This is a genomic window from Kocuria sediminis (genome assembly GCF_009735315.1).
Classification (GTDB): Bacteria; Actinomycetota; Actinomycetes; order Actinomycetales; family Micrococcaceae; genus Kocuria; species Kocuria turfanensis.
The window spans coordinates 170,448-227,438 of the sequence record NZ_WOGU01000001.1; the positions used below are offsets into that span (position 1 = coordinate 170,448).

Sequence of the window (56,991 nt, forward strand, 5' to 3'; positions counted from 1 at the left end):
GGGCGGCGTACTCGCCGGCCGAGGCGCGGGCGCTGATCCAGGAGCAGGCCGGGGAGCTCGCCGGGACGGACCCGCAGAACCTCAACGACAAGGGCATCCAGCTCATCGGTCGGCCCCTCTACGAGGCGTTCATCAAGCACTACACGGGCAAGCAGTGGCAGACCGACCCCAAGGACCTGCCCGCCTCGATCATCAACCGGCTGCCGGTGCGCTACACCTACGACAACCGGTACTTCAACGACAAGTACGAAGGCCTCCCGGTGGACGGCTACACCGCCTGGCTCGAGCGCATGGCCGACCACCCGAAGATCGACGTCCGCCTGGACACCGACTTCTTCGACGACGGCCACGACTACTCCCGCTCCGCCGTCTCCGGGCAGGTGCCGGTGGTCTACACCGGCCCCGTGGACCGGTACTTCGACTACGCCGAGGGCGACCTCTCGTGGCGGACCATCGACCTGGAGCAGGAGGTCCTGCCGGTCGAGGACTTCCAGGGCGCGCCGGTGATGAACTACCCGGACGCCGACGTCCCCTTCACCCGGATCCTGGAGTTCCGCCACTTCTACCCGCAGCGCAACTACACCAAGGACGCCACGGTGATCATGCGGGAGTTCTCGCGCTTCGCCGAGAAGGGCGACGAGCCGTACTACCCGGTCAACGCGCCCGTGGACCGCGAGAAGCTGCTGAAGTACCGGGACCTGGCCCGCGGCGAGGACAAGGTCCTGTTCGGGGGCCGGCTCGGCACCTACAAGTACCTCGACATGCACATGGCCATCGGCGCCGCCCTGTCCATGGTCGACAACAAGCTCAAGCCCCACTTCACCGGCGGGGCCTCCATCGAGAGCGGGGGAGTGGACGCATGACCGCGACGACCCAGGACATCGACCGGGCCGGCACCGAGGGCACCGCGCACCGGGTGCTGCAGGAACTCGTCTTCCCGGCCAAGGACCGCGCCTCCACCCAGCCGCTCTACCTGGACACCCGGGCGGACACCGGCAGCTCCGTCCAGCAGGAGGACACGGGCGAGCAGCGCCCCCAGATCGTGGTGAACGTGGCCTCCGAGCCCGCCACCTCGGGCGGGCTGACGATCCTCGGGCGCACCTCCGCGCGCGTGCGCGCCCGCAGCACCGTCTCCTTCGCCACGTACTTCAACGCGTTCCCGGCCAGCTACTGGCGGCACAACACGCACCTGCGCGAGGTGGTGCTGCGCGTGCGCACCACCGGCCGCGGCACGGTGAGCGTGCACAGCTCCAACGCCCGGGGCGAGTCCGTGCCGGTCTCCGTGCACGAGGTCGCCGGCGCCGAGCACGTGGTGGAGGCCGTGCTGCCGCTGAAGGCGTTCGCCGACGGCGGGTGGTACTGGTTCGACCTGGCCGCCGCCGACGAGGACCTCCAACTGCTCGGCGCCCAGTGGCTGGGCGACGGCACGGGCATCCCCGAGGGCACCGTGACCCTGCAGATCACCACCATGAACAAGCCGTCCTACTGCCTGACGAACGCCCGGCTGCTGGTCGAGCAGCAGGAGAACCTGCCGCAGGTCGAGCAGGTCGTGATCGTGGACCAGGGCAACCAGAAGGTCGTGGACGAGCCCGGGTTCGACGAGGTGCAGGAGCGCTTCGGCGACCGGCTGCGCGTGATCGACCAGGCCAACCTCGGCGGGGCCGGAGGCTTCGCGCGCGGGATGTACGAGGCCGTCCGCGCGGACAGCACCTACGTGCTGCTCATGGACGACGACGTGGAGATCGAGCCCGAGGCGGTGCGGCGGGTCAGCGTGTTCGCCGACTTCTGCAAGCGTCCCACCCTGGTCGGCGGGCACATGATCGACCTGCTCAACCCCACGAAGATCCACAACTTCGGCGAGGCGATGGACCCGTACAGCTTCCAGTACGGGCCCGCGGGGGAGGGCGTCGAGCTCGGCCACGACTTCCGGCACAGCAGCCTGCGCAGCACGGCCTGGATGCACCGCCGCGTCGAGGTCGACTACAACGCGTGGTGGATGTGCCTGATCCCCACGCAGGTCATCCGTGAGATCGGCCTGGCCCTGCCCGTGTTCATCAAGTGGGACGACGTCGAGTACGGCATCCGCGCCAAGGCGGCCGGCTACCGGACCGTGTCCCTGCCGGGCGTGGCCGTGTGGCACCTGGCCTGGGCGGACAAGGACGACACGATCAGCTGGCAGGCGTACTTCCACAAGCGCAACCAGCTCGTGGCCGCGCTCCTGCACTCGCCGTTCGACCGGGGCGGGGAGGTCCTGGGCCGCAACGGGGCCAAGGACCTCCGGCACCTGCTGTCCATGCAGTACTTCGCCGAGGAGGCCCGGGTGCTCGCCCTCCGGGACGTGCTGGCCGGGCCCGAGACGCTGCACGAGCTGCTGCCCCAGCGGATCCGCGACGTGCGCCGGCTGATGACCCGGCACACCGACGCCGTCTACCAGGCCGACATCGACGCCTACCCGGCCGTGGCCTCGGCCAAGCCCGTCCGCACCCGGCGGCTCTCCGCACCGCACGGGGTGAGGATCCTCACCTCCACCGCCTCCGCCCTGGTGCGCCACCTCGCGGTGCGCCCCGCGGACGAGGCGGACCAGCACCCGCAGGTGCACCTGCCCTACCAGGACGCCCGCTGGTGGCGGCTCACCCGCTACGACAGCGCCCTGGTCTCGGCCTCGGACGGCACCGGCTACACCTGGTACAAGCGCTCGCCCCGGGAGGCCCGCGCCCTGCTGGCCGAGTCCCTGCGGCTGCACGCGCAGCTGGCCCTGCGCTGGCCGGAGCTCTCCCGGCGCTACCGGGAGGCCCTGCCGGAGGTGACCTCCATGGAGGCGTGGGAGGCGACCTTCCGCGAGCACTCGGAGATCGGCGTCTGATGGCTGCACCCACGGTCGTCCGGAGGCCGTCCCCCGGGACGGGACTGCCGGCGGTCTTCCGGCAGCGCTACCTGCTGAAGCTGCTGGTCGACAAGGAGCTGCAGATCCGCTACCGCGGCACCATCCTGGGGCTGCTGTGGTCCTACGTGAAGCCCGGCATCCAGTTCGTGGTCTTCTACGTGGCGCTGGGCATCTTCCTGGGCCTGGAGCGGGGGATGGAGAACTACGCCGTCTACCTGTTCTCCGGCATCATCCTGATGAACTTCTTCTCGGAGTCCTTCGGCAACGCCGCCCGCTCCATCGTGGCCAACGCCAGCCTGATCAAGAAGATCTACCTGCCGCGGCAGATGTTCCCGGTGGCCTCCGTGTGGGTGGCCGGGGTGCACCTGCTCCCGCAGCTGGTGGTGATGCTCGTGGCGTGCCTGATCGTGGGCTGGTCGCCCACCTGGATCTCCCTGCTGGCGGTCCCCGCGGCGCTGCTGATCGTGGGACTGCTGGGGGCGGGCCTGGGCATGCTCTTCGGCGCGGCGAACGTCTTCTTCCGCGACGCCGAGAACTTCGTGGACCTGATCGTGATGGTCAGCACCTGGTCCGCGCCGGTGCTCTACCCGTGGATGATGGTGCGGGACGTGCTGGGCCCGGTGTGGTTCGCCGGGTTCATGCTCAACCCCCTGACCGTGGCCGTGGAGCTCTCCCACGCGGCGTTCTGGCTGCCGACCACCAGCCCCGGCGCCCACACGGTGCCGCCCGACCTGTTCTCCCTGTGGACGCCGGTGGCCCTGCTCGTGGTCGCGGTGATCATGTTCCTGGGCGACCTGACCTTCCGCCGGCTCGAGGGCCGATTCGCGCAGGAGCTGTGACGATGAGCACTGACCGCACCATCCCGCCGGCCGAGCCCGCCGTGGTCGCCCGGCACCTGGCCAAGGAGTTCTCGCTGCGCCACGCCCGCTCCCTCAAGGAGACGGTGATGTGGCTCGCGCGGGGGCGGCGCCAGGACATCTCCAACCGCTTCCGCGCCCTGGAGGACCTCAGCCTCAGCATCCGCCCGGGCGAGAGCGTGGCCCTCGTGGGGCTCAACGGCTCCGGGAAGTCCACGTTCCTCAAGCTGGTCTCCGGCGTGATGAGCCCCGACGGCGGCTCGCTGGAGGTCAACGGGCGCGTGGCCGGGCTGATCGAGGTGGGGGCCGGCTTCCACCCGGACCTCACGGGCCGGGACAACGTGTACCTCAACGGGGCGATCCTCGGGATGACGAAGGACGAGATCGACCGGAAGTTCGACCAGATCGTCGCCTTCTCCGAGATCGAGCAGTTCATCGACACCGAGGTGAAGTTCTACTCCTCGGGCATGTACCTGCGCCTGGCCTTCGCCGTGGCGGTGTTCACCGACCCGGACATCTTCATCATCGACGAGATCCTCTCGGTCGGCGACGAGCCCTTCCAGCGCAAGAGCCTGGGGCGGGTCCGGGAGCTCTCGGAGGAGGGCAAGACCCTCCTGGTGGTCAGCCACGACTTCGACGTGGTCCGCAAGGTCTGCGACCGCGGGGTGTGGATCGAGCACGGCCGGGTGCGCAGCGACGGCCCGATCGACGAGGTGATCGAGCAGTTCCGCGCCGCGGAGAACGCCGGCTGACGGGTTCCTCCGGCACGCACGACGGGCCGCCCAGCTCCTCCGGGAGCCGGGCGGCCCGTTCTCGTCCGCCCCGGGCTCAGGGGGCGTCGCAGCCGACGACCTCGTAGAGCGCCGCCGGGCCCTCGCGCTCGACGAGGGCGAGACCGGGGGCAGCCGCGGGGTCGACGGCGTTGAGGCCCGCGTAGTCCCGGGCCTGCTGGGCGTGCGGGATGATGAACTGGGTGCCGAAGTCCAGCACCCAGCGGACGTCGAGCTCCTCGGCGGCAGCGCAGGCCGGGCTGCCCGGGACGGCGTCGTCGAGGCCCGTCGCGAGGGCGTGCAGCTCCGGGTCCAGGGCGCTCAGCTCGGTGTCGGGCGACTCGACGTGGTACTGGGTCACGGGCCGGTCCGCGACCGCGTAGGCCAGGGACCCGCCGTTCCAGGGATTGACCGCGATGACGTCCCCCGGCTCGGTGAGCTCGTCGAGGTCCTGCAGCAGCTCGTACTCCGCCCGGTTGAGGATGCTCTCCGGGCCCTCCCACGCGTAGTACTGCTTGCCCCACCGGGTCGCCTGCGTCAGCGACTCGACCTGGGAGTACGGCACCGCCAGACCCAGCAGCACGAGCGCCGCGACGGGATAGGCCGCACGGGCGGCCCGGGGCCGGCCGGCGAAGGAGGCGAGCGCCGTCCCGGCCGCCGCGAGACCGGCCACCACGTGCGCGGCCCCGAAGGCGATGAGCGGCACCGCGGTCAGGGGCAGGGTGGCCGCGAGCCGGTACGAGTCGGTGTACCACCCGCCGACGAGCCACTGCCGGGCGGGGCCCTCCTCGCCCGCGGCCGCCACGGCGTAGAGGTACACGAGCACCAGGTGCGCGACCACCAGCCAGCGCAGCCTCCGCCGGGCGACGGCCGCGTAGATCCCCGCTGCGGTGAGCAGCACGAGCACCCAGGGGACGTCCTCCCGGCCGTTGGCGCCGTAGAGCAGGGCCTCGCCGGCCGCCCGCGCCACGGTGGTGGACGGCTCCCACACGAACGAGGTGGTCAGGACGTTCCACAGCAGCAGCCACGCGGTGACCGCGACGACCGCGACCGCCGCGAGCCCGAGCGAGGGCCCGAGCCGCCGGGCGCGGGCCGCGGCCCGCAGCCCCAGCCACCAGGCCGTGGCCGCCGGCGGCACGGCGACCACGAGCAGGGCCAGGAACGCGTTGGGCTGGGAGACGAACAGCGCGCCCAGGGTGACCACGAGGCTGGCGGCCAGGCGGACCCGGCCCGCGGCGTCCGGGGTGCGCGCGGTCCGGTCCGCGGTCACCCCCGGGCCCAGCAGCCGCACGAGCAGCCCGAGGGAGATCGGCGCGATCGCCAGGGCGAGGAGGTTGGGGAAGAGCGGCCCCCAGGCCATCAGGCCCAGCGGGAAGACGCTGAACCCGGCGGCGGCCGTGCCGGCGGCCACGGCGGCGACCGCGGACGGGCCCACGAGGCAGCGCACGAGGAAGATGCACGAGACCGGCCAGACCACCCCGGCCACCGCGAGCAGGGTCAGGTTGTGGGCGACGAGCACGCTGTCACCGCTCAGCGGCACCACCAGGGACGCCAGCTGGTGCCAGGCCGCCGGGTACAGGGCGATGGCGCTGTCCGGGTTCACCAGCCGGTTCAGGGTCAGCGTCGAGCCGCTGCCCGTCTCCACGACGTAGCGGATCGCGTTGAGGTGGAAGATGTTGTCCCAGCGCTGGGCCATGGCCTCCGGGGCGCCGATCACGGACGCCAGCCGGCGCAGCAGGAGCACCGCGCCGATCACGAGCCCGGCCGCGGCCCCCGCCGGGAACAGCCAGCGGCGGTCCACGCCGAAGCGGGCCTCCGGGTCTGCCGGATCCGGCGCCGCCGCGGAGGAGCCGGCCGCGTGCCCGCTCCGCGGGATCAGCCGCCCCACCAGCCAGGCCAGCCCGGCCAGCACCACCGCGGCCAGCGCCTGGGAGAGCACCCCGTAGGGGACGCCGACGAGGTCCAGCACCACCCCCGTGAGGCCGACGACGGCGACGCTGAAGGCCGGCGCGGTCAGCAGGATCCGGCCGCCGCGCTGCCCGAAGGCCCACAGCAGGGCCAGTCCGGGCAGCCACAGGAACGCCAGCAGGACCAGGAACGCCGGGAGGTACGGCCACCAGCCCGTCAGCACGTCGGTCCTGCGGAGCTCGGCCTGGCAGCGGGCACAGTCTTGTCCTCACAGTGGGGGGAAGGGTCGGGTCGATCATAGCGGCCGCCCGGGCGGGGACCGGTCCTGACGGGCGGGTCCGGCGCGCTGTGCGAGAATGTCCGGGTGAGTCGTTCGTGGATCGTCATGCCCGTGTACAACGAGGCGGCCGTCGTGGGAGAGGTGCTGAGGGAGCTCCGCAGGACCTTCCCGCACGTCGTCTGCGTCGACGACGGCTCCTCCGACGACTCCGCCCGCATCTGCGCCGAGGCCGGCGCCGTGGTCGTCCAGCACCCCATCAACCTAGGGCAGGGCGCGGCCCTGCAGACCGGCTTCGAGTACGCCCTGCAGGACCCGGACATGGACTGCGTGGTGACCTTCGACTCCGACGGCCAGCACCGTGTGGTCGACGCGTGGGACATGGTCCAGCGCATCCGCTCGGGGGAGGCGGAGGTCGTGCTCGGCTCCCGGTTCCTGGACCGGCGCACCCAGGTCTCCGCGCTCAAGCGCGTGGTGCTGCGCACCGCGGCGTTCTTCTCCAGGCTCTCCACGGGCATGGACCTCTCCGACGCGCACAACGGGCTGCGCGCCATCGACCGGGGCACGCTGTCGAGGATCCGGCTGACCCAGAACCGGATGGCCCACGCCTCCGAGATCGTCAACCAGCTCGCGGACATCCAGCCGCGCTGGGTGGAGCACCCGGTGCAGATCATCTACACGGACTACTCGAAGTCCAAGGGGCAGTCGCTGCTCAACGGCGTGAACATCCTCGCCGAGCTGTTCGTGAAGTAGCCCCCGCACCGACCCGCCCGCACACCGCACCACCGAAGGGAAGACACGCCCCCCATGATCTACGCCGTGCAGATCCTGCTGGTCCTCGCCGTGGGCTACGGCGCGCTCGCGCTGATCCGCGGCGGGGCCAACGCCAAGCACCAGGCGATCCGCCGGGTCGTCGGCCTGGCCTTCTTCGTCTTCGCGGCCCTGTCCATCTTCTTCCCCGACCTGCTCACGGGCGTGGCCCAGTTCTTCGGCATCGGCCGCGGCACCGACCTGGTGCTCTACGGCTTCGTGGTGGTCTTCATGATCACCCAGGCCACCTCCGCCCTGCGCAACCGCCAGCAGGAGGTCAACGTGACCCGGCTGGCCCGGCACATCGCGGTGACCGAGGCGGAGCAGCCGTGGGCGCCGGCCCCGGCCCACACCGGGCGGGCCTCGGTGCGGTCCTTCGCGCCGTCCTCCCCCGGGGAGCGCCCCGCCGGCTGACCCGCGCGGTTCAGGCCTCCCGCACCACCCGGGAGAGCAGGTCCGGCTGGTCGGTCATGACGCCGTCCACGCCCCACGCCAGCAGCCGGCGCATGTCCTCCTCCCGGTCGATCGTCCACACGTCCACGCGGAGTCCGGCCTGCTGGGCGGCCCGCAGCAGCCGGGGCGTGAGGACCCGCAGCCCCAGCAGCGTGTCCGGCGGCTGCAGGCCCTGGAAGGGAAGGGCGTGGCGGTCCTGCCGGCCCAGCAGGCACAGCAGCCGGAACGCCGCGAACTCCGTGACGGCGGCCGCCGTGGGGACCGCCCCGCCCGAGGCCCGGCGGAAGCGCCGGATCGAGGCGGTGCGGTTGGCCGCGACCAGCGTGCGGTCCTGGGCGCCCGCCGCCCGGACGGTCCGCCAGACGACCTCCTCGGCGCCGGGGCGGTTGCCCTTGAGCTCGATCGCCACGCGGTGGTCCGGGAAGGACGCGTAGACCTCCGCCAGCGTGGGGACCCGCACCCCGCGCCCCCGCCACGGGAAGGTCTCCCCGTCCGGGGTGAACGCGTGCCCGGCGTCCAGGCGCTGCAGCTGCGCGGTGGACAGCACGGCGACCGCCCCGGTCCCGTCCGTGGTGCGGTCCACCGTCAGGTCGTGCATCAGCACGGCCGTGCCGTCGGCACTGACCTGGACGTCGAGCTCCAGCACGACGTCGCCGAGGGCTGCGGCCGCCCGGAACGCCTCGAGGGTGTTCTCGGGCGCGACCTCGGCGCCGCCCCGGTGGGCGAAGGTCGTCGGCCAGTCCCGGGGCACGGGCGTCCTCGTGCCCGGTGCGGGGGAGCCGACGTGCCGGACCAGGGCCGCGCCGGCCGCGCCGGTGAGCAGATTGCCGGCGAAGGGAACGGCCGCGAGCAGCAGCGCCCGGGCCCGGGCGGCCACGCCGGGGCGCGTCCCGTGCTGCTCGGTGGTCACGTGGGTCACGGCGGTCCTTCCGGTGGGCGGCCACGGTCCGGGCGGCACCGTGCGGGGGGCGCTCGGTGCTGCGGGGGCTCGGGACAGACGGCAGGTGCGGACGTCCGAGGCGGACGTCCGGTGCGGCGCACGTCCGCCCGTCCACCCTACGGCTCCTGCGGCACGGGACGCACCCCGGCGCTGGCCGCGCACCGCCACCGCCGGACGGTGCGGAACGGCGGCACCCGCCCCACATTTCATGCGCCCGCATCCTGTGACGCACCGGGCGTTCGCACTCGGGAACAACGCCGCAGGTCAGCGCCGGCTGTCCACAGGGGGCGACCACGGGGTTGTGGCGGGTGGCGCCGTCTCGCCTATGTTCCTGTGCATGCGCTCCGGGGGGAGCGTCGCCGGTGCGCATCGCGCGCCGGGCACCGCGCAGGGGGTCACATGGCGGCACTGCTCTCCGAGGACGCGCTCGGGCTCGTGGAGGCCGAGGTGCGCGAGCTGATCCGGCGCCGGGGGCTGGACCCGGTGCTGGAGCTGGAGCGGACACGCGAGCTGGTGGACGCCGCCGTGCGCGACTACGACCAGCGCTCGGCTCGCGGGGTGCTGCCGGCCCTGACCGACCTGCAGGCCGCCCGCCGGGTGCTGCTGGACCTGGTGGCGGGGTTCGGCCCGCTGCAGCCGCTGCTGGACGACCCCCGGATCGAGGAGATCTGGATCAACGGCCCCGCGGAGGTCTACGCGGCCCGCGACGGCGAGTCGGAGCTGACCAGCCTGGTGCTGACCGAGGCGCAGATCCGCAACCTGGTGGAGCGGATGCTGAAGTCCTCGGGCCGCCGGCTGGACCTCTCCTCACCGTTCGTGGACGCCGCGCTGCCGGACGGGTCCCGGCTGCACGTGGTGATCCCGGACGTGACCCGCAGGCACTGGGCGGTGAACATCCGCAAGTTCGTGGCCCGGGCCCGCCGGCTCGACGACCTGGTGGAGCTGGGCTCGCTGCCGGCACGCGCGGCGCGCTTCCTCGACGCGGCGGTGGCCGGCGGCCTGAACATCCTCGTCTCGGGCGCCACGCAGGCCGGGAAGACGACCCTCCTCAACTGCTTGTGCGCCTCGATCGGGCCGCGGGAGCGGGTCGTGACCGTCGAGGAGATCTTCGAGCTGCAAGTGCCCCTGCGCGACGTCGTGGGCATGCAGTGCCGCCAGCCCAACCTCGAGGGCACCGGCGAGATCCCCCTGCGGCGGCTGGTCAAGGAGGCGCTGCGGATGCGCCCGGACCGCCTCGTGGTGGGCGAGGTGCGGGAGGCCGAGAGCCTGGACATGCTCATCGCGCTCAACAGCGGGCTGCCCGGCATGTGCAGCCTGCACGCGAACTCCGCCCGCGACGCCGTGACGAAGATCTGCACGCTGCCGCTGCTGGCGGGGGAGAACATCAGCACGGGCTTCGTGGTGCCGACCGTGGCCTCGTGCTTCGACCTCGTGGTGCACTGCCACCGGGACGCCGACGGTCGCCGCCGCGTCACCGAGATCCTCGGCATCGGCAACCGGGTCGAGAACGGCGTGATCGAGACGTACCCGGTCTTCGCCGAGGGCGCCGACGGACTGCGGGCGGTGGCCGCGGAGGCCCCGGCGGCGTGGAAGTTCGAGCGGGCCGGGCACCGGGTGCGGGACCTGCTCGCCGAGGACGGGACTCCCGGGGGCGCCCGGTGAGCGCCGCGCTCGGCGTGCTGATGGGCGCGGGCGTATTCCTGCTCTGGTGGTCGTGCTGGGCGGAGGAGACGCCACGGGCGCAGCGGCGCCGCCGTCCCGGGCGGCTGCGCGAGCTGCTCGTGCGCGCAGACCTGGCCCGGGTCAGTCCCGCCGGGCTGCTGGCGGCCTGCGCCGGGGCCGGGGCGCTGAGCGGGCTGCTCGTCGCCGCCCTCACCGGCGCGGCCGTGCTCGGGCTGTGCGCGGGCCTGCTCGGCGCCTGGCTCCCGGCGGCGCTCGTCCGGCACCGGGCCCGCGGCCGCGCCGCGGTGCTGCGGGAGGTGTGGCCCGACGTCGTCGACCACCTGCGCTCGGCGATCCGGGCGGGCATGTCCCTGCCGGAGGCGCTGATCCAGCTCCAGTACCGGGGCCCCGAGCCCGTGCGCCCGGCCTTCGCCCGCTTCGCCGCCGACTACCGGGCGTCGGGGCAGCTGCAGGGCTCGCTCACGCTGCTGAAGGACCGGCTGGCCGACCCGGTCGCGGACAACATCGTCGAGGCGCTGCGCGTGACACGGGAGGTGGGCGGCACCGACCTCGGCAGGCTGCTCGGCACCCTCTCGGAGTTCCTGCGCGAGAACGCCCGCACCCGCGGCGAGCTGGAGGCCCGCCAGTCCTGGACCGTCAACGCCGCGCGCCTGGCCGTGGCCGCCCCGTGGATCGTGCTGCTGCTGATGGCCACCCAGCCCGCGGCCGTCCGCGCCTACGACACCCCGGCCGGTGCGCTCGTGCTGCTCGGCGGCCTGGTCGTGTCCGTGCTCGCCTACCGCCTGATGCTGCGGATCGGCGCGCTGCCCGAACCCGAGCGGGTGCTGCGATGAGCGCCTCTCCTGCTCTGCTGGTCCTCCTCGGCCTGCTGCTCGCCGCAGGGCTGTGGCTCGTGCTCACCGGGAGCCGGGCGACCGGCGGGCCGTCCTTCGCCGCGCGGATCTCCCCGCAGCTGCGCTCGGTCGAGGTCGAGTCCGCGCTGCTGGCCGGACCGGGGCTGCGCCGCGCCGGCACCCGCGACCCGGCGAGCACGGTGCTGGGCTCCGCCGCCCGGGACCTGGCCCGCCGGCTGGTGCCGCACGCGGGCTCCTCGTCGCGGCTGGAGCGGCGGATCGCCCGCGCCGGATCCGTCAGCACGGCGGCCGACTTCCGCGCCGAGCAGCTGCTGTTCGCGACGGGGGGCCTGCTGCTCGGGGTCCTGCTGGGCCTGGCCGCCGCCGCCCGCTGGGGCACGGGCGCCGCGGGCGTGGTGCTGGCCGCGGCGGCGACGGCGGCGGCCGGCCACCTGCTGCGCGACCACCTGCTGAGCCGGCGGATCCGCGCCCGGGAGGCGAGGATGCTCGCCGAGTTCCCCGCCGTGGCCGAGCTCATGGCGCTGTCCGTGGGGGCGGGCGAGAGCGCCGTGGGGTCGCTGGAGCGGGTGTGCCGGGTCGCGGAGGGCGAGCTCACGGCGGAGTTCCGCCAGGTGCTGGCCCAGGCCCGGTCGGGGGCGGGCCTCGTGCACGCCCTGCAGGACTTCGCCGCACGCACCCCGGTCGCCCCGATCGGGCGGTTCGTCGACGGCATCGTCGTCGCCATCGAGCGCGGCACACCCCTGGCCGACGTCCTGCGCGCCCAGGCCCAGGACGTGCGTGACCACGACAAGCGCGAGCTGATGGAGGCCGCCGGCCGCAAGGAGATCGCCATGATGGTCCCGCTGGTGTTCTTCGTGCTGCCGCTGACGGTCGTGTTCGCGGTGTACCCCGGGCTGGCCGTGCTGGAGCTCGGCTTCTGAGATCCCCACAGCGCCCGGCTCCGGGCCGCACCACCACGAGAGGACACCCCATGAAACACCTGCTCCGGCCGGCCGCGCTGCTCGGCGTGCTCGCCCTGATCCGCACCGGACTCGTCGACCGGCTCGCCGCGGAGGACCCCGACCGTGGCGACGTCCCCGGCTGGGTCATGCTGACGCTGATGTCGGCGGTGCTCGTAGCCGGGCTGCTCCTCGTGGCGCAGCCGGCCCTGGAAGGGCTCTTCCAGGACGCCATGGCCCGGGTCAGCCAGAACTGAGCATGCGGCTCGCGCACCTGCTCCGGTCGCTGCGGGCCCGGTTCCGGGGAGCCGGGGGGCCCGCGGCAGCGGACCGGGGCCACGCCGTGGTGGAGTACGTCATGGTGGCCGGCCTCGCGGCGATGATCTTCGCCGGCACCCTGCAGCTGGCGCTGGCCCTGCACGTGCGCAACACCCTGATCGACGCCGCGGCGGCCGGGGCCCGGTACGGGACCCTGGCGGACCGCTCGCCCGAGGACGGGGTGCAGCGCACCCGCCGGATCGTCGCCGACGCCCTCGGACCCCGCTACGCCCAGGACGTCGCCGCCTCCTCCGTGACGGTGGGGGAGGTGCGGACGCTGGAGGTCCGCGTCCTCTCCCCGCTGCCGGTGGTGGCGCTGTTCGGCCCACCCGCGTCCCTGGAGGTGCGCGGCCATGCCGTGCTCGGCGGCTGAGCCGCGCCCCGCCGGCGGGCCGGCGCCGGCGGAGGACGAGGGCAGCGCGGTGGTGGAGTTCGTGGCCCTGGGGACGCTGCTGCTGGTCCCGGTCGTCTACTTCGTCCTCACGGTGGCCCAGGTCCAGGCCGGGGCGTTCGCAGTCGTGGCCGCCGCGCACCAGGGCTCCCAGGCCCTGGCCGGGGCCGAGCCCGGGGAGCTCGCCGCGGCCGACCTGACCGCGGCGGCGCAGCTGGCGGCCGCGGACCAGGGCTTCGGACCCGAGCAGCTGGCCGTGCGGCTCGAGTGCTCCGACGGGGCCTGCACGAGCCCCGGCGCGGTCGCCACGGTGCACACCACCCTGGAGGTCCCGCTGCCCCTGGTGCCGGGCTTCACCGACCTGGAGGTCGCCGTGCTCACCTCCTCGGCCACGGTCGTGCCGGGGAGGTACGGGTGAGCGGGCCGGACGCGTTTTCGGGCCGGGACGCGGAGGACGACCCGGAGGACGGCCCGGACGACGGCCCGGACGACGGGCAGGTCACGATCCTGGTCCTCGGCTTCGCGGTGGTCTCCCTGCTGCTGACGGTGGTGGTGATGGGCGTCACCTCCGTCTACCTGGGGGAGCGGAAGCTGCAGGTGCTGGCCGACAACGCCGCGCTCGCCGCGGCGGACACGTTCGTGGCGCTGCGTCCCGGCGGGCCCGGCGCACCGCCCAGCACCGTCCTGGACGACGACGCGGTGGCCGGGGCCGCCGCGAGCTACCTCGACACCGTCGGCGCCGGGACCGCCACCCCGGGCCTGGCCCTGGCCGCCCCGACGGGCAGCCCGGACGGGCGCACCGCCGAGGTGACGCTGACCGCCGTCGTGCACCCGCCGGTGGTCAACCTGCTGGTGCCCGAGGGCATCGCGATCACCGCCACCAGCGAGGCCCGTGCCCAGCTCGGGCGGTGAGCGCCGTCCCCCGCGCAACGTTGCGGGTGCGGCGCGACACGGTTCTCAGCGGGCGAGAACCCCTCTGGCGCCGGGAGCCGCGCAGTTCCTACGCTGGCGGGCACCGGGGAGGACACCCCGGGCGGCACGCGCACCGACCTGCCGGCACCGTCGTCGAAGGAGAACGCCATGGACGCTCCCGTCCGCTCCGTCATCAGCCCCGGGCGCTACGTCCAGGGACCGGGCGCCATCGCACGCCTGGGAGAGTACCTCTCCGCCATCGGGCGGACCCCTCTCGTCGTGGCCGACGACGTCGTCTGGGGGTTCGTGGGCCACGACGTGGAGGCGTCCCTCACGCGGGCCGGCATGACGGCCACGCGTGAGAAGTTCCACGGCATCCCCTCGGCCGGGGAGATCGACCGGCTCACCGCCGTCATCCGCGACACGGGGGCCGACGTGGCCGTGGCCGTGGGCGGCGGCAGCACCATCGACGCGGTCAAGGCGTCCGGGTACCTCGCCGGCATCCGGTGGGTCAGCGTGCCCACCGTCGCCTCCACCGACGCCCCGACCTCGGCGCTGGCGGTCGTCTACACGGACGAGGGCGTGTTCGAGGAGTACCGCTTCTTCCCCCGCAACCCCGACCTCGTCCTCGTGGACTCCCAGCTGGTGGCCAACGCGCCCGCGACGTTCCTGGCCGCGGGGGTCGGCGACGCCCTGGCCACCTGGCTGGAGGCCCGGGCCACCGCGGCCTCGGGGTCGCTGACCATGGCCGGGGGAACAGCCACCCTCACGGGCACCGCCCTGGCCCGGCTGAGCTGGGACGTGCTGTGGGAGAACGCCCTCGTGGCGATGGACGCCGCCCGGGACCACGTGGTGACCCCGGCGCTGGAGAAGGTCATCGAGGCCAACACCCTGCTGTCCGGGCTCGGCTTCGAGTCGGGGGGCCTGGCCGCGGCCCACGCCGTCCACAACGGGCTCACCGCGGCACCGCAGACCCACGGCCTGGCCCACGGGCAGAAGGTCAACATCGGCTCAATCACCCAACTGGTGCTGGAGGGGGCGCCGAGCGCGGAGATCGTGGACTTCATCGAGTTCACCACCCGGGTGGGGCTGCCGACCACGCTCACGGAGATCGGGCTGCGCCCGGAGGACACCGAGGAGATCCAGGCCGTGGCCCGGGCGGCGACCGTGGAGAGCGAGACCATCCACAGCATGCCCTTCACCGTGCGGGCGGAGGACGTCGCCGCGGCGCTGACCTCGATCGAGCGCCTGGGCCGGCGGGTGCGCGAGCGCGCCGGCCTGCCCGAGCCGCAGCCCTACCGCCACGCCCACTAGCGACCCGCCCCGGAGCCCGCCCCCGGGCCGGTGCCGCCCGGCACCGCCCCGGGGGCGGGCTCAGAAGCCGGCGGGCAGGACCGCCCGGCGGTCGAACTCCTCCGTGACGGACACGGCGCCGGAACCGTCGAGCAGGGTGACGGCTCCGGGCCCGCCGTGCACGCCCGCGGGGATCCCTGCGCCCACGTCGGCCACGACGTTCTCCAGGCGCGCCCCGGCGGCCACCCGCACGCCGTCCAGCAGCACCGAGTGGCGCACCGTGGCGCCCTCCTCGACCACCACGCCGGGGCCCAGCACGGAGTGCTCCACGGCGCCGCGCACGGTCGAGCCCGCCGCGACCATGGACCGGCGCACGTCGGCGCTGCCCTCGATCCGGGCGGGCACCAGCTGCGGCTGGGCCGAGAGGATCGGCCAGTGCGGGTCGTCGAGGGTGACCCCCTCGCCGTCGAGCACCTGCAGGTGCGCGGTCCAGTAGGACTGCAGGGTGCCCAGGTCCATCCAGTACCCCTCCAGGCGGTGCTCCACCACGGTGCGGTGGGCCACGAACCAGGGCACGAGGTCGTGGCCGTAGTCCTCGAGCTGCCCCTCCTGCTCGTGCAGCTCCTCCAGGGCCGCCAGCAGCTGCTGCGCGTCGTAGAGGAACATCTCACCGGCCACCAGCTGCCCCTCCGGCCGTTCGGGCTTGTAGTCGAAGCCGGTCACGCGCCCGTCGTCGTCGGCCTGCACCACGCCGTAGCGGGAGGGGTCCTCGGCCACGACCGTGGTGACCATGGTCAGGTCCGCGCCCTTGTCCTGGTGGGTCTCGATCACGTCGAGGAAGTTGAGGGTGTAGAGGTGGTCGGCGCTGAGCACCAGGACGAGGTCCGGGGCGAAGTCCCGGATGAGGTCCTTCTGCCGGTAGAGGGAGTCCGCGTTGCCCTCGGCGAAGCCCGCGTCCTCGGTGCCCTCGTACGGGGGCAGGACCTGCAGGCCGCCGTGCGTGCGGTCGAGGTCCCAGGGGCGCCCGTTGGCCAGGTGCCGGTTGAGGCTGTGGGGGAGGTACTGCTGGACCACCCACACGTCGGAGATGTGGGAGTGCACCAGGTTGGACAGCGCGACGTCGACCAGCCGGTAGGTGCCGGCCACGGGCAGGGCCGGCTTGACCTTCTTCTCGGTCAGCGCGGCGAGGCGGGAGCCCTTCCCGCCGGCGAGGACGAGGGCCAGGGTCCGGGGAATGCGCATCGTGCGTCTCCTCTCTCGGCTTCATCCTGCCAGAGGGACGGGCTCCTGGCCCGGGGCAATTTGCCCCCATGCGATAATCTTGGCTTTCATGGCCTCCCTTGACTTCCCGGCAGAGATCTCCGCCCTCCGTTCCACGTTCGCCTCCATCGAGGCCGTGAGCGATGTCGACGCGATCCGGCGGGACATCGCCGAGCTCTCGCAGCAGGCGACCGCCCCGGACCTGTGGGACGATCCCGCCGTGGCGCAGAAGATCACCTCCAAGCTCTCCCACAAGCAGTCCGATCTCGAGCGGCTCGAGAGGCTGGGCGGGCGGATCGACGACATCGAGGTCATGGTCCAGTTGGCCGCCGAGGAGGACGACCCGGAGACCCTGGAGCTCGCCGTGGAGGAGCTCGCGTCGGTCAAGCGGGCGCTCTCGCAGCTCGAGGTGCAGACCCTGCTCTCCGGGGAGTACGACGAGCGCGAGGCCGTGGTGACCATCCGCTCCGGCGCCGGCGGCGTGGACGCGGCCGACTTCGCCGAGATGCTGATGCGGATGTACCTGCGCTGGGCCGAGCGCCACGGCTACCCCACCACGGTCCTGGACACCTCCTACGCGGAGGAGGCGGGCCTGAAGTCCGCCACGTTCGAGGTGAAGGCGCCCTATGCGTTCGGCACCCTCTCGGTGGAGGCCGGCACGCACCGGCTCGTGCGCATCTCCCCGTTCGACAACCAGGGCCGGCGCCAGACCTCCTTCGCGGCCGTGGAGGTCATCCCGCTCATCGAGCAGGACGACTCGATCGAGATCCCCGAGTCCGAGATCAAGGTCGACGTCTTCCGATCCTCGGGCCCGGGCGGTCAGTCCGTGAACACCACCGACTCCGCGGTGCGGATGACCCACCTCCCCACGGGCATCGTGGTGTCCATGCAGAACGAGAAGTCGCAGATCCAGAACCGTGCCGCCGCGCTGCGCGTGCTCCAGTCCCGTCTGCTGCTGCAGCGCCAGGAGGAGGAGAGCGCCAAGAAGAAGGAGCTCGCCGGTGACGTCAAGGCGTCCTGGGGGGACCAGATGCGCTCCTACGTGCTCAACCCGTACCAGATGGTCAAGGACCTGCGGACCAACCACGAGGAGGGCAACCCCTCCGCGATTTTCGACGGCGCGATCGACGGCTTCGTCGACGCCGGCATCCGCTGGCGGGCCGACCAGCGGCACGCGCCCGCCGACGCCTGAGCCCGCCAGGCCCGCGCCGGCCGGGTCCGCGCCCGCCAGGTCCAGGCCTGCCGGGTCCGCGGGCCGAGGGAGCCGGCTGATGCCGCGCTCCCGCCGGACGGAGGAGCCCGGCCGGTCCACGGACCGGCCGGGCTCCTCCCGTCAGCGGCGCAGGAAGCGGGCCACCGACCGGCCGGGCGGGACCCGTCCGGCGGCGACGGCCGACGGGTCCTCCAGCGCCTCCCGCGCCGGGTAGAGCTCCTCCGCCTCCCGCAGCTTCGTGCGGTGCAGCCGGGCGGCGGTCTCCGGGAACGACGACGAGCGAGCCGGCGGCTGCACCGTGCGGCTGCCGGCCGGGGTGACGGACCACCCCGTGCCGGCGTCGAGCAGGGACTGGTGCTTGACCCGGTAGTAGTCGGCGCTCACCTCCAGCGCCGTGCCCTCGGCCCCGCAGGCGGCGGCCAGGAGGTGGAAGTGGAATCGGGAGGTCAGCCACGTCTGGCCGGACCGGGCGGGGAAGCCCTCCTGCCACACCCGGGTGAAGGGCACGAAGTGCTGCTCGGGGATCAGGTCCGCCAGGCGGTCGAAGGCCGCGCGGTCCGCCCCCGGGATCGCCTCGAGGTAGCGCACGGTCCGGCCCGCCAGCTCGGGGTCCGTGAGGGCGGAGCGCACGGCGGCCACCGCGTCGTCGAGGACGCCCGGGTCGGCCATGTCGCTCTGCAGGCACACCCACACGTCACCCTCCGCAGCGGGCGCCCCGGACCGGCCGGCCGGGAACCCCGCCACGTCGGGCAGCCCGAGGAAGGCGTCGTCGGGCGCCCGCCGGGCCCGGGACAGCTGCGCGCTGGGCGCGTCCCGGACGGTGACGTGGTCGAAGGTGGCGAGCGCCTCGCGCAGGGCCTCCGTGCCCGCCGTGGTGTCCGCGGCAGGGGTCAGACCCAGGCCGGTGGCTGCCAGCCGCGCGCCGGAGAGCTCGCCCAGCCGCCGCGCCGCGCGCAGCAGACGGGCGTGGTGCGGCCAGATGGCGTTGAGGTACCCGCCCCCGATCAGGTGCACCGAGCTCGCCCGCCGGGCCCCGAGCAGACCGAGGTCGTAGCGCGGGGACCCCAGGGAGGTCACCACCCGGTCCACGTGGGCGTCCGCGGCGGCCGGCTCCATCTCCGTGGTCTCGAAGACGAGCCGCCAGAGGGTGTCCGTGGTCCGCAGCCGCGGGTGCAGCCCGTCGAAGAGGTGGGACGCCAGCCCGGGGTGCGGGCAGTCGAGCCAGACCTCGGCGTCGGGGCGGGTGCGGGCGAGGAAGCGCAGCCACGAGGCGGCGATGAACTCGTCGCCGAAGTTCGGGTGACCGCTCGTGCCGACGAGGTAGAGGATGTCCGCGGCTGGGGACGGCGCGGAGGAGGCGGTGTCCAGCATTGACCCAGCGTACCGGGTGCCCGGGCGGCGACCTGGGACGACGCCCCGTCCCGGGACCGGCCGGCGGTGCTCCGGCGCGGACAGCGCCCCGCGGGAGAGGGGTGGCGTAGGATGGAGGACCGGCCGCGCGCCCCGGCGCGCGGCCGCGTTCCGTCCGCACCGCACCCGAGGGAGGAGGCCCATGGCCACGAAGGACACCGGCCGCCAGGTCGTCGCGAACAACAAGAAGGCCCGGCACGACTACCACGTCCTCGACACCTACGAGGCCGGTCTCGCCCTCATGGGCACGGAGGTGAAGTCCCTGCGGATGGGCCGCGCCTCGCTCGTGGACGGGTTCTGCCAGTTCACCGACGGCGAGCTGTGGCTCGAGGGCGTGCACATCCCCGAGTACCTCCAGGGGTCGTGGACGAACCACTCCGCCCGCCGGCGCCGGAAGCTGCTGCTGCACCGCAGCGAGATGGACAAGATCGAGCAGAAGGTCCGGGAGTCGGGCTTCACGATCGTGCCGCTGTCCCTGTACTTCGTGGACGGCAAGCGGGTCAAGGTGGAGATCGCCGTGGCCAAGGGCAAGCGGGAGTACGACAAGCGCCAGGCCCTGCGGGAGAAGCAGGACAACCGGGAGGCCCAGCGGGCCATGCGGTACAAGAACCTGGGCTGAGCCTCGGCGCCGGGTCCTTGCACCGCCATGTACCGCGCGGTAGACTGGGACATCCCGCTGCGGCGGGGTGTTTGGAAACAGAATACGGGGATGATCGGTTTCGACGATGTGAGTTGAGACAGGGGAAGCGGGTCGAGGACGCAGAGTTATCTCGTAAACGCTCTCTGTAAAACAATAGTTGCCAATTCCAACAGCAACGCCACCGCAAAGTCTGACCTCGCGCTCGCCGCGTAACCAGACTTAGGTGACTGTCAGCCCGGGTTCGCCTTCGACCCGGGGCCTGGCATCAGCTAGAAGGCCACTGCTCCAGCCGTTCGTCGCGGGCGTCTGGAGAACACTTGCGCGACTGAGTCCGTCGGCCACGGGTCTGCACGAGGGCCGGGACTGAGAAAACGCCACGCAGACTGCACCCGGAGAAGCCCTGACAAAGCTGCATCGGACGGGGGTTCAATTCCCCCCATCTCCACCATTCCCTGACCGGGGAGCGCCGCGAGGCGCTCCCCGGTTTTTTTCGTGCCCGGGGCCCTCGTCACGGCGGGCGGTGGGAGAGCCCCGAGGCCGGGCGTCCGGCTCGTGGCCGGCCGGGGAAATAGGCGGCGACCCGGGGCCGGTGTGACAAGCTGGAGGTGTACCGCCGACGACCGAGAGGGCAACGCCATGAGCCAGAACGACAACACGCCAGACCAGGGCGGCACGGGTGCCGGCGGGTCGTCGAGCTACGGCGGCCAGGGCGGGCCCGAGTACGGCCAGCGCATCGAGGGCGCCCCCTCCGGGCCGTCCTACGAGGCGCCGCGCTACGGCCAGGGCACCGGTGGGGACCAGTACTCGTCCCCGCAGTACGGCCAGGGTCAGTACGGCCAGGGTCAGTACGGGCAGGGGCAGCAGGGCCAGTACGGCGGGGGTCAGTACGGTCAGAACCAGTACTCCCAGGGCCAGTACGGCCAGGGGCAGCAGGGCCAGTACGGCGCCGGCCAGTACGGTCAGGACCAGTCCTCCCAGGGGCAGTACGGCGGCCAGGGCTATCCCGCTCCGTACCAGCAGGGCCAGGGCTACCCGGGGCAGCAGGGCCAGTACGACATGGGCCAGTACGGCGTCGGGGCGAAGCCGCAGGGCACGGGGCTGGGCATCGCCGCCCTCATCCTGGGCATCGTGTCGCTGCTGACCTGCTGGTTCGTGCTGGGCCTCGTGCCCGGGCTCGTGGGCCTGGTGCTCGGCATCGTGGCCGTGCGCAAGCTCGGCCGGACCCCGGGGGCGTCCAAGGCGGTGCCGATCATCGGCATCGTGCTCAGCGTCCTGGGCATCCTGGCGAGCATCTTCTTCCTCGTGATCTTCGGGGCGCTGCTCGGGGAGTTCGGGCCGGCCATGGAGGCCTGCAACCAGTACTCGTCGGACCCGACCGCCTTCCAGCAGTGCATCGAGCGCGAGATGGGCCTCACCACCCAGGACCTCTGAGTCCTGCCGGCGACGCGAGGGGCCCGCACCGACCGGTGCGGGCCCCTCGCGTCGCCGGGGCGGACCGGGCCGGACGGCACTGCACCGGGCGCCGACACGGAGCTCCATCGGGACCCCGGTACCAGCGCCCCGGTACCAGCGCCCGGGAGCCCGGGCCCGGGAACCGGGGTCAGGAGGACGGTGCCAGCAGCTCCAGCACCTCGTCGTGGAGCAGCCCGTTGCTGGCCAGCGCGCTGCCGCCGAACGGGCCGGGCTCGCCCTCCAGGGAGGTGAAGCGGCCGCCGGCCTCCTCGACCACGGGCACGAGCGCGGCCATGTCGTGCAGGCTCAGCTCGGGCTCGCACGCGAGGTCCACGGCGCCCTCGGCGAGCAGGCAGTAGGACCAGAAGTCGCCGTAGGCCCGGGTGCGCCAGACCTCGTCGGTGAGCTCGAGGAAGCGGTCCCGCACCCCGCGGTCCCGCCACCCGGTCAGGGAGGAGTAGGACAGGGAGGCGTCGGAGAGCCGCCCGACCTGCGAGACCCGGATGCGCTGGGCGTTGGCCAGGGACTTGCCGGTGAACGCCCCCGTCCCGGACGCGGCCCACCAGCGCCGCCCCAGCGCGGGCGCGGAGACCACCCCGACCACGGGCCGGCCCTCGTCGACGAGGGCGATCAGCGTGGCCCACACCGGCACGCCGCGCACGAAGTTCTTGGTGCCGTCGATCGGGTCCACGACCCATTGGCGGGCCCCGCTGCCGGTGGCGCCGTACTCCTCGCCGATGACGGCGTCCCGGTTGCGCGTGCGCCCCAGCTGGGCGCGGATCAGCTGCTCGGCCTCGCGGTCGGCGTCCGTGACCGGGGTCAGGTCGGGCTTGGTCTCCACCGTCAGGTCCTGGGCCTTGAACCGGCGCATGGTCAGGCGGTCCACGGCGTCGGCCAGGATGTGGGCGAGGCGGAGGTCGTCGGTGTAGTTGCTGGGGCTGCGCATTGCTCCAACCTACCCCGAACCCGTCCCGGGCCCGGCCGGGCCTGGGCCGACGGCCGGTGCGGCCGCCGGCTCACTGGATGCCGAGCTCCTTGTCCTCCCGGGACTCGCCCGGGCGCTCCCCGGCGCCGAGCAGCCGGCGCAGCGAGGCCAGCCGGGAGCTGCCCGCGTCCCCGGCCCGGCCCTGGGCCACCCAGCCGTCCAGGGCGCAGCCGGGGGAGGCCTCGGTGTGGCGGCAGCCCTTGGGGCAGTCGGCGATCGCCTCGGCGAGCTCGTCGAAGGACTCCACGATGCGGTCGGGGTCCACGTGGGCGAGGCCGAAGGAGCGGATGCCGGGGGTGTCGATGATCCAGGAGCCGGGGGAGGCGTCCTCGATCCTCAGGGCCAGGGCCGACGACGACGTGTGCCGGCCCCGCCCCGTCACGGCGTTCACCCCGCCGGTCGCCCGGTCCGCGCCCGTGAGGGCGTTGACGAGGGTGGACTTGCCGACCCCGGAGTGCCCGAGCAGCACCGAGACGTGGCCGTCGAGCCGCGCGCGCAGGGCCTCCACGAGGGCGCGGTCGAGGGGCAGCGTGGCCCCGTCGTCGCCGGCCGCGGCGTCCCGCGCGGGACCGGAGACGAGCACGGGCAGCTCCAGGGCGGTGTAGTGGGAGATCAGCTCCGCGGGGTCGCGCAGGTCGGTCTTGGTGATGCACAGGATCGGCTCGATCCCGGCGTCGTAGGCGGCCACGAGGGAGCGGTCGATGAAGCCGGTGCGCGGCTCCGGGTTGGCCGCGGCGACCACGATGACGAGCTGGTCGGCGTTGGCCACCACCACGCGCTCGACCGGGTCGGTGTCGTCGGCGCTGCGCCGCAGCACCGTGGCGCGCTCCTCGATCCGCACGAGGCGGGCCAGGCTGTCCGGGGCGCCGCTGACGTCCCCGACGAGGCCGACGAGGTCCCCGGCGACCACGGGCCGGCGGTGCAGCTCCTTGGCGCGCACCGCCACGACCAGCCGCTCCCGGTCGGTGTCCTCGTCGAGGACCGCGGTGTAGCGGCCGCGGTCCACCGTGACGATGCGGCCGGTCACGGCGTCCCGGTGCGCCGGCCGGTCCTTGGTGCGCGGCCGGGAGCCGGACTTGTTCGGGCGGACCCGGACGTCCGACTCGTCCCAGTCGCGCCGGGCGGAGTCCCTACGCGCCACGGCCGGTCCCCAGGAGCTCGGACCACAGCTGCGGGAACTCGGGCAGGGTCTTGGCGGTGGTCCCGATGTTCTCCACGCGGACGCCGGGCACCACCAGCCCGATCACGGCACCGGCGGTGGCCATCCGGTGGTCCTCGTAGCTGCGGAACGTGCCGCCGTGCAGCGGGGCCGGGCGGATCACCAGACCGTCCTCGGTCTCCTCCGCGTCCCCGCCGAGCCGGTTGATCTCGGCCACCAGCGCCGCGAGCCGGTCCGTCTCGTGGCCGCGCAGGTGGGCGATGCCGCGCAGCCGGGACGGGGTGGTGGCCACGGCGCACACGGCGGCGATGGTGGGGGCCAGCTCCCCGGCCTCGCCCAGGTCCAGGTCCACGCCGGTGACCACCGGGGGGCCGGTGACCGAGAAGGTCCCGTCCGCGAGCTCCACCTCCGCGCCGAAGGCGGGCAGGATGTGCTTCCAGTGGTCCCCGCCCTGGGTGGTGCGCCCGGGCCAGCGCGGCACCGAGACCCGCCCGCCGGTGACCACGGCCGCGGCGAGGAAGGGGCCGGCGTTGGAGAGGTCCTGCTCGATAGTGACGTCGAAGGCCCGGACCGGGCCGGGCGCCACCCGCCACTGCTCCGGCACGGAGTCGTCCACCGCGACCCCGAGCCCGCGCAGCACCGCCACGGTCATCCCGACATGCGGCATGGACGGCACGCCGCGCCCGTCCGCGCCCCGGTGGCGCAGCAGCAGGCCGTCGTCGAAGCGTGCCCCGGCGAGCAGGAGGGCGGAGACGAACTGGCTCGAGCCGGTCGCGTCGATCTCGAGCTCCCCGCCGGGCACCCCGCCCGTGCCGTGGACGGTGAAGGGCAGCCGGCCGCGGCCGCCGTCCTCGACCCGCAGGCCGAGCGCCCGCAGGGCGTCGATCACCGGGCCCATCGGGCGCACCCGGGCGCCCGGATCGCCGTCGAAGGTCACCGGGCGGCGGCCCAGGGCCGCCACGGGCGGGACGAAGCGCATCACGGTCCCGGCGAGCCCGCAGTCCACCGTGACCGGGTCCGTGGCCTCCCAGGCGGCGGGCCGCACGAGCAGGTCCGGACCGAAGTCACCGTCCCCGGCCACCTCCTCGACGCCGGCCCCGAGGGCGCGCAGGGCCTGCACCATGAGCCGGGAGTCGCGGGAGTGCAGCGGGGAGCGCAGGCGGCACGGGCCGTCCGCGAGGGCGGCGAGGAGCAGGTACCGGTTGGTGAGGGACTTGGAGCCCGGCACCGTCAGCTCGGCGACGACCGGGCGGTCGCCCACGAACGGAGCCGGCCACAGCTCGTGCTGCTGGGCCGGCTCCGGCACATCGGGACGGGGCGCGGGGGCCTCGGACGGGATCACGACGGCGGGACCCCGGCTCAGCTGTGCTTGACGGCGTGCTGGAGCGCCTTCTCGGCCTTGGCGACCTGCTTCTGGGTGTCCTTGCCGAGCTTGGAGGCGTTCTTCTTGACGTCGCCGGCCAGGTGCTCGGCGCGCCACAGCAGGGAGGGGTTGCCCTCGGTGTCCACGGCGGCGAGCATGACGGCGCCGACGAGGGAGGCGTTCTTGAAGGCGGTCGTCCGGCGGGCGGCCTTCTGCTCCGCGGTGTCGGCCTCGGCGGCGCGGTAGTCGGCGTAGGCGTTGAGCGCGGTGGTGGTCACCAGCACCCCGGCGGACAGGCGCGGCAGCCGGCCCAGGCCGAACAGCACGGCGGCGCCGACCTGCGCGGCGGCGAGCCCCTGGGCGACCACGGCCGGGTTCTGCAGCACGGGGCCGGCCTGCGGGAAGGCCTTGGACGCCGCGGAGGCGGCGGGGGCGAGGTGCTGGGCGGCGCGGGACGAGTTGCGGAAGCTCTCGACACCGTTGGCGACGTAACCGGTGGCCAGCAGCGGGCGGGCGATGCGACGGACGATGCTCATGGATTCCTCCTGGGCGGCAGGCGTGACCGCGGGGCGTTGTCGGACGGGTACTGGTTCGGCGGACGGCGCCGCTGGACCCATCCTAGCCACGGGGGCCGGGGCACGGGCGAGCCGCGACCCGCCGCGGCGGGGAATACGCGCGGCCGTGACCTCCGTTGTGCAGGAGGACGGTGAGCGGCCCCGCACGGGCCGGACCGCCGCGGACGGACCGCCGGAGCCCCGGCGGCCGGCCGGACGTCCAGCGAGCACACCGGCACGCCCGGGGGAGAGGAGCAGCCATCAGCACCGCCGTCAGCACCCTCGCCCCGGCCCCGGCCGGGCGGCGGGTCCCCGTAGACTGGGCCGTGATGAACGAGCAGAACCAGCAGGGGGCCGTCCCCCAGCGCACCGAGCCGCCCGTCGACGTCGACACCGAGACCCCGGAGGCCCGGAAGGCGCGCTTCGAGCAGGACGCCATGGAGTACGTGGACCAGCTCTACGCCGCTGCCCTGCGGATGGCCCGCAACCCCGCCGACGCCGAGGACCTGGTGCAGGAGGCCTACACCAAGGCGTTCTCGGCGTTCCACCAGTACCGGCCCGGCACGAACCTCAAGGCCTGGCTGTACCGGATCCTCACGAACACGTACATCAACCTCTACCGCAAGCGCCAGCGCGAGCCCCAGCAGGCGAACACCGACACCGTGGAGGACTGGCAGCTGCACCGCGCCGAGTCCCACACGTCCTCGGGCCTGCGCTCGGCGGAGGTGGAGGCCCTCGACCACCTGCCGGACAGCGACGTCAAGCGTGCCCTCCAGGAGCTGCCCGAGGAGTTCCGGCTGGCCGTGTACTTCTCCGACGTGGAGGGCTTCGCCTACAAGGAGATCTCCGAGATCATGGACACGCCGATCGGGACGGTGATGTCCCGGCTGCACCGCGGGCGGAAGCTGCTGCGCGAGAAGCTCGCCGACTACGCGGCCGAGCGCGGCTTCGACACGTCCAAGGTGACCGGCGACAAGAAGAAGGAAAAGGACAAGTAGACATGGCCGACTGCGAGAGCCTCGGACACTGCACGGACGAGCGGATCCGCCGGATCTACGAGTACCTCGACGGGGTGCTTCCGGCGCAGGACCTCGACGAGATCCACGGCCACCTCCTGGAGTGCCGGGAGTGCGCGCGCGAGTACGACCTGGAGTGCGTGATCCGCTCCGTGGTCCGCCGGTCCTGCGCGGAGACCGCCCCCGCCGACCTGCGGGTCTCGATCCTCGCCCGCCTGCACGCCCAGCGCCAGGAGCCCCCCGCGGCCTGAGCGCCGCTCGGCGCCGAACAGTGCCGCGCCCTGCCCCGGGCACACGGAAGGGCCCCGGACCGCTCAGCGGTCCGGGGCCCTTCCGTCACGGCGTTGCCGGGTCCGGGGACCTCAGGCGTTGGGGCGCTTGCCGTGGTTGGCGCCGCCCTTGCGGCGGTCCTTGCGCTTGCGTCCGCGCTTGCTCATGCGAGCCTCCTGTCTGTCCGCGGTCGCCCGCGGCGGATCGTGGGTGTCGGCGTCCGTTCCCGCGTGGTCTGGTGAGTTCAGCGGCGGCCGGACGAGGCACTGCCCGCCATTGTCTCACACGCGCGGGAGGCCGGGGTCACTGGGGCTCGGGCAGGTCCAGCCAGTTGTACCAGCCGCGGTGCAGCACGAGCCACGCCATCAGCCCGTAGCCGGCCTGTCCCGGGTGGCCGTGGTTCGCGGCCAGGTCCTTGCGCCACTGCTCGTGGTGCTGCAGCGGGTTGAAGGTGTCCACGTAGACGTGGTTGCGCCGGGTCGTGACGTCGGCGTAGGCGGCCGAGAGGTCCGCGATGCGCCGGTTGCGCTCGGCGTCCAGCGTGGGCGGGGGGCCGACGACGAGCACCCGCACGTTGTGCTGGGAGGCCGTGTCGATGATGTTGGCCATGTTCAGCCGGGAGCGGGCGCTCGTGATGGACAGGTCGATGTCCAGCGTGGAGGGCGCGATGACCAGGCGGTTGTCGTGGCCGGGGGAGAAGCGGCGGGCCGCCTCCTCGAACCAGCGCTCGTTGAGGGACTCGCTGCCCTCGCCGGGGGCGGCGAGGTTGTAGGCCGCCACCGGGGCCACGTGGTGCGGGGTGCGGGCCATGACCCGCCCGAACCAGCCGAGGGCCCGCGGGTCGCCCTCGCCGGCCAGCAGCTCGTCACCGACTGCGACAATTCTGATCCTTCGTTGCTCCACGTCGTTCTTTCTGGTCGGGGGTGCGGGTGGTCATGGGCAGCGCCGGCCCGTGGGGCACGGGCCGGCGCCGGACTCGCTGGGGACGTGCGGGGACGGCGGGGGCCACGGCCCCCGCCGTCCCGGGCGGGCTCAGTCCCGCTCGAAGGCCGTCTGGACCAGGGTCTCCAGCTCGGCGGCGTGGCGCTTGGCCGAGCCGTTGGCCGGGGAGGCCGAGGCCGGCCGGGAGGCCAGGCGCACCCTGCGGTCCAGCTCCGGCACCAGGTTGACCGCCATGAACGGCCAGGCCCCCTGGTTGGCGGGCTCGTCCTGGGCCCAGGTGAGACGGGCCTCCGGGTACTTGGCCAGCTCCTCCCGGATCTCCGCGACCGGCAGGGGGTAGAGCTGCTCCACGCGCACGATCGCGGTGCTGCGGTCCTGGCGCTGCTCGCGCGCGGCGGCCAGGTCGTAGTACAGCCGGCCCGAGACCAGGATCACGTCGGTGACCTCGGCGGCGTTCAGCCCGCCCTGGTCGCCGATCACCGGGCGGAACGCCCCGGAGGTGAACTCCTCGATCGGGGAGGCCGCCGCCTTGAGCCGCAGCAGCTGCTTGGGCGTGGCCACGACCAGCGGCTTGCGCGGCCGGCTGTAGGCCTGCCGGCGCAGCAGGTGGAAGTGGCTGGCCGGGGTGGACGGGTTGGCCACGATCATGTTCTGCTCGGCGCACAGCTGCAGGAACCGCTCGATCCGGGCCGACGAGTGGTCCGGGCCCTGTCCCTCGAAGCCGTGGGGGAGCAGCATGACCAGCGAGGAGCGCTGGCCCCACTTCTGCTCGGCCGAGGAGATGAACTCGTCGACCACGATCTGCGCGCCGTTGACGAAGTCACCGAACTGGGCCTCCCAGACGGTCAGGGCGTCGGGCCGCTCCACGGAGTAGCCGTACTCGAAGCCCAGCACGCCGTACTCGGACAGCAGCGAGTTGTAGATCGCCAGCTTGGCCTGGTCCCCGGAGAGGTGGTTGAGCGGGGTCCACTCCGCCCCGGTGTCGGCGTCGAAGAAGACCGCGTGCCGCTGGGTGAAGGTCCCGCGCCGCACGTCCTGGCCGGACATCCGCACCGGGATGCCCTCCATCATCAGGGAGCCGAAGGCCATGAGCTCGCCCATGCCCCAGTCCACGCCGCCCTCGCGGGTCATCGCCTCCCGGCGCTCGAGCAGCTTGCGCAGCTTCTTGTGCACGGTGAAGTCCTCGGGGACCTCCACGTGCACCGCCCCCAGGCGCTGGGCGGCCTCCGCGGAGATCGCCGTGGTCCGCGGCACCGAGATCCCGGAGTCCGCCTGCTGGGCGGAGGGCCGCTCGATGTTCGAGATCGCCGCGGAGTCGCCGGTGACCAGCGGGATGGACGAGGTCTGGGCCTCGTGGGTCTCAGCGAACACCCGCTCCAGGCGCTCCTGGTAGTCCTTCAGCGCGCGGTCGGCCTCCTCCTGGGTGATGTCGCCGCGGCCCACCAGGTTCTCGGTGTAGATCTTGCGGGTGGAGCGCTTCTCCTCGATGAGGTTGTACATCAGCGGCTGGGTCATCGAGGGGTCGTCGCCCTCGTTGTGGCCGCGGCGGCGGTAGCACATGAGGTCGATCACGACGTCCTTGTGGAACGCCTGGCGCCAGGCGAACGCCATCTGCCCCACGTGCGTGACGGCCTCGGGGTCGTCCGCGTTGACGTGGAAGATCGGCGCCTGCAGGCCCTTGGCGATGTCGGTCGCGTAGGTCGTGGAGCGCGCCGCCGCGGGGGAGGTGGTGAAGCCCACCTGGTTGTTCACGATGACGTGGACGGTGCCGCCCACCGTGTACCCGGGCAGCTGCGCCATCTGCAGGACCTCGGCCACGACGCCCTGGCCGGCGAACGCGGCGTCGCCGTGCACCTGGATCGGCAGCACGGGGTAGGTGCCGTCGCCCTCCGGGCCGGCGCCGAGGACGTCGGTCTTGGCGCGGGCGATGCCCTCGATGACCGGGTCCGCCGCCTCGAGGTGGGACGGGTTGGCGGCGAGGTACACCTGGGTCTCGTTGCCGTTGTCCGAGGTGAAGGTGCCCTCCGTGCCGAGGTGGTACTTCACGTCGCCGGAGCCCTCGGTGGTGCGGGGGTCCTGGCTGCCCTCGAACTCCCGGAACACCTGGGCGTAGGACTTGCCGGCGATGTTGGTGAGCACGTTGAGCCGGCCGCGGTGGGCCATGGCGATGCCCACCCCGGCGAGCCCGGCGTCGGCGGCGTCGGCGATGATCTCGTCGAGCAGCGGGATCAGGGACTCGCCGCCCTCCAGGGAGAAGCGCTTCTGGCCCACGTACTTGGTCTGCAGGAACGTCTCGAAGGCCTCGGCGGCGTTGAGCCGGCCCAGGATGCGGAACTGCTCCTCGCGGCTGGGCTTCTGGTAGCCGTGCTCGAGCTGGTCCTGGAACCACTCGCGCTCCTCCGGCTCCTGCAGGTGCATGTACTCCACGCCGAGGGTGCGGCAGTAGGCGTCCCGCAGCCGGCCCAGGATGGTGCGCAGGCTCAGCACGTCCGCGCCGCCGAAGCCGCCGGTGGGCCACTCGCGCTCCAGGTCCCACAGGGACAGCCCGTAGGTGCGGATGTCCAGGTCGGGGTGCTTGCGCATCACGTACTCGAGCGGGTTGGTGTCCGCCATGAGGTGCCCGCGCACGCGGTAGGCGTGGATGAGCTGCTGGATCCGGGCGACCTTGTTGACCTGGATCTCGGGGTTGACCTGGTTGTCCACGGCCCAGCGCACGGGCTCGTACGGGATCCGCAGGGCCTCGAAGATCTCGTCGTAGAAGTCGTCCCCGCCCAGCAGGTAGGACTCGATCAGGCGCAGGAACTCGCCGGAGCCCGCGCCCTGGATGACGCGGTGGTCGTAGGTCGAGGTCAGCGTGATGATCTTGGAGACGGCGTGCCGGGCGATGGTCTTCGGGGAGGAGCCCCGGTACTCGGCCGGGTGGTCCAGTGCGCCCACGCCGACGATGCAGGCCTGTCCCTTGGACAGCCGCGGCACGGAGTGCACGGTGCCGATGCCGCCGGGGTTGGTCAGGGACACCGTGGTGCCCTGGTAGTCCTCCATGGTCAGCTCGTTGGCGCGCGCCCGGCGCACGATGTCCTCGTAGGAGTTCCAGAACTGCAGGAAGGACATCGCCTCCGCGCCCTTGATGTTGGGCACCACGAGGTTGCGGGAACCGTCCTTGTTCGGGATGTCGATGGCGATCCCGAAGTTGACGTGGGCGGGGTGCACCGCCACCGGCTTGCCGTCCTGCTCGTCGTACACGACGTTCTGGGACGGGTAGTTGGCCAGCGCCTTGATCACGGCGTAGCCGATCAGGTGCGTGAAGGAGACCTTGCCGCCGCGGTTGCGGGCGAGGTGGCTGTTGATCACGATCCGGTTGTCGATCAGCAGCTTCGCGGGGACCGCGCGCACGGTCGTGGCGGTCGGCACCGTGAGCGAGGCGTCCATGTTGGCGGCCACCGCCTTGGCGGGACCGCGGAGCTTGACGACCTTGTCCTCCGCCGGGGCGTCCGTGCTGGGGGCGCTGGCGCGGGCCCGGGCGGGCTGGGCCGGGATGGGCCGGCGCGACTCGGTCTCGCCCTGGCCGTTCTCGGGGCGGCCCTCGGCCTTGGCGCCGGACTTCGTGGCGGGCGGGGCCGCGGCCGGCGTCGTCGCCGACGCGGTCCGGGGGGTGGCCTGCTGGGTGGCGGGCGGCCGGGGGGCGGCCGCGGCCTTCGGCCGGTCGGGGGCCGCCCGAGGGGCGGGCGCCTCCGGGACGGGGGCCTCCTGCGCCGGGGCGGGGGCGGGAGTCCGCCCGGTGGAGGACTGGGCGCCCGGCTGCTCCGTCGCAGTGCCGTTGTCAGCGCTCATCGCCTCGAAGATGGGCCACCACTTCTCGTCCACCGAGTTCTTGTCCGACCGGTACTTCTCGAACAGTTCGTCGACGAGCCACTCGTTACCTGCGAATTCTTCAGGGATGGGGTGCTGTGGCTGATGTGGCACGGGGAATACGCCTCTTCCATAGGTTGGTCGCGCGGGAACCGGCTCTCCGGTCCCCGCGTTGTCGGTCCCAGCAGCATCCGGTCCCGCCGCCGGTGTTCGTCGCCGGCCGTCTCCCGCGACAGCCGCCGGCGTCCTCCGGACCTGCCGGACGGTCGTGAACCGGGCGCGGCCGTACCTCCGGCGAGTCTAGTGATCTGCGCGGCGGCATGGCTAGTCCGCGCCCTCCGCGCCGCGGCGCGTGTCGCGGGCCCCCCGCTAGACTGGTCCGCGTGCGCTTCCTCAACACCCCCACGTCCGACCTGACCTACAACGACGTCTTCCTGGTCCCGGCCAGCTCCCGGGTCACCTCCCGCTTCGACGTCGACCTGACGCCCCGCGACGGCACGGGCGCCACGATCCCCCTGGTCGCGGCGAACATGACCGCGGTGACCGGCCGCCGCATGGTCGAGACGCTGGCCCGGCGGGGCGGTCTGGGCATCCTCCCGCAGGACATCCCGCTCGACGTCATCGCCGAGGTGACCTCCTGGGTGAAGAACCGCTCCCCGCGCTTCGAGACGCCCGTGGTGCTGGGGGCGGAGGACACGGTCCACGACGCCCTCGGCATCATGCACAAGCGCCCGCACGGCGCCGTGGTGGTGTGCGGGCCGGACCGCGCCTACCGCGGGGTGGTTCTCGCCGCGGACTGCACGGAGGTGGACCGCTTCACCCAGCTCGGCACGATCATGCGCACCGACGCCCCGGTGTTCTCGCTCGCGGAGGTCTCCGCGCGCTCCGGCGAGGACGTCCTGGCCGCCGCCTACGACCGCCTCACCCAGACGCGGGCCCACGTGGCGCCGGTGCTCGACGGCGACACCGTGGTGGGCGTGCTGACCCGCAAGGGCACCGTCCGCTCGACCATCTACACCCCCGCCCTCGACGGCGCCGGCCGGCTCCGGGTGGGCGCGGCCGTGGGCATCAACGGCGACGTCCGGGGCAAGGCGCGGGCGCTGCTGGACGCCGGCGTGGACGTGCTGGTGGTGGACACCGCCCACGGCCACCAGCGCAAGATGATCGAGGCCCTCGGCCAGGTCCGCGCGGCGGCGCCGGACGTGCCGGTCGTGGCGGGCAACGTGGTCACCGCCGACGGCGTGCAGGACCTCGTGGACGCCGGGGCGGACATCGTGAAGGTCGGCGTCGGCCCCGGGGCGATGTGCACCACCCGGATGATGACCGCCGTGGGCCGGCCCCAGTTCTCCGCGGTGCTCGAGTGCGCCGAGGCGGCCGCCGGCCTGGGCCGGCACGTGTGGGCCGACGGCGGGGTGAAGCACCCCCGCGACGTCGCCCTCGCGCTCGCGGCCGGCGCCAGCCAGGTGATGGTCGGCTCCTGGTTCGCGGGCACCCACGAGGGACCGGGCGAGCTCAACGTCGACGCCGACGGGCGCGCGTACAAGGAGAGCTTCGGGATGGCGTCCACCCGCGCCGTGCGCGAGCGCACCCGGGGCGAGGGCGCCTTCGCCCGGGCCCGCAAGGGCCTGTTCGAGGAGGGCATCTCCAGCTCCAAGATGTACCTGGACCCCGAGCGCCCCGGCGTGGAGGACCTCGTGGACCAGATCACCGCGGGCGTGCGCAGCTCCATGACCTACGCGGGGGCCACCAGCCTCGAGCAGTTCGCCGCGCGCGCGGTGGTGGGCATCCAGTCCGCCTCCGGCTACGAGGAGGGCAGGGCGCGCCCGGTCAGCTGGTCCTGAGCACGCGCCGGCGGGTCCCGCTCCGGTACCCTGGAGTCCTCATGGACTCCTTCAGTAGTTGCCGGCCCGGCCGCGGCGGCCCCCGCCGCGGCCCCCGAGCCGGCTCACCCACCGACCCCCCACCAGCCTCCGACCGCCCGGCCCCGGGCCGGCGGTCCCCCCGGGGAGGCAGCGCCTGATGGAGTGGTTGCTGCTGGCCGCGGGCCTGCTCCTGATCCTGGGCACGGGCTTCTTCGTGGCCGTGGAGTTCTCCCTCGTGGCCCTGGACCAGACCACGGTCCGCCGCGCGATCGCCGAGGGCGACCGGGCGGCCGAGCCCCTGCTGAAGTGCCTCAAGTCCCTCTCCACGCAGCTCTCCAGCTGCCAGCTGGGCATCACCCTCACCACCCTGCTCACCGGCTACACCCTGGACCTGGCGCTGCAGTCCTTCCTGCGCGAGCCGATCGCCGAGCTGACCGGCCTGTCCGTGACCGCCGCCGGCGGGGCCACCCTGGCGCTGTCCATGCTCATCTCCACGCTGCTGTCGATGCTGCTGGGGGAGCTGGTCCCGAAGAACTGGGCCATCGCGGAGGCCTTCCGGGTGGGGCGGGTCGTCGCCCGCCCGCAGCTGCTGTTCACCGCCGTGTTCAAGCCCTTCGTGCTCGCGCTCAACGGCGTCGCCAACCGGGTCCTGCACCTGTTCGGCATGGAGGCCAAGGAGGAGCTCTCCGGGGCGCGCTCGCCCGAGGAGCTGTCCTCGATGGTGCGCCGCTCCGCGAAGATGGGCACCCTCGACATCGGCACCGCCACCTTCGTGGCCAAGACCCTGACGTTCGCCGAGCGCACCGCCGCGGACGTGATGACGCCGCGCATCCGGGTGCAGATGCTCGACTCCCACGAGTCCGTGGCGGACGTCGTGGCGCTGGCCTCCCGCACCGGGCACTCCCGCTTCCCCGTCATGGACGACTCCCCGGACGACGTCCGCGGCGTGGTGCACATCAAGAAGGCCGTGGCCGTGCCGTCGGAGCGCCGGGCCGCCCTGGAGTGCGGGGCGATCATGGAGGAGGTCCTGCGCGTGCCCGAGACCGTGCACCTGGACTCGCTGCTCGTGCAGCTGCGCTCCGGCGGGCTGCAGATGGCCGTGGTCGTCGACGAGTGGGGCGGCACCGCCGGCGTCGTCACCCTCGAGGACCTCGTGGAGGAGGTGGTCGGGGAGGTCTCCGACGAGCACGACCGGCTCACCCTCGGGGCCCTGCAGTCGGCCACCGGGGAGTGGTACTTCCCCGGCCTGATGCGCCCCGACGAGGTCTCCGAGCAGATCACCGAGCTCGACATCGAGGACGGGCCCGCCTACGAGACCATGGGCGGGTTCATGATGGACCGGCTCGGGCAGATCCCGAGGCCCGGGGACGCGGTGCCCGTCAAGGGCGGCACGCTGGAGGTCGCCCGGATGGACGGCCGGCGCGTGGACCGCATCCGCTTCGTCCCGTCCGCGGACGACCAGCAGGACACCGGAGCTGCCGCGGCCGGGGAGGAGGCACGATGAGCGACTGGGCAGGCCTGGCGTGGCTGGTGGTCCTCCTGGCCGGCAACGCCTTCTTCGTGGGCGGCGAGTTCGCCGTCATGTCCGCGCGGCGCAGCCAGATCGAGCCGCTCGCCGAGGCCGGGAACAAGCGTGCGCGCACCGCGCTGTACGCGATGGAGCGGGTCTCCCTCATGCTGGCCTGCTGCCAGCTGGGCATCACGGTGTGCTCGCTGCTGATCCTCAACATCTCCGAGCCCGCCCTGCACCACATCGTCTCCGGGCCGCTGGAGCACCTGGGCGTGCCCGCCGAGGTGGCCGACGTCAGCGGGTTCCTGACGGCGCTCGTCGTGGTCACCTTCCTGCACGTGGTCTTCGGCGAGATGGTGCCCAAGAACATGTCCGTCTCGGCCGCCGACCGTGCGGTGCTGCTGCTCGCCCCGCCGCTGGTGTTCGTCTCGCGGGTGGTCAAGCCCGTGATCGCGACGCTGAACTGGTCGGCCAACCACGTCCTGAAGCTGCTGGGCATCGAGCCGAAGGACGAGGTGTCCTCGACCTTCACCCTCGACGAGCTGCAGTCCATCGTGGCGGAGTCGACGAAGGAGGGCACCGTGGCCGACCAGACCGGCCTGCTCTCCGGGGCCCTGGAGTTCTCCGCCAAGCGCACCGCCGACGTCATGGTGCCGCTGCACGAGCTCGTCACCCTGCCGGAGGACGTATCCCCGGCCGAGGTCGAGAAGGCGGTGGCCCGCACCGGCTTCTCGCGCTTCGCCCTGACCGAGGACGACGGCGTGCTCAACGGCTACCTGCACATCAAGGACGTGCTCTCCATCCCGGGCAGCCGGTACAACGAGCCCGTGCCGGTGACCCGGGTGCGGTCCCTGGCCAACCTGCGGCCCGAGATCGAGATCGACGACGCCCTCGCGGCGATGCAGCGCACCGGCTCGCACCTGGCCCGCGTGGTCGACGCGGGCGGGCGGACGCTGGGCGTGCTGTTCCTCGAGGACGTCATCGAGGAGCTCGTGGGCGAGATCCGCGACACCACGCAGGACCGCCGCCAGCGACGCGGGGACCGGGTCGACTCCTCGGAGCCGCCGCGCTGACCTGCCGGGTCGAACCGGCGGGCTGAAGCGGGGGGCTGAACCGGTGGGCTCGGCCGCCGCGCGCCGGCGGGCTCAGGCCAGGATCCGCACCGCCGCGGGGAGCACGTCCACCCGCACGGGCAGCGGGCCGAGGCGCTCCCCGTCGGCGTAGGCGGTGACGCCCGGGGCCGCCACCCGCACCGAGCGCACCCGCTCGATCCGCACGCTGGGCAGGGCGACGTGGCGGCCCGAGAACAGCCGCGGGAACAGGACCAGGAACCGCGCCCGGCCCAGGGGCGCCACGGTGAACAGCTCCAGCAGCCCGTCGTCCTCCCGGGCACCGGGCACGACGGGCAGCCCGCCGCCGATCGAGGAGGTGTTGGCGACGTTCAGGAGCACCCCCGTCCGGTCCTCCGTGCGGCACCGTCCCGCGGCGTCCTCGACCTCCAGCCGGTAGGCGACGGTGCGCAGCCGCACGATCTCCACCAGGACGGCCAGCAGGTAGGTGCCGGGCCCGGTCAGGCGCGGCCAGCGGTTGGCCCGCTCGTTGACCACGGCGTCGAAGCCGGCGCACAGGGCGGTCCCGAAGCAGCGGGTGCGCCCGTCCGGGAAGCGGACGCGGCCGACGTCGAGCCGGCGCGGGACCGGGTCGTCGAGCCGGCGCAGGATCCGTCCGGCCGCGCCCACCGGGTCCCGCAGGGGGACGGCCAGGTGACGGGCCAGGTCGTTGCCGGTGCCGCAGGGCACCACGCCCAGCGGGATCTCGACGCCCTGCTCGGCGAGCTCGACGAGCACCCCCAGGCCGGCCTGGACCATGCCGTCCCCGCCCACGACCACCAGGGCGCGGGTGGAGAGCGCGGCGGCGCGGAGCCGGTCGCGGACCAGCGCCACCAGGGTGTCGAGGTCCCCGGCGGAGAGCACCACGGCGTCGTCGCCGCCGGTGCGCAGCAGGTCCGCGGCCCGGTGGGCCTCCGCCAGGGCCCGGCCGCGGCCGGCGCGGGGGTTGACGGCGAGGACGAAGGTGCCGCGGGGCGGCGTGGGCTCAGCCATCGGCGCGCCGCGCGCTGCAGGCGGCGCACAGGCCGGTGATCTCGACCGTGTGGTCCACCTCGGTGAAGCCGTGGGCCGCGGCGGTGCGCCCGGCCCACTCCTCCACCGAGGGGGCCTCGAGCTCCACGGCGGCGCCGCAGCGGCGGCAGACCAGGTGGTGGTGGTGGTGCTCGGCCGCGCAGCGGCGGTAGATCGCCTCGCCGTCGCCGCCGCGCAGGACGTCCAGCTCCCCGAGCTCGGACATCGACTGCAGGATCCGGTAGGTCGTGGCCAGGGAGACGGACTCGCCGCGCTCCCGCAGCAGCGCGTGCAGGTCCTGCGTGGAGATGAAGTCCTCCAGGGAGGCCAGGGCCTGGCTGACGGCACGGCGCTGCCGGGTGTTGCGGACCTCACCGCCCCCGCCGGTTCGCACGCTCACGCCTCGTCCTCTCGTCGGTCTGCTCCGCCGGGCGGCCGGGTCCGGCCGCCGGCGCCCGGACGCGTCCGGGCGAGCCACCAGCTTAACAAGGGCGGGACCGGCACGCTCCCGGGCCCGTTGCCGGGGCCGGGCTAGGCTGGGCCCATGGAGCTGATCAAGTACACCCACTCGTGCGTGCGGCTCGAGAACGAGGGCCGGGCCCTGGTCGTCGACCCGGGCAACTTCTCCGGTCCGGAGGAGCTGGCCCGGGCCCTCGACGGGGTGGACGTGCTGCTCGTGACCCACGTGCACCCCGACCACCTGGACGCCGAGCCCGTGCAGGAGCACCTGCGGGCGCACCCGGAGGTCCAGGTGCACGCCCCGGCGCCCGTGGCCGCCGGGCTGCGGGAGGCGCTCGGAGAGGGGGCCTCCGTGCACGACGTCGCGCCCGAGACCGTGCTGGAGCTGGAGGGCTTCACGGTGCGGACCTTCGGCGGTCAGCACGCCCTGATCCACCCGCTGATCCACACCGTCGACAACGTGGGCTACCTGGTCAACGACACCGTCTACCACCCCGGCGACTCCTTCGTGGTCCCGCACGGGCTCGAGGCCCCGGTGCTGCTCGCCCCGATCCACGCGCCGTGGAACAAGCTCTCCGAGGTGGTCGACTTCGTCGTGGCCGTGCGCCCGCGGCAGGTCTTCCAGATCCACGACGGGCTGCTCTCGGCCAACGGCTTCCGCATCATCGAGAAGCAGCTGACGGCCTTCGCCGCCAAGTACGGCGCCGAGTACCGCCACCTGGACACCGGGGAGCGCGTGCGGCTGTAGCCGCTCCGTCCCCGTGCCGCCCCGTGCCGCCGGCCGCGTGCCGGGCGCACGGACGGCAGCACCACGGCCGCTCCCGCGGCCGGCACCCCACGGACCCGACCGCGGACACCCCGTCCGCCCGAGCAGCGAAGGAGCACCTGTGAGCACCGTCTTCACCAAGATCATCGAGGGAGAGATCCCCGGCCGCTTCGTGTGGCAGGACGAGCGCTGCGTGGCGTTCCTGTCCATCGAGCCGCTCGGGCCGGGGCACACCCTGGTGGTCCCGCGCGAGGAGTACGACCACTGGATCGACCTGCCCGAGGACCTGGCCGCCCACCTGATGGTGGTCTCCTGGAGGATCGGCCGGGCCCTCGACGCCGTGTGGCGGCCCGCGCGGGTGGGCCAGATGATCCAGGGCTTCGAGGTCCCGCACACCCACGTGCACGTGTGGCCCGCGAACTCCGTCGAGCAGTTCCAGTTCGCCAACGCGGACCGGCACCCGGACGCCGCCGCGATGGACGAGGCCGCCGCACGGATCCGGGCGGCCCTGGTCGACGCCGGGCACGGCAGCTCGGTCCCGCAGCCCTGACCGCGCGCACCGGGCCCGCCCCGGCGCGCGCGGTCAGGCCCGGGCGGCCTCCAGGGCGTCCTTGAGGGCCTTGCGGATCCGCTTCTCCGACACCGAGTGGGCGGTGCCCAGCTCCTGGGCGAACAGGGAGACCCGCAGCTCCTCGATCATCCAGGCGACCCGGCGCAGCTCCTCGGGCACCGGCGCCGAGGGCGGCAGGGAGTCCAGCGCGGCGTCGTAGTCGTCCTCGAGCTTCTGCACCGCGAGCATGTGCACCGTGTCCCGCTGCAGGTGGCCCGCGAGCTTCTCCAGCCGCACCTCCATGGCCCGCACGTAGCGGGGCAGGTTCTGGAGCTGGTCGTAGCCGGTGGCGGCCACGAACCCGGGGTGCACCAGGTGCTCCAGCTGCGCCTTGACGTCGTTGAGCGAGTTCACCGCGGCGAGGGAGGGCGCCCGCTTCAGCTGCTTGCGGATCCGCGCGGCCCCGGAGAGCACCTGCTCCACCAGCGCGGTGACCTGGAAGACCGTGTCGATGAGCTCGGCCCGCACGTGCTCGTGCAGGGTGTCGTACTCCGCGCGCGTGAACGGCGGCTCGGGCGGGGTGAGCTTGTCGATCGCCGCGACCGTGCAGTCGGCGATGAGCTCGGCCACGGACCCGTGCGGGTTCTGCGTGAAGACGAGCTTCTCCTTATTGTTGAGGTGCTCGAGCACGTACCGCTCGGGGGAGGGGATGCGCAGCAGCAGCAGGGTGATCACCCCGCGGCGCTGGGCGGCCCGCTGCTCCGCGGCCGAGGACAGGATGCGCACCGCCACGGTGGCGTCCCGGCCCGGGGCCCGCCGGCCCGGCTGCCGGGCCGCGCCCTCCCGCGCCCGCTCGGGGACGAGGGCCGGCCAGCCGGTGATCCGCTGGCCCGCCACGGTCGTCTCCACGCTGCGCGGCAGGTCCGGCTCCGGCCACGCGGTCAGGCCCGTGCGCTCGAGGGCCGGCGCCGCCGGGGCGTCCGCCCGGGGCGGGGCGGGGGCGGGCCCGCCCGCACCGCGCGGGGACCCGGACCGCCCGGGCCCCGACCGGCCGGGGCCGGCCGAGGGGACCGCGCCGAGGGACTCGGCCAGGGCCGCCCGGATCTCGTCGTGCAGCCCGGCCTTGAGCTGCTCCAGGTCCTGGCCCTCGCCGAGCACCCGGTTGCGGCGGTCCCGCACCTCGAAGCGCATCCGCAGGTGCGCCGGGACCGCGTCCCAGTTCCAGGACCCGGGGGGCACCACGTGGCCCTTGAGCCGGCGCAGCACGAGCTCCAGGGAGGGCTCGAGGGCGTCGACGGCGGGGTCGAAGTCCTCCTGCAGCATCCGCACGGCCTGGCGGGCGACGTCCGGGGCGGGCACGAAGCTGCGCCGCACGGCCTTGGGCAGGGACCTGATGAGGGCGGTCACCAGCTCCGTGCGGAGGCCGGGGATCTGCCACTCGAACGGCGCGGGGTCGAGCTGGTTGAGGAACAGCACGGGCACCCGCACGGTCACGCCGTCGGCCTGGTCCGCGCCGGGGGCGAACTCGTAGACGAGGTCCAGCACGAGCTCCCCGTCGGGGGTCCGGCGCACCCACTGCCGCGGGTACAGCGACTCGTCGTAGTCGCGGGCGTCCTCGGCGATCAGGTCCTCGGGGTCGAGGTCGAGCAGGTGCTCGTCCTGGTGCCGGGCCTTCTTCCACCAGGCGTCGAAGTGCCGGGCCGAGACCACCGACGCCGGGACCCGGGCGTCGTAGAACGCGAACAGGGCCTCGTCCTCGACGCGCAGGTCCTTGCGGCGCAGCCGGTTCTCGAGCTCCTCGACCTCCGCCAGGCGCTTGCGGTTGCGCGCCCAGAACCGGTGCCGGGTCTGCCAGTCGCCCTCGACCAGCGCGTGGCGGATGAACAGCTCGCGCGCCAGCTCCGGGTCCACCCGCCAGAAGTTGATCCGGCGCTGGGCCACCACGGGGACGCCGTAGAGCGTGACCTTCTCGTAGGCCATCACGGAGCCCTGGGCGCGGGACCAGTGCGGCTCCGAGACGCTGCGCTTGACCAGGTGCGGGGCCAGCTCCTCGGCCCACAGGGGGTCGATCGCCGCGTTGACGCGGGCCCACAGCCGCGAGGTCTCCACCAGCTCCGCGGACATGATCCAGTCCGGGGACTTCTTGAACAGGTTGGAGCCGGGGAAGACGGCGAACCGGGAGCCGCGCGCGCCCTGGTACTCGCGCTTGCGCTCGTCCTTGAGCCCGATGTGGCTGAGCAGGCCGGCGAGCAGCGAGACGTGGATCTCCCGCTCCTTCCCGGCCGGGTCCACCTCCCGGCCCTTGCCGACCCGGATGCCGACCTGCTGGCCCATCTGGCGCAGCTGGGCGTAGAGGTCCTGCCACTCGCGGATCCGCAGGAAGTTCAGGAACTCCCGCTGGCACAGCTTGCGGAAACGGGTCGAGGAGAGCTCCTCCTGCTGCTCCTGGACGTAGCGCCACAGCAGCAGCCAGCTGGTGAAGTCGGAGTTCTCGTCGAAGAAGCGCTTGTGCAGCTCGTCGGCCTGCTGCCGCTTCTCCAGGGGACGCTCCCGGGGGTCCTGCACGGTCAGCGCCGCCGCGAGCACCATGACCTCCCGGGCGCAGCCCCGCCGGTCCGCCTCCACGATCATCCGGCCCAGCCGGGGGTCCACCGGCAGCTGCGCCAGCTGGCGCCCCACCGCGGTCAGCGGGCCGCCGCCGTCCTCGTCCCGGCGCTCGCGCGGGGCGCCGCCCGGGGCCCCGCCCCGCGGCTCCTTGAGCGCGCCGAGCTCCCGCAGCAGCGCCACGCCGTCCTTGACGGCCCGCGACTCCGGCGGCTCCACGAAGGGGAAGCGCTCGATGTCCCCGGGCTCCTTGACGACCCCCACCGAGGTCATCTGCAGGATCACGGACGCGAGGCTGGTGCGCAGGATCTCGGGGTCGGTGAACTCCGGGCGGGAGAGGTAGTCCTCCTCCGCGTAGAGCCGGATGCAGATGCCGTCCGAGACGCGCCCGCAGCGGCCCGCCCGCTGGTTCGCGGAGGCCTGCGAGATGCGCTCGATCGGCAGCCGCTGCACCTTGGTGCGCGCCGAGTACCGGGAGATGCGGGCGGTGCCGGGGTCGATGACGTACTTGATGCCCGGGACGGTCAGGGACGTCTCGGCCACGTTGGTGGCCAGCACGATCCGCCGCCGGCCGGAGGGGGCGAACACCCGGTGCTGCTCGGCCATGGACAGCCGGCCGAACAGGGGGAGGACCTCGGCGTCGGACATCCCGCGGATCCGCTTGAGCGCGGCCTGCAGCGCCTCCTGGGCGTCGCGGATCTCGCGCTCGCCGGCGAAGAAGATCAGGATGTCCCCGGGCGGCTCGTGCGAGAGCTCCTCGACCGCGTCGCACACCGCGTCGATCGGGTCCCGGTCCTCGTCCTCCAGGCCGTCGCCGGCGTCCTCGCCGTCCGGCCCGCCGTCCCCGGACCGCGGCTCGGACAGCGGGCGCCAGCGGATCTCCACGGGGTAGGTGCGCCCGGAGACCTCGATGACCGGCGCCGGCTCGGGCTCCCCGCCGGCGTCCGGCCCGGCCGCGCCGGGGGACTCCGGGGCGAAGTGCCGGGCGAAGCGCTCCGGGTCGATCGTGGCCGAGGTGATGATGACCTTGAGGTCGGGGCGCCGGGGCAGGATCCGCCGCAGGTAGCCCAGCAGGAAGTCGATGTTCAGGGAGCGCTCGTGGGCCTCGTCGATGATGATCGTCGAGTACCGGCGCAGCAGCCGGTCGTGCTGGATCTCGGCGAGCAGGATGCCGTCGGTCATCAGCTTGATCCGGGAGTCCGCGCCCACCTCGGAGGTGAAGCGCACCTGGTAGCCGACGGTCCCGCCGATCTTCTCGCCCAGCTCCGAGGCGATCCGCTCGGCCACGGAGCGCGCGGCGATCCGCCGCGGCTGGGTGTGCCCGATCAGCCCCTGCTCGCCCAGGCCGAGCTCGAGGCACATCTTCGGGATCTGCGTGGTCTTCCCGGAGCCGGTCTCGCCGGCGATCACGACCACCTGGTGCTCGGAGATCGCGCGCTTGATGTCCTCCCGGCGCGCGGAGACCGGGAGGTCCTCGGGGTAGACGACGGTGCGGGGGCGGCTGAGGGATGCTGGCATGACCCCCCGATCCTACCGGCGACGGGCCCCGGACAGGGCCCGGCCGCGGTGGACGATCGGGGCCCGGCGGTCCGCCGGCGAAGGCGTTCTGTCATCATTTGTGAGCTGCCTCTCATTTCTCGACCGAACGGCAGGTAATATCCCTGACATCACCCGTTCCAGAAAGGACACACCATGCAGCGACTGTTCCCGCTGACGGCGGCCCTCGCCTCCTCCGCCCTCCTCCTCACGGCCTGCGGCGGCTCCGACGGCTCGGGCGCCGCCGGCTCCGGGGAGTCGGGCGCGGCCGTCGAGGACGCCACCGTCGGGATCAGCCAGTTCGTGGAGCACCCCTCCCTCGACGCCGCCCGCGAGGGCTTCCTCGCCGCGCTGGAGGAGGGTGGCTACACGGAGGGGGAGAACCTCACCGTCGACTTCCAGAACGCCTCCGGGGACCAGGGCACCTCCACCAGCATCGCCTCGAACCTCGCGGGCTCCGACGCCGACCTCGTCCTGGCCGTCGCGACGCCCTCGGCCCAGGGCGTGGCCCAGGCCGTCACCGACCGGCCCGTGCTCTTCACCGCCGTGACCGACCCGGTCGAGGCGGGCCTCGTGGAGTCCCTGGAGAACCCGGGGGGCAACGTCACGGGCACCACCGACATGAACCCCGTCGCCGAGCAGATCGCGCTGATCAAGCAGCTCGACCCCGAGGCGAAGTCCGTGGGCATCATCTACAGCTCGGGCGAGACCAACTCGCAGGTCCAGGTGGAGATGGCCAAGGAGGCCGCCGCCGAGGAGGGCCTGGAGGTCGTCGAGAAGGCCGTCACCAACACCTCCGAGGTCGCCCAGGCCGCAGAGTCCTTCGACACGGACGCGATCTACGTGCCCACCGACAACAAGGTGGTCTCCGGCCTGGAGGCGGTCATCTCCGCCGCCGAGGCCAAGCAGATCCCTCTGATCGCGGGCGAGGGCGACTCCGTGGAGCGCGGCGCCCTCATCACCAAGGGCATCGACTACGAGCAGCTCGGGCGCCAGACCGGGGAGATGGCCGTGCGCATCCTCGCCGAGGGCGCCGACCCGGCCACCATGCCGGTGGAGTCCCAGGAGGAGACCGAGCTGGTCATCAACATGCAGGCCGCCGAGCGGATGGGCGTGGAGGTCCCGCAGGAGCTGCAGGACTCCGCCGCGCAGGTCATCGAGTAGGCCGCGCCCGGCGCCCGGTGACCCCGGGCGCCGGCCCGCCCGGGCCCACCCCACCACAGCCGGGGCGCCCCGCCCGATCGGCGGCGGCGCCCCGTGTCCCACCAATCAGAACGGATCCACCAGAAGTGATAGCCGGTATCGAACTCGGACTGCTCTACGCGGTCATGGCGCTGGGCGTCTACCTCACGTTCCGGGTGCTCGACTTCCCCGACCTGACGGTCGACCAGTCCTTCACCACGGGCGCCGCCACCACGGCGATGATCATCCTCGGCGGCGGCAGCCCCTGGCTCGCCACCGCCGCCGGCTTCGTGACCGGCGCGCTCGCCGGGCTGATCACGGGCCTGCTCCACACCAAGGCCCACATCAACGGGCTGCTCGCGGGCATCCTCACCATGACCGCCCTGTACTCCGTCAACCTGCGCGTGATGGACGGGCGGGCGAACCTGTCCCTGCTGCGCGAGGACACGATCTTCACCCCCCTCGCCGAGTCGGGCGTGCAGGGGACGTGGATCGGCATCGGCCTGTTCCTGCTGGGCGTGGCCGTGGTGAAGGTGCTGCTGGACTGGTTCCTCTACACCGACGCCGGCCTGGCCATGCAGGCCACCGGCGACAACCCGGACATGATCCGCTCCTTCGGGGTGAACACGGACCACCAGAAGATGCTGGGCCTGTGCCTGTCCAACGGGCTCGTGGGCCTGGCCGGCTCCCTCGTGGCCCAGTACCAGGGCTTCGCCGACATCGGCATGGGCATCGGCCTGATCGTCGTCGGGCTCGCCTCCGTGATCCTGGGCCAGGGCCTGTTCGGCTCGCGCACCGTGGTCGTCGCCACCCTGGCGGTGATCCTCGGCTCGATCGTCTACCGCCTGGTGATCACCGTCGCCCTGCAGGCCGGGCTCAACCCGTCCGACATGAAGCTGATCTCCGCGGTCCTCGTGGTGCTCGCCCTGGTGGTCCCGCAGATGCAGTTCTTCCGGCGGCGCCGGGAGCGGCACCTGGCGAGCCAGGCGGCCCAGCTCGTCGACGACCTGACCGACACGCCCGCGACCACGAAGGCAGGTGCCTGAGCCGTGCTCACCATCGACAACGTCCACAAGACGTTCTTCGCCGGGACCGTCAACGAGCGCCGCGCCCTCGCCGGCGTCTCGCTGACCCTCCAGGAGGGCGACTTCCTCACCGTCATCGGCTCCAACGGCGCCGGGAAGTCCACGATCCTCAACACGATCTCCGGGACCCTGATCCCGGACACCGGCACCGTGCGGGTCGACGACGCCGACGTCACCCGGCTGCCCGAGCACAAGCGCGCCCGGTACCTCTCGCGGGTCTTCCAGGACCCCATGAAGGGCTCCTCGCCGACCATGACGGTGGAGCAGAACATGGCCATCGCCCTCCAGCGGGGGAAGAAGCGCGGACTCGTCCCGGGCCTCACCGGCGCCCGCCGGCAGCTGTTCCGGGACAAGCTCGCCAGCCTCGAGCTCGGGCTGGAGAACCGGCTGGGCGCGAAGGTCGGCCTGCTCTCGGGCGGCCAGCGCCAGGCCCTGTCCCTGCTCATGGCCACGTTCTCCGAGCCGCGCATCCTGCTCCTCGACGAGCACACCGCGGCGCTCGACCCGCAGCGGGCCGACCTCGTGTCCCGGCTCACGGCGGACATCGTGGCCGAGCAGCACCTGACCACGGTGATGGTCACGCACAACATGGAGCAGGCGCTGCGCCTGGGCAACCGGCTGATCATGATGCACGAGGGGCGGGTGCTCTTCGAGCTCGACGCCGCCCAGAAGCAGACCATGACCGTCCCGGGCCTGCTCGAGCAGTTCCGCCGGCTCCAGCCGGGGGCGGAGCAGGGCGCCTTCGACGACGCTACGCTGTTCGAGAGCGTCAAGACCGAGGACGGCCACTGACCGCAGGTCCGTGACCGTCCACGACGGGCGGACGGGGCGGGCCGGACACGGCCCGCCCCGTCGCCGTTGAGCGCGAGACCCCACCAGCCCAGGAGGCCCCGACCGTGCCCGAGCCCACCGAGCAGCAGCGCGCCCGCCGCCGACGCACCGGGGGGTGGATGCTGGCCGTGGGCGTGGTGGCGCTGTTCGTCTCCACGTTCACGGTGCCCGAGGCGATCCACGACCTGGCCCGCGTCTCGGCCGGGCAGGACGCCGGGCTGACCACGCGCGGGGTGGTGGTCACCGTCGTGGGCGCGGCGACCCTGCTCGGCGGCGGGGCCCTGGCGATCCTCGGGTTCAACTGGCGCCGGTCGGCGGGGGAGGGTCCCCACCCGGAGGACCTGCTGCTCGACGAGCAGTTCGGCGACGCGCCCGTGCGCCCGTACGACCCCGACGAGCTCCGCCGCCGGCCGGGGCGCCCCGCCCTCGGGGACGAGCGGGACGACCGGCCCTGACCGCGAGCGTCAGCCGCGGCGCCCCGTCCGGGCGGAGACGTCCTCCGTGGCCGCCGGGGAGCCATCGTCCGCGGTGACGTCGTCGCGGCCCGGGGCCCCGGGGCGTCGTCCGGTCAGCCGGGCGACGGCGTAGAGGGCGGCCCCGGCCCCGATCAGGATCCCGCCGCGCCACCAGACCTCGGCGCTCTGCTGGGACAGCAGGACGAGGCAGGACAGCACGGCCAGCACGGGCAGCGGCGTCCAGGCGCGGAAGTGCTCGTGCTCCACCCGCTCCCGCCGCAGCACGAGCACGGCGATGTTGGAGCTGAGGAAGACGAACAGCAGCAGCAGCACGAGGGTCTCGGCGAGGACCACGACCCCGCCGGTGGTGGTGAGCACCACGGCCACGGCCGTGGTGGCGGCGATCGCCGCCCACGGGGTGCCGCGCAGCGGCAGGACCCGGGTGAAGACGCCGGGCAGCAGCCCCTGCACCCCCATGCCGTAGGCCAGCCTGCTGGCCATGATCATGGTCAGCAGGGCGCCGTTGGCCACCGCGACGAGCGCGATGAGGCTGAACAGCCAGCCCGGGACGGCGATGCCGGAGGCCGAGACGACGTCGAGCAGCGGGGCGCTCGAGGCCGCGAGCTGCTCCGCCGGCAGGACCACGGAGGCCGCCGTGCCCACCAGCACGTACATCACCCCGGCCGCGGCCAGGGCCCCGAACAGCGCCCGGGGATAGGTGCGCGAGGGCTCCCGGAGCTCCTCCACGACGTTGGCGGAGGTCTCGAAGCCCACGAAGGAGTAGTAGGCCAGCAGCGCCCCGCCGAGGACCGCGGGGATCGGGTCCACGCCCTCGCCGAAGCTCAGCGCCCGGCCGGGATCGCCCTCGCCCCGGCCGAGCAGGACGGCGGCGGCCGCGACGACGATCAGCAGGCCGGTCAGCTCGACCGCGGTCATTACGACGTTGGCCCGCAGGGACTCCTTGATCCCGCGCGCGTTGAGCAGGGCCACCAGGACCAGGAAGACCGCGGCGCCGGCCGTCGGCGGGACGTCGAGGAAGACCGAGAGGTAGTCCCCGCTGAAGGCCAGGGCCAGGGCGGCGGCGCTGACCACGCCGGCGGCGAGCATGCAGAACCCGACGAGGTAGGACACGAGGGGCACGCCGAACGCCCGCTCGGCGAACACCGCCGCGCCACCGGCCCGCGGGTACTTGGTGACCAGCTCGGCGTAGGAGGCCGCGGTGAGCAGCGCCAGCACCAGGGCCAGCACCATGGGGGCCCAGGTGACGCCCCCGACCCGGCCCGCGATGGCGCCCACCAGGGCGTAGACGCCGGCGCCGAGGACGTCGCCGAGGATGAAAAGGAACAGGAGCGGTCCCGTGATGTCCCGCTTCAGCGCGGAACCGACAGTGTGCTGTGGAGTCATGGGGGCACTCTATGCGCCCCGCCGGGCGGGGCGGTGCGGCAGGAGCACGGGGAAGGACAGGGCGAACGACACAGCGAACGACACAGGGCCCCGGACCGTTCGGTCCGGGGCCCTGTGTGCTTCGGGGTGCCCGCGGTAGGATTCGAACCTACGGCCTTCTGCTCCGGAGGCAGACGCTCTATCCCCTGAGCTACGCGGGCCTTTCACCGCCTCAGCGATGAACCTCGACGATACTAGCAGGTTTTGCGCGGCTGTCGTTCCCCGCCCGGCACGGGGCCTCCGGAGCGCCCGGTTACACTGGTCCGGTGACTCCAGAACAACTTTCTCTCGCCGTATCCGCATGCCTGCAGGACGCCGTGGCCCAGGGCGATCTCGCCCTCGCCGACGGCGCCGCGCTGCCGGAGGTGCGCATCGAGCGACCGAAGAACCGGGAGCACGGGGACTGGGCGACGAACGTCGCCATGCAGCTGGCCAAGAAGGTGGGCCGGCCCCCCCGCGACGTCGCCGCCGTCGTGCAGGACCGGCTGCAGGGCACCCCGGGCGTGGCCGCCGTCGACGTGGCCGGCCCGGGCTTCCTGAACATCACCCTCGACGCCGCCGCCGCCGCCGGGATCGCCCGCACCGTGGTGGAGCAGGGGGAGGCCTTCGGCCGGGCGGACGCGCTGGCCGGGACCTCCATCAACCTGGAGTTCGTCTCGGCGAACCCCACCGGCCCGGTGCACCTGGGCGGCACGCGCTGGGCCGCCGTCGGCGACTCCCTCGCGCGGGTGCTCGAGGCGCAGGGCGCGCAGGTCGTCCGGGAGTACTACTTCAACGACGCCGGCGCGCAGATCGACCGCTTCGCCCGCTCCCTGCTGGCCCGCGCCCAGGGCCGGCCCGCCCCGGAGGACGGCTACGGCGGGGAGTACATCACCGAGATCGCCGAGCGGATCGTGGCCGAGAACCCCGGTGTGCTCGACTCCGGGGACCCCCAGGAGGGCTTCCGGGCCGCCGGCGTGGAGCTGATGTTCGCGGAGATCAAGTCCTCGCTGCACGAGTTCGGTGTGGACTTCGACGTGTACTTCCACGAGCAGTCGCTGTTCAGCAACGGCGCGGTGGAGGGCCTGCTCGAGCAGCTGAAGACCTCCGGCGCCCTCTACTTCGCGGACGGGGCGTGGTGGCTGCGCTCCAGCGCCTACGGCGACGACAAGGACCGGGTGGTCATCAAGTCCGACGGCCAGGCCGCCTACATCGCCGGGGACATCGCCTACTTCAAGAACAAGCGGGACCGCGGCGCGGACTTGTGCATCTACATGCTCGGCGCCGACCACCACGGCTACGTGGCCCGGCTCAAGGCCGCCGCGGCCGCCCTGGGCGACGCCCCGGAGCGGGTCGAGGTGCTCATCGGCCAGATGGTCAACCTGGTCAAGGACGGGGTGCCCGTGCGGATGTCCAAGCGCAACGGCACGGTGGTGACCATGGAGGACCTCGTCGAGGCCGTCGGCGTGGACGCCGCCCGCTACTCGCTGACCCGGTTCTCCGTGGACTCCAACATCGACATCGACCTGGACCTGCTGACCCGCCGGTCCAACGAGAACCCGGTCTTCTACGTCCAGTACGCCCACGCCCGCACCTGCGCCGTGGGCCGCAACGCCGAGGCCGCCGGGGTGTCCCGCACCGGGGCGGACGGCGAGGCCGTGTTCGACGCCGCCCTGCTCGACCACCCGATGGAGGGGGAGCTGCTCGCGGCCCTGGGCCAGTACCCCTCGGTGCTCGCGCAGGCCGCCGAGTTCCGGGAGCCGCACCGGGTGGCCCGCCACCTGGAGGTCCTCGCCGGGACCTACCACCGCTGGTACGACGTCTGCCGCGTGGCGCCGCAGGGCGACGACGACGTCACCGACCTGCACCGCACCCGGCTGTGGCTCAACGACGCCGCACGCCAGGTCCTGGCCAACGGCCTGGGCCTGCTCGGCGTGTCGGCCCCCGAGAGGATGTGATCGCATGACCGCCGACCCCACGACCCGCACCGGAGGCTCGCCGCTGGCCCCGGAGTGGCTCAGCGTGCCCGAGGACCTCGACGCGCTCGACCCGGCCATCTGGCCCGAGGCCTTCCGGCGCGACGCCGAGGGAGTGCTGACCGTGGCGGGGATCCCCGCCACGGAGCTCGCCGAGCGCTACGGCACCCCCTCCTACGTCTACTCCGAGGACACCTTCCGGGCCCGCGCCCGGGAGTTCCGCACGGCCTTCACCGAGGCGTTCGCGCGGATCGGGGCGGAGGTCTCCGTCTACTACGCCGGGAAGTCCTTCCTGACCACCGAGGTGGTGCGCTGGATCCGCGAGGAGGGGCTCAACGTCGACACCTCCTCGGGCGGGGAGCTGGCCGTGGCCCTGCGCGGCGGCATGGAGCCGGCCCGGATCGCGCTGCACGGCAACAACAAGTCGGCCGCCGAGATCACCCGGGCCCTCGACAACGGGCTCGGGCGGATCGTGGTGGACTCCCTGGCCGAGATCGAGCTCGTCGCCCACCTGGCGCGCACCCTCGGCGTCGTGGCGCCGGTGATGATCCGGGTGACCCCGGGGGTGCACGCCTCCACGCACGAGTTCATCGCCACCGCCCACGAGGACCAGAAGTTCGGCCTGTCCCTGGCCGCGCCCGAGGACGGCGGGGACAGCCCCGCCATGCAGGCCGTCGCCGCCTGCGTGGTGGACCCCGACCTCGACCTGCGCGGCCTGCACTGCCACATCGGCTCCCAGATCTTCGACGCCGACGGCTTCGGGAAGGCCGCCGAGCGGGTGCTGACCTTCATGGCGGAGGCCGACGAGCGCTTCGGTCTGACCCTGCCGGAGCTCGACCTCGGCGGCGGCTACGGCATCGCCTACACCGAGGCGGACACCCCGCGCCCGGCGCGCGAGATCGCCGAGTCCCTGGCGGACCAGGTGGCCGCCACGGCCCGGTCCCTGCACATGGCCGTCCCGCACCTGTCCATCGAGCCCGGCCGGGCGATCTCCGGGCCCTCCGCGTGCACCCTCTACACCGTGGGCACGCTGAAGACCGTGACCGTCGAGGACGGCGCCCGGCGGCGCTACGTGTCGGTGGACGGCGGGATGAGCGACAACGCCCGTCCCGTGCTCTACGGCGCGGACTACACCGCCGTGCTCGCCAACCGCCGCGCGGAGGGCGCCCCCGTGCTCTCCCGGGTGGTCGGCAAGCACTGCGAGTCCGGGGACGTCGTGGTCCGCGACGTCTACCTGCCCGAGGACCTCGCCCCCGGCGACGTCCTGGCCGTGCCGGCCACGGGCGCCTACTGCTGGGCCCTGGCCAGCAACTACAACTGGATCGCCCGCCCGCCGGTCGTCGCCGTGCGCACCGCCGCGGACGGGCCCGAGGCCCGGCTCATCGTGCGGGGCGAGACCGAAGAAGACCTGTTCGCCCGCGACCTGGGAGCCTGATTGAGCGACTCGACCCCTGCGACCCCCCGCCCGACCACGACCGTGAAGGTCGCCCTGCTCGGGGCAGGAAACGTCGGCGCCGAGGTGGCCCGCATCCTCCTCGACCACAGCACCGAGATGGCCGCCCGCGTGGGCGCCCCCATCGAGCTGGCCGGCATCGCCGTGCGGGACCTCGCCGCGCGGCGGACCGTGGAGCTGCCCGAGGAGCTGTTCACCACCGACGCCGAGGCCCTCATCGACGCCGCGGACGTGGTCATCGAGCTCACCGGGGGCATCGAGCCCGCCCGCAGCCGCATCCTGCGCGCCCTGCACGCGGGCAAGCCGGTGATCTCGGGCAACAAGGCGCTCATCGCCCGGCACGGCCGCCAGCTGCAGGACGCGGCCGACGACGCCGGGGTGCCCCTCTCCTACGAGGCCGCCGTGGCCGGGGCGATCCCGATCGTGCGGCCCATGGCCGACTCCCTGGCGGGGGACCGGGTGGACCGCGTGCTGGGCATCATGAACGGCACCACCAACTACATCCTCGACCAGATGGACACCACCGGCGCGCAGTTCGACGACGCGCTCGCCGAGGCCCAGCGGCTGGGCTACGCCGAGGCGGACCCGACCGCCGACGTCGAGGGCCACGACGCCGCGGCCAAGGCCGCGATCCTGGCGTCCCTGGCCTTCCACTCCACCTTCACCATCGACGACGTCTACTGCCGCGGCATCACCGGCGTCACCGCCGAGGACGTCGCCGCGGCCGCGGAGGCCGGCTACGTCATCAAGCTCCTCGCCGTGTGCGAGCGCTGCGCGGGCGGGGTGAACCTGCGCGTCACCCCCACCATGATCCCGCGCGAGCACCCCCTGGCCGGTGTGCACGGCGCCTACAACGCCGTGTTCGTCGAGGCCGCGAACGCCGGGTCCCTGATGTTCTACGGCGCCGGCGCCGGCGGCGCCCCCACCGCCTCGGCCGTGCTGGGCGACTTCGTCTCGGCGGCCCGCCGCCTGGTGCTCGGGGCCCCGGCCCAGGGCGCGGAGCCGCACGCCCAGCTGCCCGCGGTGCCCATGGACGACGTGCGCACCAGCTTCTCCATCACCCTCACCGTGCAGGACCGGCTCGGCGTCCTGGCGCGGATCGCCCAGGTCTTCGCCGACCACGGCGTGTCCATCTACACGATGCAGCAGAAGGACGACCCGCACGGGACCGCGCAGCGCTCCGAGATCCGCCTGGTGACCCACCGGGGCACGAACAAGGACCTTACGGCCACCGTGGAGGCCCTGCGCGAGCTGCCCTTCGTCGAGGACGTCACCGGCGTGATCCGCGTGGAGCACGCCGACTGATCCCCGGCGGCGTCCGCCCGCACGGCGCCGCCCGCCCCGGGGCACCAGCACCCCACCGCACCGTTCGCAGTCCACAGGAAGAGATCCAGCACATGGCACACGTCTGGCAGGGCGTCATCAACGAGTACCGGGACCGGCTGCCGGTCACCGACTCCACCGAGGTCATCACCATGGGGGAGGGCGGCACGCCGCTCATCCGGGCCCGCGCCCTGTCGGAGCTCACCGGCAACACGGTCTGGCTGAAGTTCGAGGGGATGAACCCGACCGGCTCGTTCAAGGACCGGGGCATGACCATGGCGATCACCAAGGCCAAGGAGGAGGGCGCCGAGGCCGTCGTGTGCGCCTCGACCGGCAACACCTCGGCGTCCGCCGCGGCCTACGCCAAGCAGGCCGGGCTCACCTGCGCGGTGCTCGTGCCCGAGGGACGGATCGCCATGGGCAAGCTCTCCCAGGCGGTGGCGCACGGGGCGGACATCCTCCAGGTGGACGGCAACTTCGACAACTGCCTGGAGGTCGCGCGCAAGCTCTCCGAGTCCTACCCCGTGTTCCTGGTGAACTCCGTGAACCCCTACCGGATCGAGGGGCAGAAGACCGGCGCGTTCGAGGTGGTCGACACCCTCGGCGACGCCCCGGACTACCACCTGCTGCCGGTGGGCAACGCGGGCAACATCACCGCGTACTGGAAGGGCTACCAGGAGTACGCCCGGCCCTACGACTCCGCGACCGCCGGGGAGCTGCCGGCCGCGTCGACGAAGCTGCCCGTGATGTGGGGCTTCCAGGCCGAGGGCGCCGCCCCGCTGGTGCTCGGCCACCCGGTCACCGAGCCCGAGACCATCGCCACCGCCATCCGGATCGGCAACCCGGCCTCCTGGGACACCGCGATCGCGGCCCGCGACGAGTCCGGCGGGCTCATCGGCTCCGTCTCCGACGACGAGATCCTCGCCGCCCACCGCTGGCTCTCCGCGCAGGAAGGCGTGTTCGTGGAGCCCGGCTCCGCCGCGGGCGTGGCCGGGCTGCTCCAGAAGCACGCCGCCGGCGAGGCGCCCACCGGGGCCACGATCGTGATCACCGTGACCGGCCACGGGCTGAAGGACCCACAGTGGGCCGTGAAGGCCGCCGAGCTGGAGGACCCCTCGCTGGCCGAGCCGAAGCGGGTGCCCTTCGACGTCGTGGCCGTGGCCGCGGCGCTGGGCCTGGAGTAGGCCCGGATGTTCGAGATCGGGCAGCGCGTCGAGCTCAGCGTGCCCGGGTCCACGGGCAACGTGGGCCCCGGCTACGACAGCCTGGGCCTGGCGCTCGGCCACTACGACGACCTCGCCGTGACGGTGACCGAGGCGGGGCTGGAGTTCGAGCTGCACGGCGAGGGCTCGCAGGCCGTGCCCCGCACCGCGGAGCACCTGGTGGTGCGCGCCATGCGCGCCGCCTTCCGCGCCGCGGGCGTCGAGCACCTGCCCGGGCTGCGGCTCGAGGCGACCAACCGCATCCCGCACGGACGGGGCATGGGCTCGAGCGCCTCCGCCGTGGTGGCGGGCGTGCTGGCGGCGAACGCGCTGCTGCCCGCCGGGCGCGCCCTCGACGACCGGCAGCTGCTGCAGGTCGCCGCCGCGATGGAGGGCCACCCGGACAACGTGGCCCCGTCCCTCTACGGGGGCCTCGTCATCTCCTGGAGCGGGCCCGACGGCTACCGCAGCGCCCCCGTAACCGTGCACGAGGACGTCGTGCCGGTGGTCGCGATCCCCGACTACGAGGTGCCCACCCGGCTCGCACGGTCCCTGCTGCCCGCGACCGTCCCGCACCACGACGCCTCGGTCAACGCCGGACGGACGGCGCTGCTCGTGGAGGCCATGACCCGCCGCCCCGAGCTGCTGCTGCCGGCCACCGAGGACCGGCTGCACCAGCCCTACCGGGCCTCGGCGATGCCCCCGAGCGCCCGGCTCATGACGGCGCTGCGGGACCGGGGGCTGCCCGCCATGATCTCGGGCGCCGGCCCGACCGTCCTGGTCCTGGCCGCGGGCCCGGCGCAGGCGGAGGAGACCGAGCGCGCCCTCGCGGAGCTCGTCCCGGCCGGCGCCGGCGCCTCCGGGGTCTCCTGGCGTGTCCTCCGTCTGCGGGTCGACGGGCAGGGTGCTAAGCTGGAGAAGCACCCGCAGAAGATCCAGGGGTAGGAGACCGCGCCCGGCGCGGTGAGGACAGCGGGCATCATGAGGGGCGTCGCCCCGGGCGGATGCCCACGATTCCTCGCCTCCACCGCTCCGATCCTCCGGTGATCCCCCGCCGGCACCGGCTTCCACGATGCCGACGGCGCGCCGGCCCGCACTCTGCGGACCGGGGCGCACCACGATCTGACGGGTGACACCCTGTTCGCCCAGGCTGCCGCGCCCTGAAGTGCGCCCCGCCGCCGGCGGCCCGCGTTCGCGGCCCGCCGGGAACCCATCACGGTCCTGGACTCTGAGATCCACGGACCCCCCACCGAGGGAGAAGGACACTTCGTGACCGAGACCACCGACCTTTCCACGGGTACGGAAGAGACCACCACCGACACCAGGAACGCGGGCCTGTCCGCGCTCAAGCTGGCCCAGCTCCAGGCGCTCGCCTCCCAGCTCGGCATCACTGGCGCCCGCCGGATGCGCAAGAGCCTGCTGGTCGACGCGATTGCCGCCCACCAGCGCGGCGGCGCCGTGGCCGACCGCGACCGCGCCGTCGAGCAGAAGATCGCCCGGACGATGGAGAAGACCGCCGAGCAGCACACCGCCGCCGAGCGTCCCGCCGAGGACTCCGGCCGGCCCGCCGCGGCGGCGCAGCCCGACGCCGAGCAGGGCGGCCAGGAGGCCCCGTCGCAGCGGCGCACCCGCTCCCGCCGGGCCACCAGCACCGGCGTGGTGGCTCCCGCGGAGCAGGACGGCTCCGCGCGTCCGGCCGAGGCCGGCGAGCCGAGCACCCCGTCCGCCGCCGTGCAGGCGACCGGCGAGCAGTCCGCGCCGGCGTCCGGCGAGGACGCCTCCGGCCCGGAGGGCGAGGGCGGCCGCGGCCGCAACCGCAACCGGCGCAACCGCAGCCGTGAGGACAACGGCGGAAACGGCCAGGAGAGCCCGCAGCGGACCGAGGAGGACCGTCCCTCGGCCGACGGCCGCGACGAGGACCAGCCGAAGCAGGACCGCAGCCGCAACCAGAACCGCGGCCAGGACAACCGCGGCCAGGACAACCGCCAGGAGAAGGGCGGCCAGGACCGGAACGGTCAGGACAGCCGGGGTCAGGACAAGAACGCCCAGGACCGGAACGGCCAGGACCGGAACGGCCAGGACCGGAACGGCCAGGACAAGAACGACGGCCGCGGCAAGGGCGGCAAGCCCCAGGAGTCGAAGGGCCAGGACAAGAGCGGCCAGGACAGCCGGGGCCAGGACAGCCGGGGCCAGGACGGGGAGGGCGGCAGCCGTCGCAGCCGCCGCAACCGCAACCGCAACGACCGGGACCGGGACCGGGACCGCAACGACCGCGCCGACCGCAACGACCGCGCCGAGCGCAACGAGCGCCGCAACCGGCGCGGGCGCACCTCCGGCCCCGAGGTGGACGACACGGAGTTCACCGAGGACGACGTGCTGCTGCCCGTCGCGGGCATCCTGGACGTGCTGGACAACTACGCGTTCGTGCGCACGTCCGGCTACCTGCCGGGCCCGAACGACGTCTACGTCAGCCTCGCCCAGGTCAAGAAGCACAACCTGCGCAAGGGCGACGCGGTGGTGGGCGCCATCCGTGCCCCGCGCGACGGCGAGCAGCAGAACAACACGCGGCAGAAGTTCAACGCCCTCGTCCAGCTGACCACGGTCAACGGCAAGAAGGCCGAGGACAACAAGGACCGCGTCGACTTCGGCAAGCTGATCCCGCTCTACCCGCAGGAGCGGCTGCGCCTGGAGACGGAGCCCAAGAAGATCGGGCCCCGCGTCGTCGACCTCGTCGCGCCCATCGGCAAGGGCCAGCGCGGCCTGATCGTGTCCCCGCCCAAGGCCGGCAAGACGCTGATGCTGCAGGCGATCGCCAACGCGATCACCACGAACAACCCCGAGGTCCACCTCATGATGGTGCTCGTCGACGAGCGCCCCGAGGAGGTCACGGACATGCAGCGCACCGTGAAGGGCGAGGTCATCGCCTCGACCTTCGACCGCCCGGCCGACGACCACACCACGGTCGCCGAGCTGGCGATCGAGCGGGCCAAGCGCCTGGTGGAGATGGGCATGGACGTGGTGGTCCTGCTGGACTCCATGACCCGCCTGGGCCGTGCCTACAACCTCTCGGCCCCCGCCTCCGGCCGCATCCTGTCCGGCGGCGTGGACTCCGCGGCGCTGTACCCGCCGAAGAAGTTCTTCGGCGCGGCCCGCAACATCGAGAACGGCGGCTCGCTGACCATCCTCGCGACCGCCCTGGTGGAGACCGGGTCCAAGATGGACGAGGTCATCTTCGAGGAGTTCAAGGGCACCGG

General features: G+C 73.4%; 49 protein-coding genes, 1 tRNA gene and 1 other RNA gene (2 of these 51 running past the window's edge). 35 read left to right on the plus strand and 16 right to left on the minus strand.

Annotation, left to right across the window (positions count from 1 at the left end; translation table 11 throughout):
* The 4 genes in view from glf to GMA12_RS00800 are tightly spaced (at most 2 nt apart) and all read left to right on the plus strand, a layout consistent with a single transcriptional unit that may run on beyond the window.
* Positions 1 to 863, plus strand: the 3' portion of a protein-coding gene (gene glf / locus GMA12_RS00785) for a UDP-galactopyranose mutase (RefSeq protein WP_162459295.1). Its footprint begins 325 nt before the window's first position; the window shows 863 of its 1,188 coding nt (coding positions 326-1,188); its start codon lies off the left edge, out of view; its stop codon occupies positions 861 to 863.
* Positions 860 to 2,863: a glycosyltransferase gene (locus tag GMA12_RS00790; RefSeq protein ID WP_156266297.1), complete on the plus strand. Its 2,004-nt coding sequence runs from the start codon at positions 860 to 862 to the stop codon at positions 2,861 to 2,863. Before glf ends, GMA12_RS00790 begins: the two co-directional genes overlap by 4 nt.
* Positions 2,863 to 3,723, plus strand: coding sequence for an ABC transporter permease (locus tag GMA12_RS00795; protein ID WP_156266299.1), 861 nt, complete (start codon positions 2,863 to 2,865; stop codon positions 3,721 to 3,723). The genes GMA12_RS00790 and GMA12_RS00795 overlap by 1 nt, the downstream gene beginning before the upstream one ends.
* Positions 3,724 to 3,725: 2 nt before the next feature.
* Positions 3,726 to 4,493, plus strand: a complete 768-nt coding sequence (locus GMA12_RS00800) for an ABC transporter ATP-binding protein (RefSeq protein WP_156266301.1) — start codon at positions 3,726 to 3,728, stop codon at positions 4,491 to 4,493.
* 76 nt (positions 4,494 to 4,569) lie between these two features.
* Here GMA12_RS00800 and GMA12_RS00805 read toward each other — a convergent pair whose 3' ends face one another.
* Positions 4,570 to 6,642: a DUF6541 family protein gene (locus GMA12_RS00805; protein WP_156266303.1), complete on the minus strand. Its 2,073-nt coding sequence runs from the start codon at positions 6,640 to 6,642 to the stop codon at positions 4,570 to 4,572.
* A gap of 141 nt (positions 6,643 to 6,783) precedes the next feature.
* Between GMA12_RS00805 and GMA12_RS00810 the strand changes: the two genes are divergently transcribed.
* Together GMA12_RS00810 and GMA12_RS00815 are read left to right on the plus strand one after the other, a co-directional pair.
* Complete coding sequence (locus GMA12_RS00810) at positions 6,784 to 7,449, plus strand: glycosyltransferase family 2 protein (RefSeq protein ID WP_370829756.1); 666 nt, start codon at positions 6,784 to 6,786, stop codon at positions 7,447 to 7,449.
* Between the two features lie 54 nt (positions 7,450 to 7,503).
* Complete coding sequence (locus GMA12_RS00815) at positions 7,504 to 7,920, plus strand: DUF2304 domain-containing protein (protein WP_156266305.1); 417 nt, start codon at positions 7,504 to 7,506, stop codon at positions 7,918 to 7,920.
* 10 nt (positions 7,921 to 7,930) lie between these two features.
* On the opposite strand, the gene GMA12_RS00820 is transcribed toward GMA12_RS00815, so the two are convergent.
* Positions 7,931 to 8,878, minus strand: a complete 948-nt coding sequence (locus tag GMA12_RS00820) for a glycerophosphodiester phosphodiesterase family protein (protein WP_162459296.1) — start codon at positions 8,876 to 8,878, stop codon at positions 7,931 to 7,933.
* Between the two features lie 420 nt (positions 8,879 to 9,298).
* Between GMA12_RS00820 and GMA12_RS00825 the strand changes: the two genes are divergently transcribed.
* The 8 genes from GMA12_RS00825 to GMA12_RS00860 all read left to right on the plus strand — a co-directional run bounded on the left by GMA12_RS00825 (position 9,299) and on the right by GMA12_RS00860 (position 15,309).
* Positions 9,299 to 10,561, plus strand: a complete 1,263-nt coding sequence (locus GMA12_RS00825; protein WP_156266309.1) for a TadA family conjugal transfer-associated ATPase — start codon at positions 9,299 to 9,301, stop codon at positions 10,559 to 10,561.
* Positions 10,558 to 11,415: a type II secretion system F family protein gene (locus GMA12_RS00830; RefSeq protein WP_162459297.1), complete on the plus strand. Its 858-nt coding sequence runs from the start codon at positions 10,558 to 10,560 to the stop codon at positions 11,413 to 11,415. Before GMA12_RS00825 ends, GMA12_RS00830 begins: the two co-directional genes overlap by 4 nt.
* On the plus strand, positions 11,412 to 12,356 hold the full coding sequence (locus GMA12_RS00835; RefSeq protein WP_156266311.1) for a type II secretion system F family protein: 945 nt from the start codon (positions 11,412 to 11,414) through the stop codon (positions 12,354 to 12,356). The genes GMA12_RS00830 and GMA12_RS00835 overlap by 4 nt, the downstream gene beginning before the upstream one ends.
* Before the next feature lie 50 nt (positions 12,357 to 12,406).
* On the plus strand, positions 12,407 to 12,631 hold the full coding sequence (locus GMA12_RS00840) for a hypothetical protein (RefSeq protein ID WP_156266313.1): 225 nt from the start codon (positions 12,407 to 12,409) through the stop codon (positions 12,629 to 12,631).
* 2 nt (positions 12,632 to 12,633) lie between these two features.
* The gene (locus tag GMA12_RS00845; protein WP_156266314.1) at positions 12,634 to 13,065 is read left to right on the plus strand and encodes a TadE family protein; all 432 of its coding nucleotides are present in this window, start codon (positions 12,634 to 12,636) and stop codon (positions 13,063 to 13,065) included.
* Positions 13,046 to 13,501: a hypothetical protein gene (locus GMA12_RS00850; protein ID WP_240898509.1), complete on the plus strand. Its 456-nt coding sequence runs from the start codon at positions 13,046 to 13,048 to the stop codon at positions 13,499 to 13,501. Before GMA12_RS00845 ends, GMA12_RS00850 begins: the two co-directional genes overlap by 20 nt.
* Positions 13,498 to 13,995 carry a pilus assembly protein TadG-related protein gene (locus GMA12_RS00855; protein WP_162459298.1) on the plus strand — a complete coding sequence of 166 codons (498 nt, stop codon included), beginning with the start codon at positions 13,498 to 13,500 and terminating at the stop codon, positions 13,993 to 13,995. The genes GMA12_RS00850 and GMA12_RS00855 overlap by 4 nt, the downstream gene beginning before the upstream one ends.
* A 168-nt stretch (positions 13,996 to 14,163) precedes the next feature.
* Positions 14,164 to 15,309, plus strand: a complete 1,146-nt coding sequence (locus GMA12_RS00860; protein WP_156266316.1) for a glycerol dehydrogenase — start codon at positions 14,164 to 14,166, stop codon at positions 15,307 to 15,309.
* Between the two features lie 60 nt (positions 15,310 to 15,369).
* Here GMA12_RS00860 and GMA12_RS00865 read toward each other — a convergent pair whose 3' ends face one another.
* The gene (locus GMA12_RS00865) at positions 15,370 to 16,530 is read right to left on the minus strand and encodes a glucose-1-phosphate adenylyltransferase family protein (RefSeq protein ID WP_156266318.1); all 1,161 of its coding nucleotides are present in this window, start codon (positions 16,528 to 16,530) and stop codon (positions 15,370 to 15,372) included.
* Positions 16,531 to 16,618: 88 nt separating this feature from the next.
* On the opposite strand from GMA12_RS00865, the gene prfB reads away from it, so the two are divergent.
* Positions 16,619 to 17,740, plus strand: a complete 1,122-nt coding sequence (gene prfB / locus GMA12_RS00870) for a peptide chain release factor 2 (protein WP_156266320.1) — start codon at positions 16,619 to 16,621, stop codon at positions 17,738 to 17,740.
* Between the two features lie 141 nt (positions 17,741 to 17,881).
* On the opposite strand, the gene GMA12_RS00875 is transcribed toward prfB, so the two are convergent.
* Positions 17,882 to 19,132 carry a polysaccharide pyruvyl transferase family protein gene (locus tag GMA12_RS00875; RefSeq protein WP_162459299.1) on the minus strand — a complete coding sequence of 417 codons (1,251 nt, stop codon included), beginning with the start codon at positions 19,130 to 19,132 and terminating at the stop codon, positions 17,882 to 17,884.
* Between the two features lie 181 nt (positions 19,133 to 19,313).
* Here GMA12_RS00875 and smpB point away from each other — a divergent pair, with 181 nt between their 5' ends.
* From smpB to GMA12_RS00890, 3 genes are all read left to right on the plus strand, one after another.
* Positions 19,314 to 19,790, plus strand: a complete 477-nt coding sequence (gene smpB, locus GMA12_RS00880) for an SsrA-binding protein SmpB (protein WP_062734798.1) — start codon at positions 19,314 to 19,316, stop codon at positions 19,788 to 19,790.
* Positions 19,791 to 19,876: 86 nt separating this feature from the next.
* Positions 19,877 to 20,259, plus strand: a transfer-messenger RNA (tmRNA) gene (gene ssrA, locus GMA12_RS00885).
* Between the two features lie 188 nt (positions 20,260 to 20,447).
* A complete protein-coding gene (locus tag GMA12_RS00890; protein WP_156266324.1) occupies positions 20,448 to 21,242 on the plus strand; it encodes a DUF4190 domain-containing protein in 795 nt (264 codons plus the stop codon).
* Between the two features lie 169 nt (positions 21,243 to 21,411).
* Here GMA12_RS00890 and hisN read toward each other — a convergent pair whose 3' ends face one another.
* From hisN to GMA12_RS00910, 4 genes are all read right to left on the minus strand, one after another.
* The gene (hisN, locus tag GMA12_RS00895) at positions 21,412 to 22,209 is read right to left on the minus strand and encodes a histidinol-phosphatase (RefSeq protein ID WP_156266326.1); all 798 of its coding nucleotides are present in this window, start codon (positions 22,207 to 22,209) and stop codon (positions 21,412 to 21,414) included.
* A 70-nt stretch (positions 22,210 to 22,279) separates the two neighbouring features.
* Entirely contained in the window at positions 22,280 to 23,389 is a 1,110-nt protein-coding gene (gene rsgA, locus GMA12_RS00900) for a ribosome small subunit-dependent GTPase A (protein WP_162459300.1), read from the minus strand.
* Positions 23,379 to 24,713 (minus strand): 3-phosphoshikimate 1-carboxyvinyltransferase, encoded by a 1,335-nt coding sequence (gene aroA / locus GMA12_RS00905; protein ID WP_170301017.1) that lies wholly within the window; start codon positions 24,711 to 24,713, stop codon positions 23,379 to 23,381. The genes rsgA and aroA overlap by 11 nt, the downstream gene beginning before the upstream one ends.
* A gap of 53 nt (positions 24,714 to 24,766) precedes the next feature.
* Positions 24,767 to 25,306, minus strand: a complete 540-nt coding sequence (locus GMA12_RS00910) for a DoxX family membrane protein (protein ID WP_156266328.1) — start codon at positions 25,304 to 25,306, stop codon at positions 24,767 to 24,769.
* Positions 25,307 to 25,653: 347 nt separating this feature from the next.
* Here GMA12_RS00910 and GMA12_RS00915 point away from each other — a divergent pair, with 347 nt between their 5' ends.
* Both GMA12_RS00915 and rsrA read left to right on the plus strand, forming a co-directional pair.
* Positions 25,654 to 26,322, plus strand: a complete 669-nt coding sequence (locus GMA12_RS00915) for a sigma-70 family RNA polymerase sigma factor (RefSeq protein WP_047802491.1) — start codon at positions 25,654 to 25,656, stop codon at positions 26,320 to 26,322.
* A 2-nt stretch (positions 26,323 to 26,324) separates the two neighbouring features.
* Positions 26,325 to 26,591 carry a mycothiol system anti-sigma-R factor gene (rsrA, locus tag GMA12_RS00920; protein WP_047802492.1) on the plus strand — a complete coding sequence of 89 codons (267 nt, stop codon included), beginning with the start codon at positions 26,325 to 26,327 and terminating at the stop codon, positions 26,589 to 26,591.
* A gap of 111 nt (positions 26,592 to 26,702) precedes the next feature.
* Here the strand turns inward: rsrA and GMA12_RS19460 are convergent, their stop codons facing one another.
* From GMA12_RS19460 to GMA12_RS00930, 3 genes are all read right to left on the minus strand, one after another.
* The gene (locus GMA12_RS19460; protein WP_095343185.1) at positions 26,703 to 26,777 is read right to left on the minus strand and encodes a 50S ribosomal protein bL37; all 75 of its coding nucleotides are present in this window, start codon (positions 26,775 to 26,777) and stop codon (positions 26,703 to 26,705) included.
* Between the two features lie 136 nt (positions 26,778 to 26,913).
* On the minus strand, positions 26,914 to 27,513 hold the full coding sequence (locus tag GMA12_RS00925; protein WP_162459302.1) for a GDSL-type esterase/lipase family protein: 600 nt from the start codon (positions 27,511 to 27,513) through the stop codon (positions 26,914 to 26,916).
* Between the two features lie 129 nt (positions 27,514 to 27,642).
* Positions 27,643 to 31,515 carry a multifunctional oxoglutarate decarboxylase/oxoglutarate dehydrogenase thiamine pyrophosphate-binding subunit/dihydrolipoyllysine-residue succinyltransferase subunit gene (locus GMA12_RS00930; protein ID WP_162459303.1) on the minus strand — a complete coding sequence of 1,291 codons (3,873 nt, stop codon included), beginning with the start codon at positions 31,513 to 31,515 and terminating at the stop codon, positions 27,643 to 27,645.
* Between the two features lie 269 nt (positions 31,516 to 31,784).
* Here GMA12_RS00930 and guaB1 point away from each other — a divergent pair, with 269 nt between their 5' ends.
* The 3 genes from guaB1 to GMA12_RS00945 all read left to right on the plus strand — a co-directional run bounded on the left by guaB1 (position 31,785) and on the right by GMA12_RS00945 (position 35,846).
* Positions 31,785 to 33,242, plus strand: a complete 1,458-nt coding sequence (guaB1, locus tag GMA12_RS00935) for a GMP reductase (protein ID WP_162459304.1) — start codon at positions 31,785 to 31,787, stop codon at positions 33,240 to 33,242.
* 178 nt (positions 33,243 to 33,420) lie between these two features.
* Positions 33,421 to 34,767, plus strand: coding sequence for a hemolysin family protein (locus GMA12_RS00940; RefSeq protein WP_156266330.1), 1,347 nt, complete (start codon positions 33,421 to 33,423; stop codon positions 34,765 to 34,767).
* Positions 34,764 to 35,846 carry a hemolysin family protein gene (locus GMA12_RS00945; RefSeq protein WP_156266332.1) on the plus strand — a complete coding sequence of 361 codons (1,083 nt, stop codon included), beginning with the start codon at positions 34,764 to 34,766 and terminating at the stop codon, positions 35,844 to 35,846. Before GMA12_RS00940 ends, GMA12_RS00945 begins: the two co-directional genes overlap by 4 nt.
* A 72-nt stretch (positions 35,847 to 35,918) precedes the next feature.
* Here GMA12_RS00945 and GMA12_RS00950 read toward each other — a convergent pair whose 3' ends face one another.
* On the minus strand, positions 35,919 to 36,875 hold the full coding sequence (locus GMA12_RS00950; protein WP_156266334.1) for a diacylglycerol kinase family protein: 957 nt from the start codon (positions 36,873 to 36,875) through the stop codon (positions 35,919 to 35,921).
* Entirely contained in the window at positions 36,868 to 37,293 is a 426-nt protein-coding gene (locus tag GMA12_RS00955; protein WP_162459305.1) for a Fur family transcriptional regulator, read from the minus strand. The genes GMA12_RS00950 and GMA12_RS00955 overlap by 8 nt, the downstream gene beginning before the upstream one ends.
* 144 nt (positions 37,294 to 37,437) lie before the next feature.
* Here GMA12_RS00955 and GMA12_RS00960 point away from each other — a divergent pair, with 144 nt between their 5' ends.
* A complete protein-coding gene (locus GMA12_RS00960; protein WP_156266336.1) occupies positions 37,438 to 38,100 on the plus strand; it encodes an MBL fold metallo-hydrolase in 663 nt (220 codons plus the stop codon).
* Between the two features lie 139 nt (positions 38,101 to 38,239).
* Positions 38,240 to 38,668 (plus strand): HIT family protein, encoded by a 429-nt coding sequence (locus GMA12_RS00965; protein ID WP_162459306.1) that lies wholly within the window; start codon positions 38,240 to 38,242, stop codon positions 38,666 to 38,668.
* Between the two features lie 33 nt (positions 38,669 to 38,701).
* Here GMA12_RS00965 and hrpA read toward each other — a convergent pair whose 3' ends face one another.
* Positions 38,702 to 42,790, minus strand: coding sequence for an ATP-dependent RNA helicase HrpA (hrpA, locus tag GMA12_RS00970; RefSeq protein ID WP_156266338.1), 4,089 nt, complete (start codon positions 42,788 to 42,790; stop codon positions 38,702 to 38,704).
* A gap of 174 nt (positions 42,791 to 42,964) precedes the next feature.
* Between hrpA and GMA12_RS00975 the strand changes: the two genes are divergently transcribed.
* The 4 genes from GMA12_RS00975 (at position 42,965) to GMA12_RS00990 (ending at position 46,361) form a co-directional block, all read left to right on the plus strand.
* A complete protein-coding gene (locus tag GMA12_RS00975; protein ID WP_156266340.1) occupies positions 42,965 to 43,972 on the plus strand; it encodes an ABC transporter substrate-binding protein in 1,008 nt (335 codons plus the stop codon).
* Between the two features lie 125 nt (positions 43,973 to 44,097).
* Positions 44,098 to 45,036, plus strand: coding sequence for an ABC transporter permease (locus GMA12_RS00980; protein WP_370829781.1), 939 nt, complete (start codon positions 44,098 to 44,100; stop codon positions 45,034 to 45,036).
* Between the two features lie 3 nt (positions 45,037 to 45,039).
* A complete protein-coding gene (locus tag GMA12_RS00985) occupies positions 45,040 to 45,867 on the plus strand; it encodes an ABC transporter ATP-binding protein (protein ID WP_162459307.1) in 828 nt (275 codons plus the stop codon).
* 104 nt (positions 45,868 to 45,971) lie between these two features.
* Positions 45,972 to 46,361 (plus strand): hypothetical protein, encoded by a 390-nt coding sequence (locus GMA12_RS00990; protein WP_156266342.1) that lies wholly within the window; start codon positions 45,972 to 45,974, stop codon positions 46,359 to 46,361.
* Positions 46,362 to 46,370: 9 nt separating this feature from the next.
* On the opposite strand, the gene GMA12_RS00995 is transcribed toward GMA12_RS00990, so the two are convergent.
* On the minus strand, positions 46,371 to 47,765 hold the full coding sequence (locus tag GMA12_RS00995) for an APC family permease (protein WP_156266344.1): 1,395 nt from the start codon (positions 47,763 to 47,765) through the stop codon (positions 46,371 to 46,373).
* A 127-nt stretch (positions 47,766 to 47,892) separates the two neighbouring features.
* Positions 47,893 to 47,965: transfer RNA gene (locus GMA12_RS01000), tRNA-Arg, on the minus strand.
* Between the two features lie 105 nt (positions 47,966 to 48,070).
* Between GMA12_RS01000 and argS the strand changes: the two genes are divergently transcribed.
* The 6 genes from argS to rho all read left to right on the plus strand — a co-directional run.
* Positions 48,071 to 49,741 carry an arginine--tRNA ligase gene (gene argS / locus GMA12_RS01005; RefSeq protein ID WP_162459308.1) on the plus strand — a complete coding sequence of 557 codons (1,671 nt, stop codon included), beginning with the start codon at positions 48,071 to 48,073 and terminating at the stop codon, positions 49,739 to 49,741.
* 4 nt (positions 49,742 to 49,745) lie between these two features.
* On the plus strand, positions 49,746 to 51,194 hold the full coding sequence (lysA, locus tag GMA12_RS01010) for a diaminopimelate decarboxylase (protein WP_156266348.1): 1,449 nt from the start codon (positions 49,746 to 49,748) through the stop codon (positions 51,192 to 51,194).
* Positions 51,195 to 52,517, plus strand: coding sequence for a homoserine dehydrogenase (locus GMA12_RS01015; RefSeq protein WP_062734774.1), 1,323 nt, complete (start codon positions 51,195 to 51,197; stop codon positions 52,515 to 52,517).
* A gap of 92 nt (positions 52,518 to 52,609) precedes the next feature.
* Positions 52,610 to 53,719 carry a threonine synthase gene (gene thrC, locus GMA12_RS01020; protein ID WP_062734773.1) on the plus strand — a complete coding sequence of 370 codons (1,110 nt, stop codon included), beginning with the start codon at positions 52,610 to 52,612 and terminating at the stop codon, positions 53,717 to 53,719.
* Positions 53,720 to 53,725: 6 nt separating this feature from the next.
* A complete protein-coding gene (gene thrB, locus GMA12_RS01025) occupies positions 53,726 to 54,682 on the plus strand; it encodes a homoserine kinase (RefSeq protein WP_156266350.1) in 957 nt (318 codons plus the stop codon).
* Between the two features lie 324 nt (positions 54,683 to 55,006).
* Positions 55,007 to 56,991, plus strand: partial view of a transcription termination factor Rho gene (gene rho / locus GMA12_RS01030; RefSeq protein ID WP_162459309.1) — the 5' portion only. The gene runs 274 nt beyond the window's last position; only the first 1,985 of its 2,259 coding nucleotides appear in the window; it begins with the start codon at positions 55,007 to 55,009; its stop codon lies off the right edge, out of view.

Coding starts and splice junctions, on each gene's coding strand:
- GMA12_RS00790 (WP_156266297.1), top strand. CDS start 860: ATGACCGCGACGACCCAGGACATCGACCGGGCCGGCACCGAGGGCACC.
- GMA12_RS00795 (WP_156266299.1), top strand. CDS start 2,863: ATGGCTGCACCCACGGTCGTCCGGAGGCCGTCCCCCGGGACGGGACTG.
- GMA12_RS00800 (WP_156266301.1), top strand. CDS start 3,726: ATGAGCACTGACCGCACCATCCCGCCGGCCGAGCCCGCCGTGGTCGCC.
- GMA12_RS00815 (WP_156266305.1), top strand. CDS start 7,504: ATGATCTACGCCGTGCAGATCCTGCTGGTCCTCGCCGTGGGCTACGGC.
- GMA12_RS00825 (WP_156266309.1), top strand. CDS start 9,299: ATGGCGGCACTGCTCTCCGAGGACGCGCTCGGGCTCGTGGAGGCCGAG.
- GMA12_RS00835 (WP_156266311.1), top strand. CDS start 11,412: ATGAGCGCCTCTCCTGCTCTGCTGGTCCTCCTCGGCCTGCTGCTCGCC.
- GMA12_RS00840 (WP_156266313.1), top strand. CDS start 12,407: ATGAAACACCTGCTCCGGCCGGCCGCGCTGCTCGGCGTGCTCGCCCTG.
- GMA12_RS00845 (WP_156266314.1), top strand. CDS start 12,634: ATGCGGCTCGCGCACCTGCTCCGGTCGCTGCGGGCCCGGTTCCGGGGA.
- GMA12_RS00850 (WP_240898509.1), top strand. CDS start 13,046: ATGCCGTGCTCGGCGGCTGAGCCGCGCCCCGCCGGCGGGCCGGCGCCG.
- GMA12_RS00860 (WP_156266316.1), top strand. CDS start 14,164: ATGGACGCTCCCGTCCGCTCCGTCATCAGCCCCGGGCGCTACGTCCAG.
- GMA12_RS00865 (WP_156266318.1), bottom strand. CDS start 16,530: ATGCGCATTCCCCGGACCCTGGCCCTCGTCCTCGCCGGCGGGAAGGGC.
- prfB (WP_156266320.1), top strand. CDS start 16,619: ATGGCCTCCCTTGACTTCCCGGCAGAGATCTCCGCCCTCCGTTCCACG.
- GMA12_RS00875 (WP_162459299.1), bottom strand. CDS start 19,132: ATGCTGGACACCGCCTCCTCCGCGCCGTCCCCAGCCGCGGACATCCTC.
- smpB (WP_062734798.1), top strand. CDS start 19,314: ATGGCCACGAAGGACACCGGCCGCCAGGTCGTCGCGAACAACAAGAAG.
- GMA12_RS00890 (WP_156266324.1), top strand. CDS start 20,448: ATGAGCCAGAACGACAACACGCCAGACCAGGGCGGCACGGGTGCCGGC.
- hisN (WP_156266326.1), bottom strand. CDS start 22,209: ATGCGCAGCCCCAGCAACTACACCGACGACCTCCGCCTCGCCCACATC.
- GMA12_RS00910 (WP_156266328.1), bottom strand. CDS start 25,306: ATGAGCATCGTCCGTCGCATCGCCCGCCCGCTGCTGGCCACCGGTTAC.
- GMA12_RS00915 (WP_047802491.1), top strand. CDS start 25,654: ATGAACGAGCAGAACCAGCAGGGGGCCGTCCCCCAGCGCACCGAGCCG.
- rsrA (WP_047802492.1), top strand. CDS start 26,325: ATGGCCGACTGCGAGAGCCTCGGACACTGCACGGACGAGCGGATCCGC.
- GMA12_RS00940 (WP_156266330.1), top strand. CDS start 33,421: ATGGAGTGGTTGCTGCTGGCCGCGGGCCTGCTCCTGATCCTGGGCACG.
- GMA12_RS00945 (WP_156266332.1), top strand. CDS start 34,764: ATGAGCGACTGGGCAGGCCTGGCGTGGCTGGTGGTCCTCCTGGCCGGC.
- GMA12_RS00950 (WP_156266334.1), bottom strand. CDS start 36,875: ATGGCTGAGCCCACGCCGCCCCGCGGCACCTTCGTCCTCGCCGTCAAC.
- GMA12_RS00960 (WP_156266336.1), top strand. CDS start 37,438: ATGGAGCTGATCAAGTACACCCACTCGTGCGTGCGGCTCGAGAACGAG.
- hrpA (WP_156266338.1), bottom strand. CDS start 42,790: ATGCCAGCATCCCTCAGCCGCCCCCGCACCGTCGTCTACCCCGAGGAC.
- GMA12_RS00975 (WP_156266340.1), top strand. CDS start 42,965: ATGCAGCGACTGTTCCCGCTGACGGCGGCCCTCGCCTCCTCCGCCCTC.
- GMA12_RS00995 (WP_156266344.1), bottom strand. CDS start 47,765: ATGACTCCACAGCACACTGTCGGTTCCGCGCTGAAGCGGGACATCACG.
- lysA (WP_156266348.1), top strand. CDS start 49,746: ATGACCGCCGACCCCACGACCCGCACCGGAGGCTCGCCGCTGGCCCCG.
- thrC (WP_062734773.1), top strand. CDS start 52,610: ATGGCACACGTCTGGCAGGGCGTCATCAACGAGTACCGGGACCGGCTG.
- thrB (WP_156266350.1), top strand. CDS start 53,726: ATGTTCGAGATCGGGCAGCGCGTCGAGCTCAGCGTGCCCGGGTCCACG.